The 52,345-nt window shown below is 42.5% G+C and carries 27 protein-coding genes (1 of these 27 running past the window's edge); 22 read left to right on the top strand and 5 right to left on the bottom strand.

Annotated features, from left to right (window positions below; translation table 11 throughout):
- The 4 genes from C900_RS03510 to C900_RS03525 form a co-directional block, all read left to right on the top strand.
- Positions 1 to 3,163, top strand: the 3' portion of a protein-coding gene (locus tag C900_RS03510; protein ID WP_009578217.1) for a translocation/assembly module TamB domain-containing protein. Its footprint begins 1,799 nt before the window's first position; only the last 3,163 of its 4,962 coding nucleotides appear in the window; its start codon lies off the left edge, out of view; the stop codon is at positions 3,161 to 3,163.
- Positions 3,160 to 5,472 carry a translocation and assembly module lipoprotein TamL gene (tamL, locus tag C900_RS03515; RefSeq protein ID WP_009578218.1) on the top strand — a complete coding sequence of 771 codons (2,313 nt, stop codon included), beginning with the start codon at positions 3,160 to 3,162 and terminating at the stop codon, positions 5,470 to 5,472. Before C900_RS03510 ends, tamL begins: the two co-directional genes overlap by 4 nt.
- 132 nt (positions 5,473 to 5,604) lie before the next feature.
- Entirely contained in the window at positions 5,605 to 6,303 is a 699-nt protein-coding gene (locus C900_RS03520) for a YiaD family glycine zipper/OmpA-like lipoprotein (RefSeq protein ID WP_009578219.1), read from the top strand.
- A gap of 180 nt (positions 6,304 to 6,483) precedes the next feature.
- On the top strand, positions 6,484 to 8,343 hold the full coding sequence (locus tag C900_RS03525; protein ID WP_009578220.1) for a BamA/TamA family outer membrane protein: 1,860 nt from the start codon (positions 6,484 to 6,486) through the stop codon (positions 8,341 to 8,343).
- A 573-nt stretch (positions 8,344 to 8,916) separates the two neighbouring features.
- On the opposite strand, the gene C900_RS03530 is transcribed toward C900_RS03525, so the two are convergent.
- Positions 8,917 to 9,531 carry an arylesterase gene (locus C900_RS03530; protein WP_009578222.1) on the bottom strand — a complete coding sequence of 205 codons (615 nt, stop codon included), beginning with the start codon at positions 9,529 to 9,531 and terminating at the stop codon, positions 8,917 to 8,919.
- A 541-nt stretch (positions 9,532 to 10,072) separates the two neighbouring features.
- On the opposite strand from C900_RS03530, the gene C900_RS03540 reads away from it, so the two are divergent.
- The 3 genes from C900_RS03540 (at position 10,073) to C900_RS03550 (ending at position 16,825) form a co-directional block, all read left to right on the top strand.
- Complete coding sequence (locus C900_RS03540; protein WP_009578223.1) at positions 10,073 to 10,765, top strand: ABC transporter ATP-binding protein; 693 nt, start codon at positions 10,073 to 10,075, stop codon at positions 10,763 to 10,765.
- Positions 10,765 to 13,329: an ABC transporter permease gene (locus C900_RS03545; RefSeq protein WP_009578224.1), complete on the top strand. Its 2,565-nt coding sequence runs from the start codon at positions 10,765 to 10,767 to the stop codon at positions 13,327 to 13,329. The genes C900_RS03540 and C900_RS03545 overlap by 1 nt, the downstream gene beginning before the upstream one ends.
- 109 nt (positions 13,330 to 13,438) lie before the next feature.
- Positions 13,439 to 16,825, top strand: coding sequence for a DUF7948 domain-containing protein (locus tag C900_RS03550; protein ID WP_483788250.1), 3,387 nt, complete (start codon positions 13,439 to 13,441; stop codon positions 16,823 to 16,825).
- Positions 16,826 to 17,058: 233 nt separating this feature from the next.
- On the opposite strand, the gene C900_RS03555 is transcribed toward C900_RS03550, so the two are convergent.
- Together C900_RS03555 and C900_RS03560 are read right to left on the bottom strand one after the other, a co-directional pair.
- Entirely contained in the window at positions 17,059 to 20,115 is a 3,057-nt protein-coding gene (locus tag C900_RS03555; protein ID WP_009578227.1) for an ATP-binding cassette domain-containing protein, read from the bottom strand.
- Between the two features lie 112 nt (positions 20,116 to 20,227).
- Positions 20,228 to 21,124 (bottom strand): hypothetical protein, encoded by an 897-nt coding sequence (locus C900_RS03560; protein WP_009578228.1) that lies wholly within the window; start codon positions 21,122 to 21,124, stop codon positions 20,228 to 20,230.
- 266 nt (positions 21,125 to 21,390) lie between these two features.
- On the opposite strand from C900_RS03560, the gene C900_RS03565 reads away from it, so the two are divergent.
- The 13 genes from C900_RS03565 to C900_RS03630 all read left to right on the top strand — a co-directional run bounded on the left by C900_RS03565 (position 21,391) and on the right by C900_RS03630 (position 49,965).
- The gene (locus C900_RS03565) at positions 21,391 to 21,798 is read left to right on the top strand and encodes a response regulator (RefSeq protein ID WP_040495484.1); all 408 of its coding nucleotides are present in this window, start codon (positions 21,391 to 21,393) and stop codon (positions 21,796 to 21,798) included.
- Positions 21,799 to 22,208: 410 nt separating this feature from the next.
- Positions 22,209 to 22,877 carry a hypothetical protein gene (locus C900_RS03570; RefSeq protein ID WP_157493878.1) on the top strand — a complete coding sequence of 223 codons (669 nt, stop codon included), beginning with the start codon at positions 22,209 to 22,211 and terminating at the stop codon, positions 22,875 to 22,877.
- 2 nt (positions 22,878 to 22,879) lie between these two features.
- Positions 22,880 to 23,593 carry a hypothetical protein gene (locus C900_RS03575; RefSeq protein WP_009578232.1) on the top strand — a complete coding sequence of 238 codons (714 nt, stop codon included), beginning with the start codon at positions 22,880 to 22,882 and terminating at the stop codon, positions 23,591 to 23,593.
- Between the two features lie 94 nt (positions 23,594 to 23,687).
- Positions 23,688 to 23,954 carry a hypothetical protein gene (locus tag C900_RS03580; protein WP_040495486.1) on the top strand — a complete coding sequence of 89 codons (267 nt, stop codon included), beginning with the start codon at positions 23,688 to 23,690 and terminating at the stop codon, positions 23,952 to 23,954.
- Between the two features lie 474 nt (positions 23,955 to 24,428).
- Positions 24,429 to 26,174, top strand: a complete 1,746-nt coding sequence (locus tag C900_RS03590) for a TonB-dependent receptor (RefSeq protein WP_009578234.1) — start codon at positions 24,429 to 24,431, stop codon at positions 26,172 to 26,174.
- A 53-nt stretch (positions 26,175 to 26,227) separates the two neighbouring features.
- Positions 26,228 to 26,635 carry a GxxExxY protein gene (locus C900_RS03595; protein ID WP_009578235.1) on the top strand — a complete coding sequence of 136 codons (408 nt, stop codon included), beginning with the start codon at positions 26,228 to 26,230 and terminating at the stop codon, positions 26,633 to 26,635.
- Positions 26,636 to 26,655: 20 nt separating this feature from the next.
- Complete coding sequence (locus C900_RS03600; RefSeq protein WP_009578236.1) at positions 26,656 to 31,779, top strand: fibronectin type III domain-containing protein; 5,124 nt, start codon at positions 26,656 to 26,658, stop codon at positions 31,777 to 31,779.
- A gap of 3 nt (positions 31,780 to 31,782) precedes the next feature.
- Complete coding sequence (locus C900_RS03605) at positions 31,783 to 33,543, top strand: fibronectin type III domain-containing protein (RefSeq protein WP_040495490.1); 1,761 nt, start codon at positions 31,783 to 31,785, stop codon at positions 33,541 to 33,543.
- 2 nt (positions 33,544 to 33,545) lie between these two features.
- Entirely contained in the window at positions 33,546 to 34,181 is a 636-nt protein-coding gene (locus tag C900_RS03610; RefSeq protein ID WP_009578238.1) for a hypothetical protein, read from the top strand.
- A gap of 14 nt (positions 34,182 to 34,195) precedes the next feature.
- A complete protein-coding gene (locus tag C900_RS03615) occupies positions 34,196 to 38,881 on the top strand; it encodes a hypothetical protein (RefSeq protein WP_040495492.1) in 4,686 nt (1,561 codons plus the stop codon).
- 2 nt (positions 38,882 to 38,883) lie between these two features.
- Positions 38,884 to 40,959 (top strand): fibronectin type III domain-containing protein, encoded by a 2,076-nt coding sequence (locus tag C900_RS03620; protein ID WP_009578240.1) that lies wholly within the window; start codon positions 38,884 to 38,886, stop codon positions 40,957 to 40,959.
- A gap of 367 nt (positions 40,960 to 41,326) precedes the next feature.
- Entirely contained in the window at positions 41,327 to 45,364 is a 4,038-nt protein-coding gene (locus tag C900_RS03625; RefSeq protein ID WP_185113949.1) for a T9SS type A sorting domain-containing protein, read from the top strand.
- A gap of 185 nt (positions 45,365 to 45,549) precedes the next feature.
- Positions 45,550 to 49,965 carry a T9SS type A sorting domain-containing protein gene (locus tag C900_RS03630; protein ID WP_009578242.1) on the top strand — a complete coding sequence of 1,472 codons (4,416 nt, stop codon included), beginning with the start codon at positions 45,550 to 45,552 and terminating at the stop codon, positions 49,963 to 49,965.
- 6 nt (positions 49,966 to 49,971) lie between these two features.
- Here the strand turns inward: C900_RS03630 and C900_RS03635 are convergent, their stop codons facing one another.
- Complete coding sequence (locus tag C900_RS03635) at positions 49,972 to 50,550, bottom strand: YceI family protein (RefSeq protein ID WP_051052767.1); 579 nt, start codon at positions 50,548 to 50,550, stop codon at positions 49,972 to 49,974.
- Between the two features lie 202 nt (positions 50,551 to 50,752).
- Here C900_RS03635 and C900_RS03640 point away from each other — a divergent pair, with 202 nt between their 5' ends.
- Positions 50,753 to 51,196 (top strand): Hsp20/alpha crystallin family protein, encoded by a 444-nt coding sequence (locus C900_RS03640; RefSeq protein WP_009578244.1) that lies wholly within the window; start codon positions 50,753 to 50,755, stop codon positions 51,194 to 51,196.
- A 217-nt stretch (positions 51,197 to 51,413) separates the two neighbouring features.
- Here C900_RS03640 and C900_RS29690 read toward each other — a convergent pair whose 3' ends face one another.
- The gene (locus C900_RS29690) at positions 51,414 to 51,662 is read right to left on the bottom strand and encodes a DUF2158 domain-containing protein (RefSeq protein WP_157493879.1); all 249 of its coding nucleotides are present in this window, start codon (positions 51,660 to 51,662) and stop codon (positions 51,414 to 51,416) included.
- Positions 51,663 to 51,989: 327 nt separating this feature from the next.
- Here C900_RS29690 and C900_RS03645 point away from each other — a divergent pair, with 327 nt between their 5' ends.
- Positions 51,990 to 52,235 (top strand): hypothetical protein, encoded by a 246-nt coding sequence (locus C900_RS03645; protein WP_040495496.1) that lies wholly within the window; start codon positions 51,990 to 51,992, stop codon positions 52,233 to 52,235.
- Positions 52,236 to 52,345 lie beyond the last annotated feature (110 nt).

Below are 52,345 nucleotides of genomic sequence, written 5' to 3' on the forward strand. Positions count from 1 at the left end.
CAGCTTCAATCTGGGAGCTTTGCTCAATCAGGAGGCGCAGATGGGCGCTATATCATTAAATGCTGATGTAGATGGAGAGGGCTTTGACCCTGCAGACATGAAAGCAAAAATAAAGGGCAAAGTATCCTCTTTTGTTTATAATAGCTACAACTACAACAACCTGGATATTAATGGAAGGGTAGAGGGGATGCAGTTTCAGGGCGACCTGGCCATGGACGATCCGAACCTGGATTTCGACTTTCAGGGCCTGGTTAACCTCAATGACAGTATTCCGCAATACAGTTTCACCCTAAACCTGCAGGCGCTTGATATGCAGGCGCTCAACTTTTCTCAGGAAGACCTCAAGATAAGGGCCAGAGTAGTTTCCGATATCAGGGGCAGTACTATCCAAAACATTAACGGCACCCTGGAAATTGAAGATATGGTTATCAGCAGAGAGGAGGATATTTATCGGTTGGATACCTTCCTGCTGTCGGCTACTACGGACAAAGAGATTACGGATATCTCTATATTTTCTAATATCATAGATGCACAATTTAACGGTAACTTTGACCTAGCTACACTGCCGGAAGTGTTTGAAAAGCATATCAACAGATACTATTCTCTGACTGATGTACCGGATGTGTCAGAGCTTGCTCCTCAACAGTTTGACTTTAATATTAACATAAAGAGCCCGCTGTTTTTTTCCGAAATACTAATTCCCGGCCTGGAAGAATTCGAACCAGGGCCCATCAAAGGTTCGTACAATAGCGACCGATGGGCGCTTGATGTTACCGTAAATGTGCCGAAGATAGTATATACTGGCACCGCTGTAGATTCATTGAACATCCACGTCTACTCAAATGAAGAATATCTTGGCTATGAAACGAAAATCGCCAGTCTCGGCGCCGGGGCTATCGAGGTTGAAAACATTCACCTGACAGGAATTGTTGAAGCGGGGCACATCGAAACCGACCTGATGATAAAGGATGACACAGGTGAAAATAAGTATATGTTTGGCGGTATATTTATTAGCGGTGACGAATATTACCGTTTTCAATTTACCCCAGGGGAATTTATGCTCAACTATGAAGATTGGAAGGTTAAACCCAGCAATGCGATAGATTTTTATCCTTCGGGAATTTGGGTGCAAAACATGGTCCTCACCAAGGATGGTCAGCGGATAGCTGTTGAGTCTGCAATAAACCAGGAAAATGATAGCACATTAGCCGTGGGAATCACCGATTTTGATCTTAGCTTCATAGGGAAACTCGATGAAAGTGAGCAGTATCTGGTTGGAGGTATATTAGATGGCAACATCAACTTGATAATGGAAACTGCAAAATCTGCGTTTACTTCTGATCTGAATATTACTGATTTTAGCTTTAAGGGAGATACGCTTGGCAACGTCACCCTTCAGGCCGCTCAGGTGGAGGGAAACCGGTATAACCTGGACCTCGAGATTAAAAGTGAACTCAATAACCTGAAAGTGGATGGCTACTATTTGGCGGATAGCGTACCTGATATGCACTTTGATGTTGATCTTGTGCGACTGGAACTGGCCTCAATAGAGTCGTTTACTATGGGACAACTTCAGAATATGGATGGGTTTCTCACAGGCGACTTGCAGCTTAGAGGATCAATGAGCGATCCGGATATAATAGGTAATATCAGATTTAATGAAGCGTCATTCACTACGGCCTTTCTTGGAAGCCGGATGTCCATTGACAATGAAGTGATAACTTTTAACAGGGCCGGGATCACATTTAATGATTTTACTATAGCCGATGTAAATAACCATACTGCGCGCATCAACGGACGGGTGCTTACCAAAGACTATATTTTGTATGAACTTGACCTCAATGTCGTTACCAATGAATTCATGTTGCTGAACACCACAGAAGATCAAAATAAGCTGGTTTATGGGAAGGTTGAGGTGAACAGCAGAGCATCTATCAGGGGCACGTCAGCTAGTCCTGATATACAGCTAGAGGTAAGCCTTAAAGACGACAGTTACCTGACATATGTTATCCCGGAAGAAGAGATCCAGCTTCAGGAACGTGAAGGTGTAGTGGAGTTTTTTGACAAGGATCAGGAAAATGATCCTTTTTTACAGGAAAAAGAAGTGTCTGCTACAACAGATTCCCTCAAAAGTACTTTCAAGGGTATAGACCTTACGGCAAAAATAGATGTTAACCGAAGCAATACCTTTAGTGTAATTATTGATCCGGTCACGGGTGACAAGCTTACTGTTCAGGGTGATGCCAATCTTACCTTGGGTATCAAGCCATCTGGCGATATGACCCTCACTGGCAGGTATGAAGTACATAATGGTCAGTATAATCTGAATTTCTACGGCCTCGTCAAGAGGGAATTTGATATAGCCGAAGGCAGTTACCTGATCTGGACGGGCGATCCGTTAAATGCCCGTGTCGACATAACTGCCACTTATACTGTTTCTGCTGTGTACCAAAACCCGGGAAGTAATGAGGTTTCCAGTCAAAAAGTACCGTTCATTGTTTATCTGGATATAAAAAATGAACTGCTAAGCCCGGAGATATCTTTCCGCCTTGGTTTAGCTGAAAGTGCCGCGGCTTCCGGTGCACAGGCTTTTGTATCAACAGTGAACAAAAGTGAGAATGAACGTAATACCCAGGTGTTCTACTTGTTGCTTTTTAAGAGTACAAAAGACCTGGAGTCTTTCAGTACAACTGGTGGAGGGGGTAATATTGCCGAAGCTACTGCCAGAAGCAGTGCCAGCAGGATACTGAGCAATCAGCTCAACAGACTTGCCGGTAAGATCGAGGGTGTGGAGCTGAGTCTCGACCTGCAATCGTACAACACTACCGGGGCTTCCGGGGGCACAACTCAACTGGAGTTAGGGCTTTCCAAACAACTTTTTAACAACAGGGTCATAGTTAAAGTTGCTGGCAGTTTTGGTCTGGAAGGGCAGGAAGCTGAACAGCAGCAAAATCTGTCAGATTTTGCCGGAGATATAAAAGTGGAATACAAGATCACCGAAGATGGTCGCTACAGGTTAGTGGGATTCCGCCAAAATGAATATGACAACCTCTTGCAGGGTGAGATCATAAAAACAGGTGTGGGTATTATATTCGTTCGGGACTACGATGCTTTTAGAGAACTGTTCAGTATGAAGAAGGATAAAAAGGAAGGGGGCGAATGAGAACAGGAATTATATACTGCCTTTGCTTGTTTTCCCTGGTGTTTTTTGGCTGTAGCGGAGCTAAATACCTGAATGAAGGACAGAAATACTATGATGGAGCCACCATCAGGTTTAGGGCTGCCAAACCTGTAAAAGACAAGAGCAAAATTAAGCCGGAGATGGAAGAGATGCTCACTCCCAAACCCAATGCCAGGCTATTGGGCGCCAGACCAAAAGTGTGGTTTTATCACATAGCGGGCGAACCAAAAAAAGAAAAGGGGCTGAAGCACTGGATGAAGACCAAGCTGGGTGAAACCCCTGTTTACTTTTCAGATGTTGATATTTCAAGAAATATCAACTTACTGGAAAACAAATTGCATAATGAAGGTTTTTTCGATGCACACGTTGATCATGAGGTCCACGAAAAGAAAAACGCCAACACTATTACCTATAATGCCCATGTAAATGAGCCCTATAGATATGATACCATTCATTTTCCGGTTGGGGAAAGTTCTCTGGTCCGGGCCATCAGAGGCACCGGCGAAGAATCTCTGCTGGAAAAGCAGCAACGATATGATCTGGACCGGTTAAAAGAAGAAAGGCTGCGTATTGAAAAAGGCCTTAAAGATCAGGGATATTTTTATTTTGATGATCAATTTCTTTTATTCAGAGCAGATACCACTATTGGAAACAGAATGGTGGACCTGCACATGACCGTTAAGGAAGATACTCCCCCACAGGCAAAGCGATTCTTTAGAATAGGACAGGTAACAGTGTATCCCGAGTACCAGTTTGATAAAAGGAACACGTTGGGAGAACCGGATACCACCATCGTAGGCTATGTGCGGTATATACACAGTAAAGATGATTTCAAGCCAGAGATGATCATTAATCACGTAAGGATCAGAGAGGGTGATATATACACCAAAGAGGCAGAACTTGTTACACTCAACCGGCTCACCCAGCTTGACGTATTCAAATTTGTCAATGTAGATTTCACCCGCTCTTCAGATCATGAGCTGCAAACCGATATATATCTTACTCCTTTCAAAAAGAAATCCCTTAGGCTAGAGCTTCAGGCTGTGTCCACTTCCAATAATTTTGTGGGGCCCAACTTTATAGCCTCTTTTCGCAACAGAAATTTTCTGCGAGGGGCAGAGCTATTTGAATTTAACCTTACGGCCGGCTATGAATTTCAAATGGGCGGGCAGAAACAAGATCAGGATGCTAAACAGTCGTCATTAAATTCATATATTCTTGGTGCGGAAGGAATACTGACAGTACCCAGATTTATTACCCCCTTTGATATTGAGAATGTATCTTCAAGATTTGTTCCTCAGACCAGATTCAGATTGGGATACAGGCTGCTGCAGCGGGTGGATTTTTTCAGGCTCAATTCTTTTGAAATAGACTACGGGTTTTCCTGGCGGGAGACAGTCACCCGAAGGCATGAGTTATATCCCGTAAGCATCAAATTCATTCAATTAGGCAGTATATCCGATACTTTTAATGAAATTCTGGGGAACAATCAACTTCTGGCACGTAGCTATGAAGAGCAGTTTATTCTTGGCGCTGTCTATTCCTTTTTTTACAATTCTCAAGGCAAGGAAGGACGTGCGACCAGGACCCATAACTTCTATTTTAATGGCAACATTGATCTTTCAGGCAATCTTGCTCATCTGCTACAGTTAGGGGTCAGGAAAAAAGAAAATACTGATGATGACCCTTATACCCTGCTTGGGTCTCCATATTCACAATTTGTAAAGACAGACATTGATATAAGGCACTACTGGAGGTTTAGCAGATCATCAAGGCTTGCCTCCAGGTTAATTGCAGGCATAGGCTATGCCTACGGCAATTCGGTCGTGCTGCCATATACCAAACAATTTTCCATAGGAGGCTCCAGCAGTATCCGGGCTTTTAGACCAAGGTCCGTAGGTCCCGGTACTTTTGAAACTCCTGAGAATCTTAGATTTATAGATCAGACAGCCGATATTAAACTGGAGGGGAACGTAGAGTACCGGTTTGATATAGTAGGATCTTTCAAAGGCGCTGTTTTTGTAGATGCTGGAAATGTATGGACACTTAAAGAAGATGAGAACCGGCCCGGAGGCAGGTTTGATAGTGCAGAATTTTACAAACAGATAGCGGTAGGGACCGGGATAGGGCTTCGTTTTGATGTAGAGTTTTTTGTGATACGTTTTGATCTGGCCTTCCCTTTGAAAGTACCGTCAGACCCTAAATGGATGTTTAGTGAAATAGCCATACAAGACAGTGATTGGAGGCAGCAAAACCTCATATTAAATATTGCCATAGGTTATCCATTCTAAACAATCCGGGGATTTTATTCTACATTGGTTTCCATTATTACTCCTGTTATAGGTCAAAAAAAGCTTTTACAGAAGATTTTTTTTGGTACTTATTTTGGTGTAAGATATTAGAAATCAAAACCGAATGTAGTTATGGAATCAATAAAAAACAGACTTGTATCACTGATAACAGCAGTATTTATACTATTGGTCTTCGTGTTCAGTTCCTTTTTAATGTCCGGTTGTAAATCAGCAAGCAATACAGCGAAAGGCGGTGCCGTAGGCGCTGCAGCAGGTGGAGCTATTGGCGCCGCTATCGGTAGCGCTTCCGATAATACTGCGGTAGGCGCTATTATCGGAGCCGCTGTGGGTGGTTCAGCAGGGGCGCTGATTGGAAGAAGAATGGATAAACAGGCTGAGGAACTAAGGAGAGACCTGGAAGGTGCAGAAGTAGAAAGAGTTGGTGAGGGTATTAAGATCACCTTTGATTCAGGGTTATTGTTTGACGTAGACTCATATACACTTAAGCCAGCCACCAAACAAAATCTCACCGAACTGGCAGAGACGCTTAAAAAGTATGAAGACACGAATATCCTGATCGAAGGACATACAGACAATACCGGATCCGACAACTATAACCAAACCCTGTCGGAAAACAGAGCCGGAGCAGTAACTAACTATCTGACTGCCCAAGGCGTATCACGTAATAGGATCACAACCATGGGATATGGAGAATCGCAACCAATAGCTGACAATAGCACAACCAGTGGAAGAGATCAGAACAGAAGAGTAGAAGTGGCCATTTATGCTAATGAGAAAATGAAAAAAATGGCCGAAAGAGGAGAGCTATAATCCTGATTTAGAGAATTTAGCTTATATTAAAAACCCCAATGCTATCCCCGGTAAAGTTATCCGGGAGCAATGGGGTTTTTTCTATAGAGAAGGAGAGCGTTGAAACACCTGTTATTTTTCATTTTTGTCTTATGCATCTCAATACCGGCTGTCTCCCAGAAAAAGGGTAAGACGACAGGTATGGACAGCGTTCGTGTTAAGGGCAGAAGCTTTTTGATCCTGGCGGACTCATCTATATATATTGAAAAAGATACGGTTATTTTTCTCCCGGATTCTGTGGCCAGACAGCTTAGAAGAGATGAGACCAGGCGCAGCGATGAATTTTATAAAAGGTTAAAGGAGAGATTTTATAAAACAAGATTTACCCGCGAGTTGTATGACCTTCTTTTTGTAGATCCCAGTAAAAGCGCTAAGCCAAAAGAAACCACCTCTATAAGCAATGGTAACTACAAGAAATATGAAGGAAGAAGAATTAACCGCATCATTATAAAAAAACTGGAGGTTTTTGGTACCAGTATTCTTGACACCACCCGGCATTCAAAGGCCTGGGCTGCCAAAGTGGCCAATGATCTGCATGTTTACACCAGAAGCAGGATCATTAGGAATAATATCTTCTTTGCCGAAGGAGATAACATTAACCCTGATGCCCTGAGTGATAGTGAGCGTGTGCTTCGTAACCTGCCTTATGTAAGAGATGCCCGTATTTATGTTATCTCCGGAAGCGATTCGGAAGATGTAGAGGTACTGATCATTATAAAGGATATCTGGTCCATTTCAGGTGAGGTGAGCGTTGGGGGTTTCGATGCGGCTGATTTTGCCGTAATAGACAAAAATTTTCTTGGGCTGGGCCATGAGCTAAGAAATGAATTTCTTTATAACACTGATCACAGACCGGCCATAGGTTATAACGGAACTTATAGTATCAACAACATAAAAAACACCTTCATTACCGGAGAGGTTAATTTTGCACGCTCAGAACCACTGGACAGAGTTGGTATCAGGTTCTATAGAAATTTTATTACCCCGGAAATCAAATATGCCGGAGGTGTGGAGTTAAACAAGACCAATATCCTGCTCAAAAGGGAGTACCCCGATACCACCATTTCATTTCATACGGAGTTCAACCATCAGGATATGTGGGTAGGCAGATCCTGGCTGATCGATGCTAATGAAGATAAGGGTCGTACGAACTTACAACTGGCTGCCAGATATGACAGGGTGAGGTATCTCGACAGGCCTGTGGTTACCTCCGATACCAATCAAATGTTCTTTGATCGAAACCTCTACCTTTATTCATTTGGCATATCCAGAAGAGATTATGAAAAAAGCTCGCTGGTTCGTGGGTATGGAAGAACGGAGGATATCCCTAATGGCTATCTGCTGGAGTTTACAACCGGTAAAGAAAGCAATGAGTTTTATAACCGCGCATACATTGGATGGAGATTTTCCATAGGTAATTTTTATGGACGAACGGGCTATTTTCGACCTTCCATGGCCCTGGGCGGGTTTATCCGTAAAGGGCGTGTGGAACAGGGTACTTTTAAGACTACAATTGACTATTTTAGTCACTTATACCGGTTCAGAAGGGTTAATTTCAGGCAGTTCTTCAGACTTGATTATACTATTGGCATCAATCGTTTTCATGATGAATTTGTTAATATAAATAATGGCAGAGGTATACGCGGCCTGAGTGACACCTTCCTCAGGGGTACACGAAAAATTGCTTTAAGTGCGGAAACTGTAGCTTTTACGCCAATTTATGTCATTGGCTTCCGGTTTGCTTTTTTTGGATTCATTGATCTGGCCATGGTCAATTCAGAAAATAGCAAGCTGTTGAAAAATCCACTTTACCAGGGATATGGCATCGGCCTACGGTTGAGAAATGAAAATATGGCCTTTGAAGCCATACAGATCCGCCTGGCGTGGTATCCGGTTACGCCTCCCGACCAGTCTTCACTGGGTTTTGAACTCACCGGCCAGGAGCCATTGAGGATTCCCGATTTCCGCATAGAACGACCCGATGTATTAGAATTTAACTAGTGTTGAGTTAAGTGTACTGTGCCGTATAAGTTGCAGTTATTTTTGTTCCACGCAACGCAAAAAATATGAGCATAGCCATAGCTACGTAAGTATTTTTTAAGGCAGCATGGGACAAAAAGAACAAAGCTTGGTATGGCTAAAGTATGCTTAACTTAACACTAGTCTAGTGTGGTGATTGCTAAATTTGGTTTACTGAATTTTTGCCACTTCGTCCCGCCCTTTGGCGAGAACGTTTTCATAGAGACATTAACTAACGTGAGTTCGACATAAAATACTTAAAAATAGACGGTCATCCTATCCCGAAGGCTTTAAGGCTTTCGGGAGAAGGATCTTCCCAAGTTGTGATTAGTACCCTTGACCTTAGTAAGATTCTTCGTGCCTCCGCGAGGCAGGTTAGGCAAGTTCGGGGACCTTAAAAGGAGGTTTTCAGGTCTGTTTTTAGATACAAATACAATTTAATCGGTTCTACTATATCGAACTCACGTTAACTAAGAGCCGTAACTGCAGTAGAGCAGCCGTAAACTGTAAGCTGCAAAACAAAAACAGAGAACTGAGAACAAAGAACTGAGAACTCTAAAGCAACCCCTTTAACGCGTGATAAACATTGTCAGCCACAACCTCATGCCCTTTTACATTAGGGTGTATGCCATCCGCCAGGTTGAGATCACGATCGCCTGCCACACCTTCCAGCAGGAAGGGGATAAGCAGTGCATCATTTTTTTTGGCGAGTTCCGGGAATATACTCTTAAATTCTTTTGAATAATCCTGCCCCAGGTTGGGGGGCACCATCATACCCGCAATAACAATCTTTACATTCGGATTTTTTGCCAGTACCTTATCAATAATACCTTGTAAATTCTTCTTTGTCTCTGCCGGAGGTAATCCTCGCAGGCCATCATTGGCACCTAGCTCAAGCACAAAAATGTCAACAGGTTGCCTCAGTATCCAATCAATGCGGCTTAAGCCACCAGCAGAAGTCTCGCCACTCAGCCCGGCGTTGATCACCCGGTACTTATGCGCTTTCGATTTCAGCTTATTTTCTATCAAAGCAGGAAAAGCCTGTTCTTTAGACAAACCATACCCGGCAGTAATACTATCTCCGAAAAAAATGATCGTTTTGTCCTGATCATTAAAGCTGAAAAATACTGAGGTTGAAAGTAAGAGAATGAATAATAATCTGAATTTCATTTTTTATAAGTTGTATTCCTCTAAATTTAATATAACGTGGTTCGATATAAAACACTTAAAAATAGGCGGTCATCCTGACGGGAGAAGGATCTTCCTAAGTGGTGAATAGTACCTTGAACTTAGCAGGATCCTTCATTCTTCCTGAATGACCCTTAAAATGAGGTTTTTGGCTCTGTTTTCAGATATCATACCTTCAATCGGTTCTACTATGTCGAACTCACCTTAATATACACAATAATAAGTAATCAAATTTTACACCAAAAAAATAACCACTCAAGGAAAACTGATAACCTATTGATGCGTTTAAACGCTTTATTAGTGAGTGTTTGTAAGAAAACGCCAATGTCTGCGTTACGCTCGCCCCAAAAAGGCTCTCGTACCTTAGTACGCTCCACTTTTTGGGACTTCGCAAGCCCTTGCTCTGCCGAAGCGGCTATGCAAAGGCGAGCTAGACCTTGGCGTTTTCTTAAAGCCACTTAGAGTTTTCTTAGAGACACCAGTTAGTCAGCAATGTTACGATGTTAGAAATATTAAAAAGCACATGTCAGATATCTTAGTTGTTCAGAATTTAAGCAAATCATTTTCATCGGGGAATAAAACACTGACCGTCCTTGATGATATTTCGTTTTCAGTGGAGGAAGGAGCCAGTGTTTCTATTGTAGGGCCATCGGGAAGCGGCAAAACCACATTGCTTGGCTTGTGTGCAGGACTGGATGTAGCCACGAGTGGTACTGTATCACTTGTAGGGATGAAGCTAAATGCCCTTGATGAGGATGATCGTGCATATGTCAGGAACCAGCATGTAGGATTTATTTTTCAAAATTTCCAGCTACTTCCTACGCTTACTGCATTGGAAAATGTAACCGTTCCGCTGGAGTTACGAGGAGAAAAAGGATTTAAACCTAAGGGTGAGGAGCTGTTGGATCGTGTTGGGCTGGGTGATAGGATGCAACATTATCCATCGCAGTTGTCAGGTGGAGAGCAGCAGCGGGTAGCTTTGGCACGAGCTTTTATCAGCTCGCCTAAAATACTTTTTGCAGATGAACCTACCGGTAACCTGGATGAAGATACGGCACACCACGTCACCGACATACTATTCAACATCAACAAAGAAGAAGGTACCACGCTGGTATTGGTTACTCACAACATGGAGCTGGCAGAAAACACAGAGCGTATCCTGCAGATACGAGGCGGTAAATTGGTTGCAGACAGAAAATCATTGACGGCTTCCTGATGGAGTATATCATTAAAATTAAAAAAGAGAAAAGGAACCTCCTGAAGGATAAATGGGTTTGGAAAATGGCCTATCGGGATGCCCGGAAAAATTTTGCACGTCTCTTTCTATTCATATCTTCCGTTATTATTGGCATTGCTGCCGTAGTGTCTATCAACTCTTTCAATGCCAATCTTCAAAGAAGTATTGATGAACAAGCCAAAGATTTGCTTGGTGCGGACCTGATTGTTAATGCCAATAACCCATTCGAGGAGGAATTACTTGCCGCCTTCGATTCCATACAGTCGCAGGAGCAGGCGGAAGAGGCCAATCTGGCATCTATGGCGATGTTCATGACCAGTACCCCAGGAACCAGGCTTATACGTATAGTGGCCTTAAGGGGTGGTTTTCCTTTTTATGGCGGAATTGAGACCTCCCCAGGAGATGCCTATAACATCATGAAGTCGGCTCCTTTTGTTATGGTAGATGAAAATCTGGCCAGCCAGTACGATGTGTCATCGGAGGATTCCGTGCAATTGGGTGGTATGGTCTTTCAGATTGCCGGAGAGGTAAGTAAAATACCGGGAGGAGGAGGTATACAATCCACTTTTACTCCATCTGTATACATTTCGCTCGACTATTTGGATAGTACCAACCTTGTGCAGTATGGCAGCCGGGTTAATTATAAGCGCTATTTTAAATTTGAAACTGAAGAACAGACGGAAGCAGCCATTGAAATACTGAAGCCAATTATCAGGAAATACGGGCATTCATATGAAACAGTGGATGGCCGCAAGGAAAATCTTGGTGAAGGATTCCGGAATCTTTACAGGTTTTTTAATCTCTTAGCTTTTATAGCCCTTATACTTGGATGCATAGGAGTGGCAAGCTCGGTACATATTTATGTAAGAGAAAAAAGGGAGACAGTAGCTGTTCTGCGTTGTATAGGAGCTTCTGGGTGGCAATCGTTTAATATTTTCTTTATTCAAACGGCCTTTCTCGGGCTTCTTGGCAGTGCTCTTGGTGTATCTCTCGGCCTGGCTATCCAATACCTTTTGCCTCAACTACTATCGGAGTTCATTCCTCTTAACCTGAATTTACAGATATCATGGAGCGCTGTTATCGAGGGACTTATATTAGGGGTGGTGATATCCCTGTTATTCTCTGTTCTTCCACTGGTTTCCGTGCGGTTTGTACCACCGCTAACGGTCCTCAGAACCAATTTTGAACCATTGAAGACAGTGTCGAAGGTTCGCATAACAGTGATTATTCTCATCTTGCTGTTTCCTTTTCTTTTTGCAGCTTACCAATCCGACAGCCTGATCATCGGGGCATCCTTTTTTGCAGCGCTGCTTATAGCATTTACAGCCCTTGCTACAGTAGCCATGCTCTTGATGAAAACAGTAAGAAGATTCTTTCCTTCCGGGTGGAGCTTTGTATGGAGACAGAGCCTTGCCAATCTTTTCAGACCTAATAACCAGACTGTAGTGCTGGTTGTAGTGATTGGACTGGGAGCTTTCCTGATGGCTACCCTTAACATCGTACAAAACAGCTTGCTCAATCAGGTGGAGTTTATAGGCGAGGAAAATCAGTCTAATACAATTTTATTTGATATTCAACCGGGGCAGAAAGAAGGGGTCGTTGAACTAACCAAAGAAAATGAGCTTCCGGTTCAGCAACTGGTTCCTATCATCACCTGTCGTATCAGTAGCATTAATGGAAAGTCCGTGTCAGAAATCCAGAATGATACTACGGATGCGATACCCAACTGGGCTATTACGAGAGAGTACCGGGTTACTTACCGGGATAGTCTCCATTCCGCTGAGACATTGGAAAGGGGCACTCTTCAGCACATTTCTAATGACTCTGTTTATGTCACCATTTCAGCAGGTATGCATGAAAACCTTCAGGTTGACATTGGCGACACTGTAGTTTTTGATATCCAAGGGGTGCCGGTAAGAACATATATCAGTGGTGTTAGGGATGTTGAGTGGCCTAAAGACCCTCCAAACTTTATCTTTGTATTTCCGCAAGGAGTGCTGGAGCAGGCTCCACAGATCTTTGTGCTGACTACCAGGATAGAGGGGCAGTCTCAGGCTAATAACTATCAACGTGAGTTGGTTACCCTGTTCCCCAACGTGTCGCTGATCGATCTCCGGTTGGTATTGTCTACCATTGATGAGTTTTTCGACAAAGTATCTTTTGTTATCCAGTTTATGGCACTTTTTAGTATTGTTACCGGTTTGGTGGTATTGGCAGGAGCCGTTATGAATAGCAAATACCTGCGCCTGAAGGAGAATGTGCTACTCAGGACAATCGGTGCCATGAAAAAGCAAATATGGGGCATGACCATACTGGAGTATGGGTATCTGGGCTTTTTTGCAGGACTCACCGGTATCGGCCTGTCGGTGCTTAGCGGATGGGCATTAGCAGTATTCTTTTTTGAGATCATATTTTTACCCGATTTTGTCAGTTTGATCTTGATCTGGTTAGGCATCATCTTGCTTACTATATTTGTAGGCTGGTTAAATACCCGGGATGTTATCAACCGGTCGCCATTGGAGGTACTGCGAAAAGAGGGATAGATTCATTATATTTATATGCTGTAAGATTGGCAACAATTGTCAATAAAAACTATCTGATTTGTAAATGCATCTGGTGAGGAAAGTAATTAGTGTCTCTAAGAAAACGCCAATGTCCGCGTTACGCTCGTCCCAAAAATGCTCACGTACCCCAGTACGCTCCGCTTTTTGGCACTTCACAAGCCTTGACCTTGACGTTTTCTTAAAGCCACTTAGAGTTTTCTTACAAACGCTAATTATTGGACTCTTCGTTGGCCTGTGCAGCGTAGGAACATGCGCTTCCGGGGACCCCGGTATCAAGTATATACAGAACAAGGGCCAGTGGTCTCAACAAGCTTTGTTTGCAGCAGATATACCGGGAGGTAATGTGTATGTAAGAGACAATGGCTTTATGTACATTTTTTATGATACAAAAGCCCTGCATGAAAAACACGAAGGTTACACAGATCAAAAAGATTACCTGCCCTCTGGACATAGATCGGAGCATAATCCTTCAACAGAAAACCTACGGCAGCATCTATTTACGGCAGAATTTATCGGGGCTGATTTTTCCAGGGTTACCCCTCTGGAACAGGAAGCCACAAGCTACAACTATTTTCATGGCAATGATCCCTCGCGCTGGGTAAGCGGAGCCAAGGCATTTAATAAATTACTGCACGCTGATATCTATCCGGAAATAGATATGATCACATATTCGAAAGGATACAGTATGAAATATGACCTTGTGGTCAGGGAAGGCGGTGATCCTGATCAGGTAAATATAAAGTATGAAGGTCTTGAGGACATCTATCTGTCGGAGGGAAGCCTTTTTCTCACGACTTCGGTTAATGAGGTACAGGAGTATCAGCCCTATGCCTATCAATGGGTAGATGGGCAGAAGAAACAAGTGGTCTGTGAATATGTGCTTCAGAATAATATCCTGAGCTATTCTTTTCCTTTAGGTTATAATCCTTGTTTGGAGTTGGTTATAGACCCTATTCTTATCTTTTCTACTTATTCCGGTTCACCCGCAGACAACTGGGGCAATACGGCTACCTATGGAGAAAATGGTAAGCTCTATGCCGGAGGGATTACCAACCATTATCGTGGAGGCGCTTTTTTAGGGGAGTTTCCTGCAACCCCTGGTGCATTTCAAACTTCCTGGGGAGGGTTATGGGATGTTGCCATTCTAAAATATGATTCCAGTGGCTCGGAGTTGGAATATGCTACTTATCTCGGGGGTAGCGGCTCAGAGACCCCGCACAGTATGATCATTAACAGCAAAAACGAGCTTATTATATTCGGAACCACCAGCTCCGCTGATTTCCCTATAACCACAGATGCATATTCAGATACATTTTCAGGAGGCACCTCAGTTACACCGATAGGAGGGGTGCCGTTCGAAGACGGAACGGATATTTTTATTGCAAAATTAAACCAGTCGGGCACCAAACTGTTAAGTTCTACATTTGTTGGAGGAAGTGATAATGACGGCATCAATCCTTCAGAAAGTATTCTTACGAAAAACTATGGAGACCAGCAGAAAGGTGAGGTGTATATTGATGACGTTGATGATATTTATTTTGTAGGCAGTACCAGTTCAAATGATATATTCTCTGGCAGTACCGTTTCGTTTGAAAACCAATATCAGGGAGGGATGACTGATGCTATGGTAGTGAAAATGTCGGGAGATCTCACAAGTATGATCTGGGGTGGTTATCTTGGAGGCGCGAGATCAGATGCCGGCTTTTCATTAAGGGTTACCGAAGATAAGCATGTAATAGCTGTTGGTGGTACCGAAAGCGCAGATTTTCCCACAGTAGCAGGGGGTATTCAATCTGTATATCAGGGCGGTATAGATGGGTGGATATGTAAAATTGCAGCTACCGGTGATTTGATAACGAATAGTACCTTTTTAGGTACTTCAGAATACGACCAGGCATACTTTGTAGATCTCAATAGTGCAGGCGAGGTGTATGTGCTGGGGCAGACAAAGGGTGTATATCCTGTAATCGGTAGTGTGTTCAACAATCCGAAAAGTGGCCACTTTATACATAAACTCACTTCGGATTTGAGCGCCACGATTTTTTCAACTGTTTTTGGTGAACCAAATATTCAAAGGCCCAACATAGCACTTACGGCATTTTTGGTTAATGATTGCAACAACCTTTACGTATCGGGTTGGGGAAGCACGAGTGGATCTTTTTTAGGTAATAACTACGTAGCTTTAGATGCTGCCGACATGCCCACAACAACCGATGCACTCAGACAGACTAGCAATGGATCGGATTTTTATCTAATGGTATTGGATGCAAATGCAACATCACTTCTGTATGCAACCTATTTTGGAGGGGATGGTTCGATAGTTCATGTAGATGGAGGCACCAGCAGGTTTGACAAAAGAGGTATAGTGTACCACTCGGTTTGTGCCAGTTGTTTTGAAAATACCTCTACATTCCCTACTACGGAAGGAGCCTGGTCGCAGGTTAATGGCGCCTCCGGTGGCTGTAACAATGCCGCTTTTAAATTTGATCTGGCCACCCTTAAAGCGCGGTTGCAAACCAATTCTGTAGCTTTTGATCAGCCGGGGCTCTCAACAATATGTATGCCTGACGATATTGTATTTCAAAATTTCAGTATTGGAGGTGAAGTTTTTGAATGGAACTTTGGTGATGGTACGGCTACTACCCGTACAGATACGACTTATATTGTGCACAACTATAAAGCTCCCGGACAATATAAGGTAACGCTCCGGGCAATTGACCCCAATACATGTACAAGTGAAGACCTTACCTCAACAATAGTGGAGGTGGTAAAGCCAAATGTGACAGTTAGCGATGATAGTCAGCTCTGTGAGGGCGATAGCTTTAGATTAGAGGCATCAGGAGGTGTCACTTATCATTGGGTGAGTTCGGATAGTACTGTTATTTCTGATGAGCGTACACCTGAAGTGAGCCCCATTGACACCACACAGTATTTTGTAACCATTACCGGTGCAAAAGGGTGCATTGCCAGGGATACTGTTACCCTGGAGGTAATACCAAAGGTGGAGGTGGAATTTGATGCGAAAAAATTGTATGACTGTTTCTCCCGACCTCCCGTAAAACTGATAAATAAAAGTGAGGAGGGGGAAAATTTCCGGTGGCTCCTGGGAGATGGAAACACATCTGACGATGATGAAATGATCTATGAATATGGACAGGATGGCGCTTATACGCTAACACTCCTTGGAACGAGAGAGTTTTGCGTTTTTGAAAAGAGGATAGACCTTAATCTCGTGACCATAAAAGTACCAAATGTTTTAACACCCGATGGCGGGGGGCATAATGATGTTTTTGAAATAGTTGCAGGCAGTAGAGTTGATCTCAAAATATTTAACCGGTGGGGTAAGCTGGTGTTTGAAGATAATGATTATCAAAACACCTGGTCAGGGGAAGGAGATGCAGCGGGGATCTATTACTATGAGGCCGATATTGAAGGAGAAGTGCTTTGCAAAGGATGGGTGCACCTCATTAAGTAGTGTCTATAAGAAAACTCTAAGTGGCTTTAAGAAAACGTTCCCTCCAAAGGGGGGGGGAAGTCCCAAAAAGCGGAGCGTACTGAGGTACGTGAGCATTTTTAGGACAAGTATAACGCAGACATTGGCGTTTTCTTAGAGACACTAGGTAAGTTAGGGATATCCTCAAAACAGGATCCACAAGATCAACAATGTCAAAAGGAAGATGAGCAAGGCGATAATATCTTTGTGAAACTTCATCTTCTTGCTTTCCGGGCTGCACTTTCAAGTCCGTTAATGATTTTACGAGGTATATTGAAATAGAGGGTAACTATTAGCAGTAATGACATAGCCCAGATCACACCGAGATTGAACCGTAGGGTGTCGAAGGTTGCCCCCAAAAAATGTTTTTTTGGTACATAGAACTGCGCCCGGTAATCTAGCAGGTGCTTTGGTTCGGGGTCCTTATATATCGGAAATATTTTCTGTACCAGTTCCCCATGTGCTTCTATGATCCTGTGCGGCTCATTTTGGTTTTTTACGATCTCTGCTATTGTTTCGTTTTGATACCGGTCCTTGAATGCCTCAAAATCCTTTCTTTCCTGCTCTGTTTTAGTCAGGTTCACGATCAGCTTGTCTTTGGCCTGATCCGCTTTATTATACCTGGCAATGTAAAACGCCCGTAGTTTTTGAAAGAAGGGGTATAATTCTCGATAGGCTGTGGAATCAAATTTTTCTATTGTCAGCAAATCGAATTTATCGAATTTATCATTGCCTACTATTTTTAATTCTTTCTCAATCTCACTTCTCAGCAGTGCAAGATTTTCAGCAATATTCTCCCTCACAACCGGATCATCATTTTTGAAGTTATTCAGATTATACTCCATTTTTGTTTCAAGGGTAGGGATATAGTATATTTTCTTGTAGTCGGCCTCAGCCATCACTTTTTCGTAAGGATAAAACATTTCCTCATACTCATTATCCTTAAACTGCGTTACCATAGCTGCTTCAAAAGCCCATCTTGATGCCATCAGATCGCCTACCAGCGGTACCTCGCCAGTACTGCTCAGGTCGGGGTTTAGCTTATCAAATTTCACCACCACTCCACTTAGCACCAGTTGAGGTATTAGTAGAATAGGGATCATTATATAAATTGTAACGGCTGAATTAAATGCTGATGAAATATTTAAACCCATGACATTGGCCAGACATGAAGTAGAAAACAGGATCAGCCAGTGAGTAAAGAGCATGCCATCAATTTCAAGGATCAGGTTCCCAATAAGAGCGAAAGTGAAAGTCTGAATAGCCGACAGGGTAAAAAGAATAACAATTTTAGAAGATATATAACTGCCTCTGCTCAGGTGCAGAAATGCTTCCCGTTTAAGTATTTTCTGATCTCTTATGATCTCTTCAGCGCTTACGGTCAATCCCATAAACAGCGCGACTATTACACTCATAAAAAGATAGGCAGGGATATTTAAGTTCTTGCTAAAGAAATATGTTGGGTCCTCTGAGTGATAAGTGTTGTAATACCGTACAATGTATGCCAGAATAAAAGCCAATACTGGGGCTTCTAGCAGGTTGATGATAAGATACTGCTTATTACTCAGCTTTGACAACAGGTCACGCACGGCAAAAAGCTGGAGTTGCTTTAACCTACTGGGAATATTCAACGTGGAAACAGGGGCCTCTGCAGCAGGCTTAACTTTTGCCGGTTTGGTTTTTTCATTAAAAAATTGATTCCATTGCTCTGGTAAGATCTTCCTTTCATTGGTGAAGTTGCCATACTCATTGATCACTTTTGTTTCAATGATGTTGAAGATCTGCTCCGGGTTTACATTGCCACATTCATGGCACTCTCCCTGATCACTGTTGATCAGGTTGATAATCTCTTTGAAATAAACTACAGCTTCAACAGGGTTTCCATAATAGATTTGATACCCTCCGGTATCCAGGATGACCAGCTTATCAAACATCTTGAATATATCCGATGATGGCTGGTGGATGACCACAAATATTAGCTTTCCTTTCAGTGAAAGCTCTTTCAGCAGATCCATGATGTTTTCGGAATCTCTGGACGAAAGACCGGACGTTGGCTCGTCAACAAAGAGGATCGAAGGTTCTCGAAGTAGCTCCAGGCCTATGTTTAACCTCTTTCTCTGCCCGCCACTGATGGTTTTGTCAAGCGGTGATCCTACTTTCAGATCTTTTATGTCCCGCAGGCCAAGATTATTAAGTGTTTTGATCACTAATTCTTCAATTTCTGCTTTTGACAGTTGATCAAAACATAGTTTAGCCGCATAAAATAAATTCTGGTGGACAGTCAGTTCTTCAATTAGCAGATCGTCCTGAGGCACAAATCCAATTACACCTTTTACAGCATTTGCCTGTTGATGGATGTCAATTCCATTGATGAGCACCTGGCCTTCGGTGGGGCTGTCATTTCCATTTAGTACATTAAGCAAAGTGGATTTTCCGGCACCACTGGCACCCATTAACCCAACAAGCCGGCCGGATTCTTCAGCAATATTGATATTTCGAAGCCCAAGCTTACCCCCTTTAAATTTATATGAGATGTGTTTTGCTTCAAAGGATATCCGTTTTTCGCTCCCCTTTTTGATGAATTTGCTGATAACATCTCCATAATAGATAGGGGCGGTTTTTTCAGCGCGCAGTGTTGAACCAATAGCCAACACACTTTTCTTTCCTGATTTAAGCGGAACGCCATTAAGATACAAATCAGAGTTCCCCTGGTATTTGATAAAGTATGTGTCGGCTTTTTCCAAATGAAGGATAGAGATGAAGCCATTGAGCCCTTCTCGATACAAGTGTTTAAAAGGAGGGTCTGTGCGCTTATTTCCATCTACGATAAGTATGGATTCGGAAGAAAAATCCTTCAGTTCCTTACCTACTACGAATATCTTGATCAGCTCTATTTCTTCCTCAGATACATTAAATGCAGAACCAATGGAAGCAACCAACTCCTCTTCTCGCTCTGATATATATCCATCTGCAAGAATGATCCCCATTAGCTCAAGAATAATAACCACCTTTTGCTTCTGAGTCAGCTCCTCATTTATTTGAGCGCAAATTGCCTGAATACGCTTTTGTTCCTCTTCAATGTCTATATTTTCATCAATGATAATGGAGTCGCTATAGGTATCAAAAAGCTTGAGATAATGTGCCACTGCATTTTTATTCAAATGGTCAAAGAGAAAAGCCTCGATTTGGTCACGCTCCTGATCGGTTACTTTGTCTTCCTTAGCTACAATAGCAAACAACTGTATTATAGCTTTAAGTAAAGGTTCACTCATGGGATGTACTAATAGACAATGAAAAAGAGAAAATACTAATTTAATTCTTTTGGTGAATAAAAAAAGGGATCGAATTCAATTCGATCCCTTTTGTCTGCTTTATATCATTTTTTTATTCAGTAATAGAATTTCTGATCTCAGCTACTTTAGAAGTTATTTCAGCCAGTGTGTCGTCAGTTAATACAAGATCAGCGCGGTTTTTCTGTATTTGATCAGCGATGTTAAGCGAATCGTAATCTTTTTCCAGTTCGCGAAGGTCTGTGATCAATTTATCCACTGGTGCACTGTTCTCAACAGTTCCAAGCATTTTTATAAGGTCCTTAAGAGATTTTTCCTGCTCAAGCACCACCCTGATAAGCGGAGTCAAAACGAGATTTCTGCTATCATCGGGAAGAATATCTTTAGGGTACGTTTTGATCAATTCGGTAGATATATATAATCCTTCGATAAAGCTTCCGGTGATGATCAGTGCGGCCAGTTTATTTCTGTCATCATCTTTCAGGTATGCTTCCGTATGGTGAATAGTTTCATTTAAGAGGTATGACAAAGAGTCTTTTCTTGAAAGGTTACTTTCAAATCTTTTGATGAGCTGGGTATCAAAAGCGCCAGTAACACCAAGGTTGTCAGCCAGTTTTTTTGCTGAGCTCATGTAGGTAAGTGCTTCCTGAACTTTGTCATAAGAAACAAGGTATCCAATATCGGCAGCGTATATCCCAAGGTTTAAAGCTGCTTTGTCATTTCGTGAAGCGTATCGATCGGCCTTATTATTATCATTGATCAATGACTGGTTAAATTCTGCACCTGTTGCTTCGAGAAGGAAGGGTATCTCAGATGGGGACGGTATTTCATAAACTACTTCCTGGATCTGTTCTTTCAGATCAGATTCCGCCCGGTCAAATTCTTCAGCGGCTTGATCCTTTTTTTCTTCGCTGGTTTGATTACCACAAGAAAATAGCCCACCAAGTAAAATTAAGGATAAACATAAGGATCCTAGTTGTTTATAATTCATAGTTTTCAAAGTTAATATATGATTCTCCAATTTTAATATATTTTTTTTGCGTATGAAACATAAAACGGATTTTTTGACTTAGATCAGGTTAAAATTAAAAGCTCTGTTTCACTTATTTATAAGAAGAGGCAGATATATATGTTTACAAATATTTAATAAATAGGATATTTCCTTCAATATGCGAAAAACAGCATAGCAACGATTGGATTCAACTATACGAATAATTATAATAGCCTAAATTTTTTGGACCAGAATTTCAGGGATAGATGAACAGACCATGTGCCGAGGTTGTCATGTTGGTTGATGATAATGAAATTGACATTTTTATAAATCAAAAGATCTTAGAGTTTAATCGTTTTGCTAAGAAACTTTTAACTTTTAATTCCGGACGTACCGCACTTGATTATTTAGGGTCTTCAGCATTGGAGGATCTTCCTGAAGTAATCTTTCTGGATCTCAATATGCCGGTTATAGATGGGTTTAGATTCCTATACGAGTTCTCCAAATTTCCGGAGAAAATCAAAAAGAAAAGTTCCATTGTAATACTCACCAGTTCTGACAATCTAAGAGACAAAGAAAAGGTAAAGGTAAATGTGGACGTTATCCAATTTCTCTCCAAGCCGCTTAATGATCAGAAAGTGGATAAAATAAGAATGATGCTACAGAAGGTGTGATGCTGGTTCAGTTTGAAGTTTACCTTTTACTTTTTTTATCACTATCAGCTAATGTTGAGTTAAGCATACTTTAGCCATACCAAGCTTTGTTATTTTTGTTCCATGCTGCCTTAAAAAATATGAGCATCCCGAAAGCTTTCGGGATGCTCATATTTTTTGCTTTGCCTGGAACAAAAATAACAGCAACTTATACGGCACAGTACGCTTAACTCAACATTAGTGTACAAATTAGATGTTTGAACGCATATTACAGTAAAACATAAAATAATTAATATTTTTCTTGAATCTTCTGATTGGTATATATTAATTTGTAGATTGAACTATTTTTGAAATTATGTCAATCTGTCTGTTTAGCAGCTTTTTGCTTCATCACTAGCCTTTGTAACTCCTAACCAAATTTATCCCGTAAAGTGAATAAAATAACAATTCTCCTAACTATTTCTTTGTGTTTGTCAGCCGCTGATCAGGTTGCTGGTCAGTCTTCTGTTGATATGCTTGACGCTTATATGCTGGATATCAGAGAAGGTTCCCTTCAGGCTGTACCACGTGAAATCATCACCGATCAGCAGAACGCATCAGCTTTGATCAATGCTTTGGAGCAGTATTATAGTGATAGCGTGGTGTCTGTACGTGCAATGGCTTATGATCTGTCAAAGAGAATTGCATTAGGTAGTGACAACAATAGCGTTAGACAAGAAGTTGTTGGCGTTCTAATTTCCGCACTGAGAGATAAGGATTCTGGCGTAATTGGCAGAGTAGCTACCGGATTAACCTATTTTCAAAAAGATGATTTTACACCTGCGTCCACTAACTCTCTTACCGCCTTACCTGATCCAAAGCAGCCGCACCTGGACAAAGTAATCATGCTGACCGGGTTTGTTGGTGGTCCTAATGATATGGATGTATTAAGGAACCTGGCAAACCAAAGCATTGGAAGGAACGCTAAATGGAGTGCATACCTGGTAATGGCACGTTTGGGTGATGAGGGTGCTCTAATAAGGGTGTTAAACAGCGTTAAGAGTCGGTCACTCAATGATGATGTGGTAGAGGAATTACCGACAGTGCCGGAAATACTGTAATAGTGGATGGCAATGGAAATGTTCATAATACCGGAGGGTCGAATCAAGATGGAGATAATACACCACCTGCGGTGACAGACAGTACACAATATCTTATTGTGTTTGACAAAAATCCAAATCAAACCTATGGCTTCGACAAGAAGGAATACGATGCACATCTGAATAACTACAATACCGCTGTGATCCATGAAGAACAGTATATCATCCCCTGGAAATCTGTTCAGAGTGGTGGCATCGACTATGTAGATGTGCAGAATGCTCAGGCAGACCGGCAGGCAGCTTTCCCTGATGCCATAGGCTTCAAAACTGCCACCAGGACACTTTCGGCTCAGGCAGGAATGGATGACAATAAAAAGAAGCTGAGTGTCATCGGAACCACGCATGAAAATGTGGAAGAGGTGTTGGTATATGTCATTCGCAAAGATGAAGAGGGTAAGGATACCGAGGAAGTGGTGGGCAAACTGAACGTGATCAGCTATGATCAGGTCTACAATAAAGTTTACATTGTTCCGGTCAACGGTAATGGATATCCTTACAACCAGACCTCACTGGCCAATGAGCTAAACAGGATATACGCCCAGGCGGCAGTGCGATGGGATGTGAGAATGCATGCAGGCATTCAGGTAGACTGGGATCTGGATGGAGATGGCAAAATGGACCACGAAGCGCCCATCCGATTTCTTCAACGCCTTCAAAATATTTTCCCTCAAACTTAACTCATCGAAATTAGTTTTATTAAATATCCATTTCAACTTCCCGAGTTCATCAAACTCTGGATTTGAGAGATCTTTTATAAATTGATTCCTTATAGTGCTACACATAATCGGTTCGAAGGCCTACCTCGCCATGGGTATTTTTTATGCTGTTATAGATTTGGGCCAGGGTGAGACTTTGTTGGAAACGACTCTGGGGAAGGATATAGAAGTTAACGGGATTACTATCCCCCTGGTTAGTTATAAACCTGATATTGTTCATTACAATGGCAGAATATGGTATTTGGACAGGCATGAGGGGAAGTACTTTTTATTCGGACGGGGGTGCCAGACACAGGGGAAATTGCTTTTAGCCAGTATTTAAGTGAGCTTAATTCGCCTTGCTATTCTCCGCAGTTTCATGAGGATAGAATGTATATACTTGATCAGGAGGGGACACTGCATATTTTCGAATGGTAATAGCTGGTGCTATTTTAACAAAATTGTGTAGAATGAGAAGGATAAAAATTTCAATGTTCCTCTGTCTTGAGAAACTTTGAAATATCTGGTTTATATTGTTTAATAAAAATAACATAAAATAGTACATGTGTATGTTTATTATTATATATTAAGAAAAATTTGGTATTTTTGAAATGAAAACGCTAATTTAGAACATAATTCTTATGAGGAGATAGTTATATTTACATGGTATTTAAGATATTTTTTAAATACTATGATTAGAAACGACAAAAAGTTTAAAATACCATACATTTATTTTTAGAATGCGTGTCGCAACATATAATTCATCCTATTATCTTAGAAGTTTGATTTATATTATAATTTTAAAAAATTGAACTTTTTGAGTAATAGGAATTCGGGTTATTGGTGTAAGTGGATATTATTTACTATCACAGCTCTTTGTGGTGTAGGCAGTAACGTCCATTCCCAAAACCTTGAAGCTGTTGGAAAGGAGAGTCCCTTAACAATAACGGGTGGTGTTTCCTTAAATCAAATCCTCTATGCTGTTGATGGTATGGAGTCCAGAAGGGATCCATATTCCTATTATGCCTCTGGTAACATTAATTTCAACCTTTATGGGTGGAGTGTTCCATTATCTTTTACCTATTCTAATCAACAGGGTTCTTTTCAGCAGCCTTTCAATCAATATGGTTTGCATCCCACCTATAAGTGGGTGACCGGGCACCTGGGATACGCAAGCATGAATTTTTCACCATACACTCTGGCCGGACATATTTTTTTGGGAGCAGGGATAGAGGCAAGACCGGGGAAATGGAATGTTAGTGCCATGTATGGCAGGCTTCAGAAAGCCGTGGAGCCTGATTCGACCAGTGAGGGAACTGTAGTGCCGGCATTTAAGAGAATGGGGTATGGCGTTAAGGCAGGGTATGCAGATGGTAATGATTTTGTCAATATTATCGCATTTCGGGCCAAAGATGAAGAGAACTCAATATCATATGTTCCGGATGGGGACGACATTCTTCCTGAGGAAAATCTTGTATTAAGCGTAGCTGGTGGTAAAGAGTTGTTTTCCAGGATAGTGTTAATGGCAGAATATGCCATAAGTGGTATAACCAGAGACACCCGAGCACCGGAAGCTAGTTTGGAGAGTAACAAAATCTTTGATAATGCAGGTCCTCTGTTTACACCCCGATTATCCTCTTCTTATTACAGCGCATTCAAAACTGGGGTAAATTACCAGGCCGATGCCTATTCTATAGGTTTTGGCTATGAGCGTATTGATCCGGGTTACAGAACACTTGGTGCATATTTCTTTAACAACGATATGGAGAGCATTACCATGAATACTGCTACCGCATTTTTCGGTGGGAAAGTAAATGTGGCGGCTAATGTTGGGGTACAGCGGGATAATCTTGATAACACAAAGGTGAGCACAATGAAAAGAGTTGTAGGATCAATGAATATTGGTTATGCTGCCAGTGAAAGGTTAAACTTTTCAGCTTCTTATTCTAACTTCCAAACTTTTACTAACATCAGGTCGCAATTTTTAGATATCAACCAATTGACGCCTTACGATAATCTGGATACCCTGAACTTCACTCAGATTTCTCAGAACGCCACTTTAAATACTAATTATGTCCTCCGTGCCGACAAGGAGAGAAGGCAAAATATTAATCTTAACCTTACATTCCAGGATGCTTCCGATCAGCAAGGTGGTGTAGAACAAAATAGTGGAAGCCAATTCTATATGGCCAACGCGGCTTATAGTGTAAGTCTTGTGCCTCGTAATCTTACCATTACCGGAGCTTTTAATTATAATGAGAATAAAGCTGCTACTATAAATTCAATGACATTAGGCCCCACCCTGGCTGTTAGTAAGACTTTAATGGAAAGGAAGATGAGAGTGAGCATTTCAACCTCATGGAATGAATCATATACCAATGGTGATAAGATGAGCAGAGTAGCGAATCTAAGAGTTGCCGGAGGTTATATTATTAAAAAGAAGCACAACTTTAATCTAAGTCTGGTAACTGTGAATAGAGAAACGGATAGCGAAGGAGGAGCCAGTTCATTTACAGAATTTACAGGTACGCTGGGGTATAGCTATAGTTTTAGTAGTAGATAATTTATTGTCAGTACCATGATTATAAGGATTGCAGGATGACCGTGATTAAAGATATGAAATATGGAGAGCTAACCAAACAGATAATTGGATGTGCTATGAAGGTGCATTCAACGCTTGGGAACGGCTTTCAGGAGGTCATATATCAGAGGTGTCTGGCTATTGAACTTGGGGAGGCGGGCATAGGGTACGAACGAGAGAAAGAAATCCCCATTTTTTATCGGGAAATTGAAGTAGGATTAAGACGTGTTGACTTTCTGGTTGAAGATAAGGTGATGGTGGAACTTAAAGCTGTGATACAAATGGAAGATGTTCATTTAGCACAGGCAATGAACTATTTAGAAGCCTACAATCTGGAAATAGGGCTGTTGATAAATTTCGGAGCACGAAGTCTGCAATTTAAAAGAGTGCACAATAACAAATTCAGGACGCTTAGAAATCAAGATAATCAGGTAATCCAATAAATCAAGGTACTGACAGTTTAATGATAAAGAAAATACTCATATCCTTCCTAATTCTGCTAACCTGCCTCTCAGGTTATAGCCAAACCTACCCGGTGCAGGCTACCACTACCATTATACCTCCGTACTCGGTGTATTTGGCAGATTACATCACTCCAGGGTCTGAAAGGTTGGCTTTAAACATTTTCCTTGCGGACATTAACCGTCCCGAATTGAATGTTAGGCTTAGACTGAGGATAGAAGGTTCAGGTATAAGGATAGAGACAAAACCGGAATACCTGCCACCGCCAATGGTCCTGCAGGGAGGTGTTCCTGAGCGGTTGATAGCGGCCGATTTGATCAATTATTTTAACCCTGGCAATCTAAACTTTCAGGGTATTACCAGGCAGCAGTTTGAAAAAACAGGAGCGCTTCCCGAAGGAGTATATCAGTTTTGCTTTGAGGTGCTGGAGTATAACAGGGGCGTGAAGATCTCCAATTCGGCCTGTGCAGTGGCCTGGCTGATCCTTAACGATCCCCCGATCATTAATTTACCAAGAAACGGAGAAAAGCTTAAGGCACAGGACCCTCAATACATCACCTTTCAGTGGACCCCGAGACATACAGGTTCCCCTAATTCAGCTTTTACAACAGAGTATGAGTTTTCGTTGGTGGAAATATGGCCCGAGGGCAGGAATCCCAATGATGCGATACTTACTACGCCACCGATATATGAAACTACCACACAAAGTACTACTTTGATATATGGTCCGGCAGAGACTCCCCTGGAGCCCGGAAGGCATTATGCGTTCAGGATAAGAGCAAAGAGCATTGTTGGAATAGAAGAATTGGATCTCTTCAAAAACCAGGGCTATAGCCAGACGCACATGTTTATCTATGGTGATCCTTGCAATTTGCCCGATAATATTTCCGCTCAACCACTAAGTAGCACTCGCTTTAAATTGGATTGGCAGGCACAGTTCAACCATACCTCGTTTGCTGTCAGGTATCGTGAGGCAGACACAAAAGATGCTGAATGGATAGACGAAGATCTGTTTTTTGAAGAGTTGGAGGTGAATTCATTGAAACCAGGTACCACTTACGAATATCAAGTAGGTGCCAGTTGTGGTTCTATCGTTGGCGAATATTCTCCGGTCGCTAAAGTAACAACGGAAGATAGAGCGGAGACGGAATTTGCATGTGGTACCGAGATGGCTGATTTTAACCTGGATAATCAGCAGTTATTAGAGTCGCTACAACCCGGAGACTATATTTACGCGGGTGATTTTGATGTGAGAGTAGACAGTGTAACCGGTAGCGGAGGTACTTTCAGTGGAGGAGGAAAGGCGGAAATTCCATTTCTGAAGTATGTCAAAGTTAGAACCACTTTTGAAAATATTAGGGTAAACACCGACTATAGAGTAATAGAAGGGAATGTTTACACTTACTGGGATCCAAACAGTGGTATGATCTACGATGGAACAACCCCTGATGAGGACCAGGGAGAAACTGACAGTGACGATGGCAGCGCGGGAGATGAAGGTGAAAGCGAGGGTGGAGAGGACTCACCTGCAGACTCTGTCAATATAGATGCGCCTATTGATAACATTTTCACAGATTCTACAGGGACTGTTATTGTAGTTACTACGGAAGGAGATACAGTGCGTGTTGAGCCTGGTCGTGATGTCGTATTTACCGGTCCCGATGGAGAATCCACAACCGTAGGTCCTGGCGGAGTAACTACTGTAGATACCAATGAAAATTCTGGTAGCGGCTCAGGAGGCAATGGAGGAGGTTCAACCGATGGCACCTCTACCATTGCAGATGCCGATTTTGCCTTTGGGCCTCTAAGTATAAGATTTGCAGAACCACCTGAATCATCGGGCGCTGATTCTGACGGCTATTGTAAGTTTGAAAATGTAAAAGCTTCATTTATTATTCAACTCAATGGTCAGGATGATTTGAGTTTACAGGGTAATATTGATAGCGCACGGATTTCATTTAAAAAACATTGTGAAAATGATGAATACAAAGATGTTTCAATTACGTGGTCACATAAATCCGGTGTGAAACTAGGTTCGATCAAGTTTATTGATGTTAGTGTAACCAGTATCGATCTGGATATAGATGCAGAAGGAAAAATAAAAGGTTCAGTTGGATTAAACGCTGCACTCAATGAAGATAAGCTTGTTGATAGCGTGCTTCTGGTTAAAAAGGGCATCAATGGCGATTTTAAATTTAACTACAATGAAACCAGCACTTTCAAAGGATTTTTCAGCTTTGGCGGTATTAAAGATATTAATATTGACCTGGTAAAACAGGGCCAGGTGTTGGGTTCCCTGTCTAACGGTGTGTTCAATGACGAAGGTATCCTTACAGGCGATGTGAGTGCACGATCCGGAGTTGTAAAATACCAGTCAGATGGCCTAACAGTTTCCGTAGACAAGTTTGATGCAAATATAACTTATTCATTGCTACAGGGGCTGAAGATCAATGCCGGAACCGGGCAATTTACATTTTCCAGGATGCAGGGCTTAGAGGGTACGCTACTTATAGGTCTGGATATCCGGGAAGATATTTTTACAACCAGCATCATCAGTAATAACTTATCCGGATATGGACTTGCGTTTTCCAATATGAACATCCGAGCCCTGATGACCCGGACATTTGAGGTGAAAGAGGTGAGCGGATCATTCAAGATCCGGCATGCTGAGATTAACGGTGCCATCAATATTCAGGAATTTGAATTTTTAGATGGTAAGCTTACGAAGTTTCAGGGCAATGGACAGGTGATTTACGATGGATTAACAGTCAATATTACCAATACAAATTATAATGTAGAATCAGATGTAATTGTTATTGACGCCAATGTAGAAGTGAAGAATGGTGATATGACCATTGCTGCATCCGTTGAAGACTTCACGATTGACCGGCAAGGTAATGTTAATTTCGGAGGCTACAATGCTAGTGTTTCCGGTAGTATTTACTGCGGTCCTTTAACAGTTGCCATTACTGGCGAAACGGAGCAATTGAAGGGAGGTACCTGGAGAGAATATGAAGCTGAAGCATCTTTTCGCCTAAAAATGAAGACGGCCAAAGGGGTAGATAAGGAGAAGGTCATTGCCGGAGCGAAAGTTAAGTTTACTAAGCACAAGAATAAGGATATTTATCGTGCGCTAGAGATCACAATGGACGGTACAAATATTCCCATTGGAGAAATATATGGTATCAAATCAGACATCAAAGGCCTTAATATAAAGATAGCTTCTGACGGGGAGTTCACTTCTGATCCGAACACTGTGGCTGAAAATGTTACGATCAGTGGGGAGAGCTTTATTAAATTGAAAGCATCACTTACTGAAGATAAAAAGCTCCACCAACTAGTCACTCTAAAGAAGGGGCTGGAGGGTGAGTTTAAGTTCAATTTTGAGGCAGGTAAAGAGTTTAAGGGGTCTTTCGACTTCGGAGGGATCAAAAAAGTAAATCTTTTGGTAGAAAAGAAGGGACAAGAGATAGCCAGTCTGCGCAATGGAACATTGAGCAAAGAGGGAATACTTACAGGAAAGATTACAGCCCTTCAGGGAGCGTCCTACAGCACAGGTGGATTTGATGTAAAAGTTGATAAACTGGAGATGGATGTTCAACTCAATTTTGCTGACAGCGTGAATCGATTTAATGTGCATAGTGGTTTGGGTAAGCTGACCGTTACCAACATCACCGGAGTGGAGGGTACTTTTAAAGTTGGGCTTAATTACGGAGTAGACAACAACTTTGCTGCTGAATTATTGACTTCCGAAAGCAGCGTTTCTGCGTTCGGGATGACTTTGAAAGACCTGAATGTGAAAGCCGATTTTAACGATGAACTGGAACTGAAGAAAATTGAAGGTAACCTTAAAGCAAGCCATCCGCAGTTTAATGCTGATCTAAACATTTCTAAATTCAAGCTTGAATCAGGCGAATTGAAGGTATGGGAGGCTAGCGGAGCCGTTGCTTATAAGAACTTCAACTTTGAGTTAACCAAGTCATCGTATGTTAATCAGAAACTTTCTATTACTGCCAAAGTCGAAATTGATGACGTTGGCAAATTAGCAGTAGATAAATTTATCATTGACAAAGACGGGGCTATTTCAGTAGGAAGGATTGCAGGGGAGCTGAAAAAGCCTATGGTGGCGATGAAATTTGATGCTACATTTAAAGACAGTGGTTTCCATGGTAAATTTGACGGTGATATCAAGTTTATAGCAGTTAGCGGAGCGCTTGATTTCGGTACAGAGAAGGATTATACCTATGGCTATCTGCGCTTAGCTGCTGAAGCCGATAAGGGGATACCCCTCGGTCCTACAGGACTTCAACTAACAAAAGTAGGTGGCCAGCTCGGATATAACTACTATCTGAATTTTAATGCCGGAAGATTTACCGGAGGTCCAAGACAACACAACTACTTAATAGGGTTGACCTTGGGCGTTTCGGATGTTGCCAATATGTTCTCAGCCGAGGGAACCTCTGTGGTGCAGTTCGGGAATGATAAGTTGCAATTGAGCCTCCTGGGTAGCATACAAGCTCCTAGAAATAACCCGGTGATCAAATCCGACTTTAACGTCAACTACTACCTGCCGGACAATACCATTGATGGCTCGCTGCAGACAGAGGTTTCTATTCCTGCCAACTCAGGATTTGTTTTTGAAACCACCTCTCCTGCGAGCGTAAACTTTGCTTATGGAAATGAAAACTGGAGTGTAGAAGGAGGAGTAAGGGCTGCCTTATTCCGAGAAATCACATTTGTGGGTAATACCTCTATTACCAGATCCAGCTCCAAAATTACCGGATACCTCAGCGGACAAGCTTCTTATTACTATAGCAAGTCATTTAGTTACGACTGGACTGTAGCTAATGTAGAGGGAAGCCTGGAATTGGGATTTAACTCAAGCATTCGGGCGGACCTTAACGAAAATGGTTTCTCCGGCAGGCTTGCTGTCAATATTTTAGGAAGTGGGAGTCTGCGAGTCTACAATGTTTTGGGGTCCGTTTATGGCTCAGCGTCTGTGACGTGTAATGGGGAAGTTAGCTATCAAAATAATCAGGGCTATTTAAAAGGCGATGCAAAGGTAACCGTGCAAAGTACGTTGGTTGACTTCGAAAGATCAGTTTCAATCGAGAAAAGTTTTTAGAAGATGATGAAGAGTGTAGGTATTATATTTTTTCTATTGTTTTTTACTATCCAAACCTGGGCACAGGATATCCTTTTTCTTGGTGAAGGAAGAAAAGATGAAGTACGGCTGTTTTGGATACCTAAGAAACAATGGGACGAGGGCTTAAAGGGGTTTTACATAAAAAGACAATCAGATGGAAGTTGGGAAAAGCTCAACAATACGCTTATTGTTCCGGGAACTTTTGAAGGAAAACCCTTGGATAACCTCGGGCTTAGTAGGGGGGAGGTAAACCGGCTGGAAGATAAAAGAAGCCGGTTGATATCGTCTGGCAGTCTCAATTCTATTAGTACCGATCAGCTCATTACAGTCATGACTGACGAGCATGCTGTAAAGGGTATTTCCGTTATGTTGAATTTGGATTTTGATGTAGCCTTAATTGCGGGTTTTGGCTATGTTGACACCGACATTCCTCAAGCACGTGAATACACTTATGGTTTGTTTCCAGTTTATAACACCGGAGAAAGCAATGATCCTGTTTCTACTTTTAGTTGGGTTTACAATACATCGCCAGAAATTAACGTGCCCCTTCAGGGAACCAGCAAGGTCAACCAAAGGCGGAAGACTGTAGAACTGACCTGGGAGCTGGATGTAGAGGCTTATAAATCTTATAAAATTTTGAATGGGTTCAATATATATAGAAAAGAAGAGGGAGCACAAGGTTTTACAAAGCTCAATGATAGTCCTATTTGGGTGCCATTAAATGATAAGAAATCTACGCTGTTCTACAAAGATGAAGATATAGATACTGAAAAAAGTTATACATACGCTGCAGCTCCAGCCACTATATTTAATACAAGGGGAAATATGGCTGAACTGGAAGTGACAGCAGCCACTCATGCAGCAGAGGTCCAGCCGCCGGTTCTAAAGGATCCGCAGAAGGATCACTCCCTGAACTTTGAATGGAAGTTTGATGGTGCATCTGAACTATCAATTGCCGGTTTTTATGTACAGCTCAAGCAAAAAGACGGATTACAGTTTGATAATATTTCTGATCTCCTACCACCTTCTACAAGGGCGTTTAGCTATAATAATTTGCCCACAGCAGATAATTCCTACTACCATTTCAGGGTAATAGCAGTTAAAACTGATGGCCTCGAGCTTTGGAGTAACCGGAAGATATTCTTCAACAGGGCAAATACCCGGCCTTCTCAGCCGCTGGATCTACAGGGTGAAGTCAGTTTTTCGGGAGAAGAGGTTGTTGTGAACCTGACATGGACAAAACCAGCCCAGAATGCTGATCATGTTCGTGAATACCTTATCTATACAAGTAGTCCCAATCAGGATCGGGTGGTAAAAGAAGGTAGCATAGAACCTGTGACTACCGAGTCATATACTTATTCAGTCTACAGAGATCGGGCTGCTAACTACAGTTTTGCCGTAAGTGCCGTCAACGAGCAAAACGAGGAAAGTCCACTGAGTGGGAAAGTAACGATTACTGTCCCCTCGAAATCACTGCCATTTATCAACATCTGGCCAATTGCCAAAGATGGTAATGTTATAACGCTTAACTGGAAGTATGACGATGATATTACCGATCTGGCCGGGTTTAGGTTGTATCAAAATGGAGAGCTTATAGCTGATGAAGGGGCGCTGAATGCCAGTGCCCGGCAGTGGATTTCCCCTCAACTGGATGCGGGTAACTATACCTATGAAATAGTGGCTGTTAGCACGAGCGATGTGCAAAGTGAAAGGTCGGATCCCAGAAAATTTGAAATAAGGTAACTATGAAAAAAGTATTACTTATTATATTGATGGCTTTTAACTACGTAGCCATGGCTCAGGAGCTACCCCCGCCGAAGGGGTTGAGCGCCAGTTTTGTGGTTGAAAATAATGAAAGATATATTCTGCTTAACTGGGAAAAAGATGCCGGTGACACACTCACCACAGGATACAATATCCTGACTAATTTTCCGCCTAAGGAAGACCTTCTGATCTTAGGCAAGGCAGGGGTAGTATATAAAACAAGCTACAAATACAAGCTTACAAATAACCGTGCAGCTAAATACCGTTTTGCTGTTATGGGATTGCAAAATTTTCCCCGGCTTAAAAGAAGCAAGCCCAGTGAAGTGGTAGAAGTGCTCGTGCCATCTTCAAGCCTACCTAACATTGAAATTGAAAAAGCATACTATAAGGATGGAGCAATAACTCTTATATGGGATTATGATGCTTTTATAAGAGATGTGAAGGGATACCACGTCTACCTTAATGGGCAACTTATTGAAACTATTGAAAAGCCTGGACAGATGCTCTGGACTAAGAATTTTGAAGAAAAAGGCAAATATATATTTGAGATTGCAGCAATTACCACCTCAGGTGTGCTCAGTCGCAAATCACAAAAGAAATTGGTGAAAATCGAGTAAAGTTTGGATCTGAAATGAAGAAACACTTAACGATATTCCTTCTCCTTATAACGAGTTTGTATAGCTATTCCTTTACAGATCCTGCAACCGGAGATAAGGGAAATAAAAAATCCACCTCTGAAAAGGAAGAGCAAACAATAGTAGGTGCAATATCAACTTCTGCATCAGCATATACACCCCCTCAAACGAGGAGATTTGCTGATTTGGGCAATTTTTTTGATACGGAAAATTTTCCCGACCCACTTTATGCTGAGGATTTTGAGGCTCCGCTGAGTGATACGCTGGAGTACCATTTACAACGGGCTCTTGAACTGGACGAGTTTATAATTGCCAATAATAAGTATGCTGAGATTCTGGATGAAAAGACCCTGATCGATATGCCTGTCGGTCTTAAAAAAGAGGTCGGTGGGCTGCGGTATAGTATATCGCTAGACAGTATAGTAATGACTCCACGCGGAGCTTACCTGATCGCTTATATGGTATTCGAGGAGCCTTCCAGTGGTAAGAAACTGGCGTTTCGCGGGACCAATATTAAATTAACAAAAGCAGGTGGACTAACAGGAAATGCCCGTTTGGAACTTATCGGAGATCAGCCTATCAATTTATTCGGAGATAACTCTGTTCTGACCCTTCGGGGAGACGGATCAACGTACGTAGAGTTTGATTGCAATGGATTTAAGATGATGGGCATCGGTGCGGATGTGCTCTTTTCAAGAGACATGTTCGTGCCTGAGAATGCTGATGGGTCGCAGGGTAGCGGTCGCGTGAAGGCCAGTTTTAATACCACACTTACCAACTGGAACGATCTTATCGCAGAAGTTGAAATGCCTGCTTTCCAGGTAAAAGGATTGGAGGGAGTCGGATTTAAAGTGAGCAATGCTGTATTCGACTTTTCAGACTATCGCAATGCTCCGGCAGTAAAATTTCCGGATGACTACCAGTCAACATTGATGCTCCCTGAATCCCCTGAACTCTGGAGAGGCTTTTATCTAAGGGAACTTACTATTTCCCTTCCAAAACAGTTTAAGTCGAAAGGCAGCACTGAAAGAAAAAAGTTCAGTGCTTATGATGTACTGATAGATAATATGGGCTTTACCGGCAGCCTGGTGGCTACAAATCTGATCCAGAAGCAGGATGGGGATATGAATGGGTGGACATATTCTTTGGATAAGATTTCCATAGAGCTACAGGCCAATAAATTAAAAGCCGGAAGTTTCAGTGGCGATATTGTGATCCCGGTAAGCAAGGAGGATCGCTCCTTTCAATATTCTGCTATTATCAATCCTGACAATGAATTTATTTTCAATATCGAATCTGCTGACAGTATCGAATTTGCCATGTTCAAAACGAGCAGAGTGGAAATATATCCATCTTCTTATCTGGAGGTAAAGGTAAAAGATGGTGAATTTTTGCCGAAGGCCAATTTGCATGGTACCATGAACATCACGGCAGAGCTGGGCAAGGCAAAAAAGGGTGTAGAACTCGCTGATATAAGTTTTGAAAATCTACAGATCCAATCGGTAAAACCATATATAAAGGTCGGTAATTTCTCTTTCGGTTCCGAGGCAGGCCAGCAGGCGATGGCCAATTTTCCGGTAAGCATCAATAACATCGGGATGAAGAATATCTCCGATACAGAGGTGGGCCTGGATTTTGACTTGCTGCTAAATCTTACCGGCTCAGATGGAGGCTCTTTTGCGGCTGATGCCGGTTTGACCATTGTAGGCGAGATGCCTGCCGGATCCAGCACTCAGAAATGGGTATATAAAGATATTGATGTCAGAAAAATAGCCATTGACATCGATGGGGGAGCCTTTAAATTTAAAGGTAGTCTTACTTTCTATAAAAATGATGCTGTTTACGGAGAAGGCTTTAATGGGCAGGTGGACGCGGAGTTTAAACCTGGAATAAAGGTAAAAGCCACAGCAATTTTCGGTAATGTTGACGGTTACCGGTATTGGTATGCGGATGCGATGGCCTCGTTTTCATCAGGTATACCCATATTCACAGGTGTAGGTGTTTATGGCTTTGGTGGAGGAGCCTATTACCGCATGGCTATGGACACCCAGGGAGCGGGAAGTGAATTGGGAAAGACGGTCTCCGGTGTTGTGTATATACCCAAAGAAAATGCAGGGCTTGGTCTTAAAGCCACCATAGAAATTGGTTCACATCCCAAACCGGAAGCTTTCAATGGAGATGTGACTTTTGAAGTAGCCTTTTTTAAAGGTGGGGGTATCAGGTATATATCCTTTAAAGGTAATGGCTATTTAGCGACCCCTCCAGCGACCGGGGCATTAGCAAAGCTGCAGGAGAAAACACAAAAAATGGCCGCTGCTGTAGCCAAGCTTGAAAAGGCAACTGGTGGTGGAGCGCTCCTGGCTTCAAATTCTGAGAATGATCAGACTACAACTCAAATTTACGGACAAATTGGTGATGCTGCGGGAAAGAAAGGGCAGATATCCGCACATGTATTTATTAGCTATGACTTCGAAAACCGTGTGCTTCATGGAAATTTTGAAGCCTATATGAACGTAGCGGCAGGCATTATCAAAGGCGTTGGTGATGGTGGTCGTGCCGGTTGGGCAGTGCTTCATTTTGCTCCCGATGAATGGTATGTATATGTTGGTACTCCTGATGACAGAATTGGACTTAGTATAGGAGTCGGTCCAATTCGGGCTCAGGCTACAAGCTATTTCATGGTAGGAACAAGTATTCCTGGCAGTCCGCCACCTCCAGCGGAAGTTTCTGATATTCTTGGAGGGGTAGACCTTGATTATATGCGTGACCTGAATGCATTAGGAAATGGAGCCGGATTTGCATTTGGAGCGGCGTTTGGCATCGATACAGGCGACCTCACATTCCTGATGTTCTACGCTAGATTTGCCGCAGGAGCCGGGTTTGATATCATGTTAAAAGATTATGGTAATGCTAGCTGCAAAGGTGCAAGTGGCCCCATTGGCATAAATGGATGGTATGCGAATGGTCAGGCCTACGCTTTTTTTGAAGGAAGAATAGGCATACGGGTGAAAGTTTTCGGAAGGCGAAAGAGCGTTGATATTCTAAGCATAGGAGCAGCCGCGGTATTACAGGCGAAGCTGCCCAACCCATTCTGGATGAGGGGAATGGTTGGAGGTAGATTTAGTGTTTTGGGAGGTTTGGTGAAGGGTAATTGTAAGTTTGAAGTTACCCTGGGCAAAGAATGTGAGTTAGTAGGTACGGGAAGTGTAGTCGAAGGAATAAGAGTGATAGCCGAGGTGACACCGAACGATGGAGAGAAAGATGTTAATGTGTTTAATACCCCTCAGGCCGCATTTAATATGCCTGTTGATGAGGTTTTTGAAATGGTTGATCTTGATGACAAAAAGAAGTCATTTAGAATCAAACTGGATGAGTTTAAGCTGGTTTCAGGTGGTTATGAGTTACCAGGAGAAATCCAATGGAATGATCACCATGATGTGGCAGCTTTTAATTCTTTCGATGTATTTCCGTCAGAAAAGCAAATTAAGGTGATCGTGCAAGTCAGCTTTGAAGAACGTGTTTCTGGAGCCTGGGCGCCAGTAGTGGTAGATGGAAAGAAATATACAGAAAGAATGGAGGCAGTATTCACCTCTGGTGTGGCCCCAGATCATATTCCTATGGAAAACGTAGCGTATAGTTATCCGGTCGTAAACCAATTGAACTTTTACAAAGACGAGTACAACAAAGGATATATTAAACTAAAAAAGGGACAGCCTTATCTATTCCAGATAGAAGATGAATGGACACAAAAAGGACGGTTTACTGCAACTTCAGGAACAAAGTCATTTTTTAATTTTACATATTCCAGTGGAAACAAGGAAGTAAACTTTAGTATTCCTGGAAATCTTAAAAACGACCAGATCTATGCTTTTGAACTGGTGAACTTGCCAGCCAAAGCTGCCGGGGCTATAGACAGGAACATAAGCGATGTGGCTAACAATCTTGAAACGGGAGATGAAGATATTGACATGGAGGTGACAACAAAGGAGGCTGAGGGAACTATTGAGGAGTTGCAGGAGAAGGCGGTGTTTAGTGCCTACATGAAAACAAGCATGTACTCTACCTTTGCCGCAAAGGTAAACGCTCAAAGTGTTTATGGTACCTATAAGGGGCTGTTAATACCTTACGGTATTCACTATCTAAAATCCTATATCACTACAAGTGAATATTTTGATAGACCGGAGGTACTTGGAACAGACTTTACGGATGGGGAGCCATTGATCTCTTTGGAAGCAGATCTGGCAGCTAATACTTACTACAAAGATTACATCCACCCCTTGATCTATGACGGATATCCGATTAACGGAGATATTAAAATTACCTACCGGAATGTCAGTGAACTTGGGTTGGTGCCAGTGAAGGCCACCTATATCAAACAAGAGCAGAACGACCGGGAGCTAACAACAACGGATATTAGCCTGGGATCATTAGGGGATTATTCAAACAACCTGAGCTTCAGGTATAACTTGCCGTATTATATGGCGTACGATTTCTTCGAGATACAAAATAAGGTGGTTCAGAGATATATTAATGACCAAACTTTTTCCCCAAGAATTGAAAAGATCATATGGGGACAATTTCCGAGCATACCATCTGGCACATACGACATTTATATGAAGTACAGGTTGCCCGGAAAATCTGATTATAAGTCAACTAAAAAATTTGTATTAACCTACTACTAGCTGTGAAGAGGATTTTAGGATTAATAATATGGATAAGCACTATTGCTATTACTCAGGCACAGCAGAATAGTGAAGTGAAGGTGTTGGCAAGAGCACAGGAAGACGTAATACTCTTGCGATGGGCTCCTACAGATGCTATTTCGTGGGAGTATGGTAATAAATATGGATACACCATTGAACGTTATACCGTGATAAAGGACAGTGTCTTACTTAAACCTGCGGTGAAAATTCTACTTACCCCGGGAGGTATTAAACCAGAACCACCGGAAGTATGGGAGCCACGCATAGATCAGAATGACTATGCTGCTATTGCCGCTCAGGCTATCTATGGTGAAACCTTTGAGCTTACCGAAGATTATGCAAAAGATATAGTCCAGGTGATTAACAAGACAAAAGAATTGGAGCAGCGCTTTTCTTTTGCATTGTTTGCTGCAGATCAGTCTTTTAAAGTTGCTGAAATGTCTGGACTCGCTTTTGTAGACAAAAACGCCAGGGAGAATGAGAAATATATGTATAAAGTCATTTCTAATGTACCAGACTCAGTACAACAAATAACTCCCGGAACATTTTTTATCGGATTAATGGATCACGCACCCCTGCCTCAACCGATCGATCTGGAAGCAACTTTTGGAGACAGGATAGTAATGTTGAAATGGAATCGTGAGTTTTTTGAGCGGGTATACAATAGTTTCGTCATTGAGCGGTCTGATGATGGAGGTGGTACCTTCCGGCAAATCTCAAATCAGCCGTTAATAAATGCCTACACTGGAGATACTCCTGATGCCAGGTATTATTATAAAATGGATTCAATCCCCGAAAACCATATAAAGTATGTTTACCGGGTGAGAGGTATCAGTGCGTTCGGAGAGATCGGTCCTCCTTCGGAGACCATAGAAGGCGAAGGTTTTGAGCTTGTGAATGCTCAGGTGGGGATAACCGGACACGACATTGACGGAGCAAACAACGTGAGGATCAACTGGGGTTTTCGAGCAGAAAAAGAGACTGATATAAGAGGTTTTGAGGTACAGCGTTCTGGTAAACAATCAGGACCGTTTAATAATATTAACGAGGAGGAAATTCTACAACCAGGCACACGCTCTTATATCGATCAGCGCCCTCTGTCCACGGCTTATTATCGCATTGGTTTTGTGACTAAGTATAATGAACGGCGATATTCTCACCCATATCTGGTGCAGTTGGAAGATAGTATTCCACCGGCTATTCCGAAAGGAATATCAGCAGTGATCGATACATCCGGGATTATTAGCTTTACATGGATAGCCAACCAGGAGGAAGATCTACTCGGGTACCGGGTCTATCGTTCTAATTTTAAAAACTCGGAGTTCTCGCAGTTGACATCGTCACCGATTCGTATTAACAGTTTTCAAGATACTATTTCACTAAAGAACCTAACTGATAAGATCTACTACAGGATATCTGCCGTTGATAGCCGGTACAATGTATCAGAGATGTCTGACATTATTGAAGTGATTAAGCCAGATTTGATACCACCGGTACCACCGGTTTTTGAAAAGGTAGAAGCAAGTAGCGAGGGTATTACCATAAAATGGACTGGAAGCAGTAGTACGGATGTCAGTAAGTTGATTTTGTATAGACGACAAGCGAGGACAGATAATTGGGCAATAATCGCAGACTTAGCAGCAACAGACACTTTCTATGTCGATCGGAACCTCACCTCCGGGACGCGTTATGGGTATTTGCTTGTTGCCGTAGATGAGGCAGGTAATGAGTCTGATCCTTCCAAACCAGTAACATTAGCAGCTTTAGATCAGGTGCAGACGGGAAGATTTGTGAAGATAAATTCAAGAGTCAGCAGAGAAGAGAAGCTTGTCCGGGTTAGCTGGCAGTTCGAATCCGTTCAGGAGCCTTCTGCATATTTGATTTACCGTTCGGCCGAGGATGAACCCATAGCGCTTTATAGAAGGATTAACGGTAGTAGTAGGGAATTCATTGACAGAGAGTTGACGAATCATACTCAATATAAATATAGAATAAAGGCGGTTTTTAGTGATGGCAGAGAGAGTGGGTTTAGTGAAGAGGCTATGGTGAGGTATTAGTGAAATGAACGATAACAAGTTGAAGTATATAATTACCATTGTACTAATTTTTTTGGCCCTAGAGTCGTATTCGCAGTTATATCAGATAAATGTGGCTACCTGCTATGGGTGTGCGTCCGGAGCAAATCATTCTGAAACCTACAAGATAAGCATAAAAAACAGCACTAACACCCTTGATCTAGTTCCAAACTCTAATCCCTATAATACAACTCAAGAGATAACATGGAAACCCACTCAAATTGTTATTGAGTATAAATTTATGCAACTGTTTCCTACTCCAAGTATACTTTGTCAATTCAATGAAACTCTATCCGTAGTTAGTGACTGTTATTCGTATATCACAACGGTTAATTGTGGGTTTGGAGACTTGGAGATTAGTATTCAGCCAATAAATTTAACTTATCTATCTGGAACATCTCTGGCCACCAGTTACTGTGAAGACGAATCAATTACCTTAGTGGCGTCTTCGGGATATACCAACTACAAATGGCAATACCGGGAAGAGGGAGGTAGTTGGACAAATTTTACCCCTCCAGGCACAACTACAACAACCTTCGGCATTTCAAATATTTTTGGAGCCAATTATTCAAGCCATTTAAATAAAAATATCTACTTCCGATACTCTGTAGGAAATTGCGACCCAGAATCCGTAAATGCAGTCATAGGGCCCTATGTTTTTCGGCCGTTGGCTCCTAAGATAACTTCAGCTACTGCTACCGATATTCAATGCTTTGGCGACACGGATGCTATAATTACAATTAATAGTGTAAGTCGTGCACCTATAGCTGGTGAGACTTTTGAATATCAGTTATATAAACCAACCAATCACGATGAAGTGCTGTATAGTACTACCAGCACAACTATAAATGGTACTTTAGTGCCTGAAGGGATCACCAAAGGAAGCTATGATATTTTACTTGACCCTGGCATTGCCGGTTGCGGCACTCTGGAGTATTACACAATTGTCATTGATGGACCCGCTGATGCCATTACCACTGCCAATGCCGGAGATGACCAAACCACCTGTAGTAGTAGTGTTACGCTTACAGCAAATGCAGTCGACAGCGATGAAACGGGCTCATGGAGTACAGTTTCAGGTACAGGAACAATCTCTAGCTCTTCGAGTAGTACTACTACTGTCACTGAATTGGGAGTAGGTACCAACATCTTCCGCTGGACCATTGCTCAAGATTTTGGTTGTACAAGTACAGATGACGTAAAAATTACCAGATTGAATATTACGACAGCCAATGCAGGTGGTGATCAAAATGTTTGTAGTCCAACAGCTACGTTGAATGGCAATGCCCCCGGAACAGGAGAAAACGGCACATGGACAGTTATAAGTGGTTCGGGAGTTTTTAGTAATGCTAACTTGAGGAATACGCTTGTGACAGGATTGAGTGAAGGTGCCAACACTTTTCGTTGGATCATAAGAGATAATGGCAACACTTGTTCAAAGACAGACGATGTGACCATTACCTATATCAATGTAACTGCCGCGGCAGCCGGACTTGATCAAAAAGTGTGTAACACCGGTACAACCCTTGCCGCTAACGCTGTAAAAGCAGGTGAAACAGGCGAATGGAGTGTTGTAAATGGTGCGGGAACCTTTAGCGATAAAAACAGCCGCACCAGTTCGGTCTCAGGCTTGTCCATCGGAGTCAATACCTTCCGCTGGACTATTTCAGATAACACTGGTAGCTGTACATCTATCATGGATGATGTGGTCATTACAGTCAGCGATCTTTCAGTTTCGGAAGTGGCCTTAAAGAGAAAGGATCCCACCTGCTCATACAATAGTGATGGTGAGATTGTAGTAACTGGTACAGGCGGTGTAGGATTAGCCGGGAGTGATTATGAGTTTAATTTATCGAACGGTGATCAGCTTTTTGGTAATGATGGCGAAGAAATAATATTTCTGGGACTTTCTGCTGGTTTTTATACGGTCACCATAACCGATAGTGAATGTACAAGGGCATATAGTTCTCCTATTGAATTAAAGGCTCCGACTGCAATCGCTGTAGCATTTACAGAAATAGCTTCTATCACTTGTAAAAGCACTACAGACGGAGCCATAGATATGACACCATCCGGGGGCACTTCGCCATATACCTATTTATGGTCCAATGGAGCTACTACCGAAGATCTGGCAAATATAGGAGCCGGCACCTACTCCGTAGAGATCACCGATGCCAACGGCTGTACATTCAATGATAGCTACACCCTAACTGAACCATTTGAACTGCAAGCGACATCTTTCATTTCTGATTTTAATGGAAAAGGTGTAAGCTGCAACGGAGCTATAGATGGCTCTATAGATATCGATGTTACAGGAGGTACTGCGCCTTACACATATAACTGGTCTAACGGAGAGATTACAGAAGACCTTTCAGGTATCGGTACAGGTATTTATTCCGTGGAGATCACAGATGCTAACAATTGTATCACAACCATCAATAGTATTGAAATTACAGAACCTGAAGTGCTCTCATTAACGATAGATGATCAACTTAATGTGGATTGCAACGGCAATTCCACCGGTAGTATCACCTTGCTTTCAACAGGAGGTACCGAGGCACATGAATACAGCATCGATGGTGCCTCCACCTGGCAAACCACCAACACCTTCACCAATTTACCGGCAGGAGACTACACCGTAGACCTACGAGACGCCAACGGCTGCTCCACTTCAACCACAGCTACAATTGCAGAACCAACAGTACTGACAAGCAGCGTCTTTAATGTTATAAAATCCACCTGTGGCGAGGATAACGGCTCAGCGGAAGCCTCAGCATTGGGGGGAACAGTAGACTATAGCTATACCTGGCGGAACAGCCTCAATGAAGTGGTAAGCACATCATCAACGCTTACGAATGTCGGAGGTGGGATTTATATTGTAACGATCACCGATGCCAATGGCTGTAGTACTACCGGCCAGGCGAACATCAGCAGTGCGGACGGAGCACAGGTCACCTTTATGGATATTGTCAGCACCTCATGTTTTAATAGTAGCGATGGACAGGCTAGTATGAACATCACAGGTTCAGCTCCCTTTGATGTGGAATGGCAGAATGGAGAGACAGGCGAGGAGGCTACAGCCCTAAGCCCCGGAGATAATGTGGTGACCGTTACCGATGTGAACGGCTGTGTAGTAGTGGAAGTAGTGAACATTCCCTCTCCAACAGCTATCGACTATACCGTTACATCATCCATTCCCAGTTGTCATGATAGCTCCGATGGTAGCATAGAAGTGCAAGCCAGCGGAGGCTCTGGAGGATATAGCTATAGCTGGAATACCGGTAATACTGGCACCTCATTAGATAACATTACCAGCGGTACCTACAGCCTTACGATTACAGATGTGAATGGCTGTACATTGGATACGGAAATAGTTTTGGATGGAGTGGACCCGGTGTCACTACACATCGACAATACCACGCTGCCTACGTGTGTTGGAGGTGTGGATGGCAGCATCACAGTAAGTGCTGCAGGAGGTAATGGCGGCTACAGCTATAGCTGGGATACAGGGGAAACGGGAGCAGTGATAGACCAGATTTCAGCCGGTAGCTACGAAGTAACAGTTACCGATAGCAAAGGCTGCGTGGTAACACAAACAATAGATCTACCCGATCCTGCGCCTTTTACAATTGATATAGGCGATGAAGTAGAGATATGTACAGGCTCGTCATACGTCATTGCCTCTAATGTAGACAATGCAGTTTATTCCTGGACTTCAGATAACGGTTTTACAAGCGAAGATCAGAAAGTGACCTTATCAGAGCAAGGCATCTACAGCCTGCATGTAACCAATACAGATGGTTGTGAAGCAGAAGACAGCTTCACCCTTATTGTATCGGATGACCTGCTGAATGCGGACTTCCTGATGGCAACGGAAGCTTATGTGGGCGATACAGTGGTGATCATTGACATCAGTTGGCCTATCCCTGACGCCTTGACATGGCAGTTTCCGGCAGAAGCTACAATACTAATGGAGAACCAGGATTATGCAGAGGTTGTATTTGATATCCCTGGGACTTATGGCATAGATATGGAAGTGGCATTGGCTGATTGTCAGGACTTCTACTCCCAGTCGATCACTATCCTGGAAGGCAAACCGGATACAGGAGGTCGCCTCAGTGAAGGGGAGGAGCTGATCAGAAAGTTCATAGCCTATCCGAATCCTAGTGATGGAGAATTTTATGTACACGTTGAATTGGCATTTAAGGCATCTATTGAGGTGTCGCTTGTTGGCCTGAATGTTAACAAGGTTTTATATCAGTTAGAAGCCAGCGATGCTGAAGAGTACAATCTTAGCATCGATAAACCTGAATTATCCCAAGGAGTTTATTTTATCCGACTAAAAGTTGGCGGGAAATCGAGAGTAATCAGAAAAGTAATCAAATAGGCATCATGAAAAGGATAATTGTCTTTACTCTATTCGTTCTCTTAGTCAGTGTTAAATTATATTCTCAAACATATACTGTTACTGTATCAAATTTACTTTTAGATTGTAATGGGTGTATCCCTCCCTCGGGTAGCGGTTCATTTACTATTGGAGGGGTTACTAAAACTGTAATAAATGGAGGGTCAGTGAATTTTACTTTTACTGAACAGCCAAATGCATCATTCACTTTCAGCGGTTTTATGAACTGGGCTCCTACTGATGTTTGCAGGTTTGAGTGTGGAAGGGATTTTAGTGGCAACGGAATTATCAATTTCGGAGCCTCATCTGGTTGCACCAGCCAATTCTATTCCACTGGGCCGGTTACTCCGGGTATACGCCAATCAAATATGTCTTTTAATATTACCTGGAGTGTTGATGTGTCGCTTTCAGGAACGACAGGCTCCTATTGCGAGAGTGAGCAAGTGACTATTTCCAACGCAGTCGACTATGGTTTGACGTACAGTTGGAAATACCGTATAGGAGGAGGTAGTTGGAATTCATTTGCCACGCCCCCTGGGGCAGGTTCATCTATAACATTTGATGCAACGGATGTTTTTGGTTCAAATTCCAGTAATCTAACCAAAAACATCTACTTTCAATCTGCGGTGGGCAATTGCACGGATCAAATTGGTCCCTATGTATTCTACCCAGATCTCCCAGTTGTTACCTCCACTACAGTATCTGGAGTTGAATGTAAAGGTGACAGAGATTGGCAGATAGAAGTTACTGGCACTAGTAGGCCTCCGATGACAGGTGAAAGCTTTTCTTATGAGGTCCGTAGCTCTCCTGTGGTGGATCCATTAATTGATAATTTACATTTCAGTTCAACAACATCAACTTTGACTAGTATGTCTGTATCCGATGGTCTACCGGCTGATCAAACATATTATATCTTAGTGATCAGTAGTTTAGATTCTACACTCCAAGCCACAGGCTGTGGCACCCCTATTTTTGACTCTGTATATGTAGACGAGCCAAACACTGCTTTAATGATAACCCCTGCCCCGAATGATGAGAGTTGTCGAAGCAGCAATGACGGCAGTGTGACCATAAACGCAAGCGGGGGCTGGGGGTCGTATGAGTATAGTTTGGGATCCTCTGGCTATGGATCAGAAAATACTTTTACGGGCCTTTCATCTGGCACATACACGGCAGGTGTTCGGGATAGAGAAGGGTGTGAGAAAACTGTAGATGTTACAATTTCTCAACCGCCTGCAGAACTCTCTATAAGTGCCAACGGTACTGATGAAACCTGTCGCAGCGCCAATGATGGCACCATCACTATCACAGGTGCGAATGGCTGGGGTAGTTATGAATACAGGTTAAACTCAGGACTGTGGCAGTCAGGCGGAAGCTTTACAGGGCTTACGGCAGGTACTTACACAGCTCAGGTGCGTGATAGCGGAGGCTGTTCAAAATCAACAAGCGTGGTCATTGGCCAACCAGCAACAGAGCTTGCTATTGGCTATACTCATACTCATGAAATTTGCCGGGCTTCTAACAATGGAAGCATCAGCCTTACAGCATCAGGTGGCTGGGGTAGCTATGATTACCGTTTGAATTCCGGAACCTGGCAAACCGGGGGTGCCTTTACAGGCTTAGCGGCAGGTACTTACACTGCCCAGATAAGAGATAGCGGTGGTTGTATAAAGTCTGCGTCAGTTACCATCTCACAACCTTCTGTGGAGTTGGCGATGAGTACCACCATCCAAAATACCTGCAAAGGGACCAGTGAAGGAAGTATAACAGTAACTGCTTCAGGTGGGTGGCTAAACTATGAGTATTCAAAAGACAATGGAGCTACCTACCAAACCAGCAATATTTTTAGTAATCTTGGTGTCGGAAGTTATCAGGTGAGGGTGAGAGATAGCGGAGGATGTATCACCTCTGCACAGACTGTTACCATCTCGGAACCAGCTACGACCTTGTCTTTTACCACTTCAAAGCAGAATGTAGATTGCAGGAACAGTAGTACTGGTTCCATTACGGTTTCTGCTACCGGTAGCTGGGGTACCTATGAATACTCCAAGGATAATGGAGTTACCTACCAGGCATCAGCCATATTCTCGAACCTTATAGCCGATACCTATGCCATTAAGGTGAGAGATATAGAAGGTTGCGAGACATCATCTCAAACAGTCACGATCAATGAACCAACTACAGGTCTTAGCTTTAGTACTTCAAAAAGCCCAGTGACGTGCCAGGGAGATGACAATGGCAGTATTACCGTGATAGCCTCAGGGGGTTGGAGTAGTTATGAGTACTCAAAGGACAACGGAGCAACGTACCAGTCATCCAATATATTTAATAACCTTGTCCCCGGTCTGTATCAGGTTCGTGTAAGAGATGGAGAAGGGTGTGTTACAGCCAAAGAGGATATAATTATTAGCGAACCAACAGAACTGTTGAGCGTAAGTATCAGCCAAACAGATGTGATATGCAAAGGGGCAGCAGATGGAACTATTACATTAACTGGTGGTGGAGGTTGGGGAAGCTACAGTTACTCCATAGATGGAGGAACAACTTATCAAACGTCCGGCAACTTTGCAGCGCTGGTACCAGGAGACTACTCCGTGGTTGTACAAGACTTAGAAAGCTGTACTACAGCACCTCAGACTATCAGTGTTGCTGAGCCTTCGGAAAACCTTGCCGTTACAAATACGGTCACACACGTGACTTGTAAAGGTGCTGACAATGGAGTGATTGAACTAAATGCAACAGGAGGCTGGGGTAGTTATGAATATTCGATAGACGCCACCACCTGGCAAACCACCAACACCTTCATCAACCTACCAGCCGGAGACTACACCATAGACCTACGAGACGCTAACGGCTGCTCCACTTCAACCACAGCTACAATTACCGAACCTACAGTACTTACAGGTAGTGTTTTCAACGTAGTAAAATCTACCTGTGGGGAGGATAATGGCTCAGCGGAAGCCTCAGCCTCAGGGGGAACAGTAGACTATAGCTACACCTGGCGGAACAGCCTCAATGAAGTGGTAAGCACATCATCAACGCTTACGAATGTCGGAGGTGGGATTTATATTGTAACGATCACCGATGCCAATGGCTGTAGTACTACCGGCCAGGCGAACATCAGCAGTGCGGACGGAGCACAGGTCACGTTTACAGATATTGTCAGCACCTCATGTTTTAATAGTAGCGATGGACAGGCTAGTATGAACATCACAGGTTCAGCTCCCTTTGATGTGGAATGGCAGAATGGAGAGACAGGCGAGGAGGCTACAGCCCTAAGCCCCGGAGATAATGTGGTGACCGTTACCGATGTGAACGGCTGTGTAGTAGTGGAAGTAGTGAACATTCCTTCTCCAACAGCTATCGACTATACCGTTGCATCATCCATGATTCCCAGTTGTCATGATAGCTCCGATGGTAGCATAGCGGTACAAGCCAGCGGAGGCTCGGGAGGATACACTTATAGTTGGAGCACCGGTGATACCGGTACCTCATTAGATAATATCCCCAGCGGCACCTACAACCTTACAATTACTGATGCTAACGGCTGTGCATTGGATACCGAGGTGGTATTGGGGGGCTTAGATCCGGTGTCACTAACTATTGACAACACCACGCTGCCTACCTGCGTGGGTGATGCAGACGGAAGCATAACAGTAAGCGCTGCAGGAGGTAATGGAGGCTACAGCTATAGCTGGAACACCGGGACAACTGGAGCAGAGATAGATCAGCTTTCAGCGGGTAGCTACGAAGTAACAGTAACAGATAGCAAAGGCTGTACACTGACACAAAACATAGATTTACCCGATCCGGCTCCGTTCACTATAGATATAGGTAATGAGGTGGAGATCTGTACAGGGTCATCATATGTCATAGCCTCTGATGTAGATAATGCGATCTACTCCTGGACTTCAGATAATGGCTTTACGAGCACCGACCAGGAAGTAACACTATCAGAGCAGGGAACATACAACCTGCATGTAACCAATGCAGACGGCTGTGAAGCAGAAGACAGCTTCACTCTTATTGTATCGGATGATCTGCTGAATGCAGACTTCCTGATGACAACGGAAGCTTATGTGGGCGATACAGTGGTGATCATTGACATCAGTTGGCCTATCCCTGAAGCCTTGACATGGCAGTTTCCGGCAGAAGCTATAATACTAATGGAGAACCAGGATTATGCAGAGGTTGTATTTGACACACCTGGGACTTATGGCGTAGATATGGAAGTGGCATTGGCCGATTGTCAGGATTTTTATTCTCAGTCAATCACTATCCTCGAAGGCAAGCCGAATACAGGAGGTCGCCTCAGTGAAGGGGAGGAACTGATCAGGAAGTTCACAGCCTATCCCAATCCCAACGATGGGGAATTCAAAGCATTGGTAGAGTTGTCAATAGTACAAGATATAAGACTAACATTAGTGGATCTGGATGGCAACATAATAGTGTTTGACAGGAAGTATGGCCAAAGTGATACTTATGAGGTGGCTTTAGATCTGCCACGGCTAAGATCAGGCATTTATCTGCTTGGACTTCAAACAGGCGGAAAGTCTAAAACGCTGAGGTTAATGGTGAAGTAAGTAACTTTACTGCTTCACCAACTCCATTTTTATCACAATATCTACCTTTTCACCTACGATCAAGCCGCCATTATCCAGTGCATCGCTCCACTTAAGTCCGTAGTCAAAACGGTTAATGGAACCTCGGGCAGTGAACCCGGCCTTCTTTTTATCGCTGATCGAAACAATACCACCAAAATCCGTTTCTAAAGTTACTGGTTTTGTAATGTCCCTGATCGTAAGGTCTCCTGTTACTCTATACTTATTTTCTCCCACCTTTTTGAAGCTGGTACTCTTAAATTTTATTTCAGGAAACTTCTCAACATGGAAGAAATCTTCATCTTTCAGATGCTTGTCCCTCTCCAGGTTGTTGGTGGTAATACTTGCAGTTTCTATCGTGGCATTTACCTTGGCATCCTCAAAATCATTTTTTTTTGATATCAAAGTACCTGTATATGCAGTAAAAAGACCGCCAACTGAGGATACCGTGAGGTGTGAAACTTCAAACTGAACGGAGGAGTGCGTAGGATCAATGATCCATGTAGTCTGTGCTAAACAGAAGACGTTTAAACAGCTTAAAACCAATATTATAACTAAATTTTTCATAATAAATAGGATTTGGAGGTGTGTCAAATTGTCTTCTAATAAGATACGAAAAAAATCTAAAAGAACCTATGGGCAGCAAAATGCCATATTGACAGCGCTGGTTGCCAAAAATGACTCCTTAGCTGTTCAATAATTGGTTGGCATTTCCCTTGTAGGAGTGATATAAAAAATTGATCGTTTAACTTTTAAAAAGGAGGTTATTATGTCACTTATTAGGAGAAATGGCGATTTGTTTAATTTACCAAGTCTGTTTGACGATTTTTTTACCAGAGATTTTAACAGAGGTGGTTCAAGTTTTTCTTCCACAGGCACCTCGATTCCTGCGGTAAACATCAGAGAAACTAATGATGATTTTGAAGTTGAAATGGCTGCGCCAGGCATGACCAAAAAAGACTTCAGAATAGAACTGGATGGTACTCTTCTTACTATTTCTTCAGAGCGGGGAAGTGAAAGAGAAGAGAATGAAGGAAATTATAATAGAAGAGAATTTAGCTATCAATCATTCCAAAGATCATTTACATTACCAAAAGAAGTGGTGGATATCGACAAGATCAAAGCTAAATACGAAAACGGCATGTTGTACTTGAGAATTCCTAAACGTGAAGAAGCAAAACAAAAACCACCAAGAGTGATTGATATTTCTTAAATGTTAGTGCTGAAACGAATAAGATGTGCCTCAAAATGCCGCAATAAGCGTTTTGAGGCTTTTTTTTACAGAATCCTCGAATACCATACTAGCAATATAACAATCTGGACAGGCCGATGCTAGCCAGGCAGCAGGCTAAAGCAGTAGGCAAAGAAGTCATTACAACTCGCCCGGGAGTATTGAATGCAAGGATGTTTCACCTATCCGGGAGACTTGATCAGTATGTACAAGCCGTTTTTCTAACCCGTCTGACAGGTATTGGTTCATAAGCCTTTTGCAACGATCTCTGATGATAAATGGCTGTTCTGCGCCCCTCTATAGGATCGTACCAGACGCACCTTACTTTATGATTACTGAGCATAGGTCCTAAAAATGGCTTGTATTCAAGTACATAATTTAAAACTTCCATAACTGGTCCACCGGATCTTAATACTACACGATCACCCGGTTTAAATAATCGATTCATATTACCTCCTTTTTTTATACTCACATTCATCAAATCCAGAATACAAAGTAAGTGCCATGAAGAAGGTGCATGCCAGTGGGCCTTTCCAGAATGTCAAATTGACAGCAACAGGTAGTTAAAGATCATAAAGATATTTTTCTTATGATATCACTTCAGATACACTCCTGTTATGCCCTATTAATCAATACACTATAAAATGAGAGTATAATGCAGGATAGAAAAATAGAGTAAATTTCTGTCGAAAATTTGTGAGTACATTAAGGATGATCTCAAGAAATAGATTATCTTGCCTTTAAGTTTTACCCTAAAGTTACCATCTATTAACCTATGTTTTCTGAGACCGAATCAGACCTGTTAATGAACAAAGTGCAGCTCATCCTGGAGTCGCCTACAGAACGTGAAAAATATAAAAATCTAGAATCATCGGATGATAAGTTGTCTTTTTTGAGCAATCATTTCATTATGGATGATATGACCGTCAGGCTCATCAAGAGACGGTACCTGCTATCCGAAAAGTATAGAGAGGAACTGGTACAATCCATAGAGGATGTTATCAGGAAAATCGAGAGATAGTGAGAATATAGATCTTCTTTTATGGAACACATAGACGCCCCTGTCTATGTGTTGTTATGAACTAACTAGTACTACTTTGTCACATTCAACTAATTAGTAATCAGCGATTT

This window comes from Fulvivirga imtechensis AK7, from assembly GCF_000331535.1.
GTDB classification, from domain to species: Bacteria; Bacteroidota; Bacteroidia; order Cytophagales; family Cyclobacteriaceae; genus Fulvivirga; species Fulvivirga imtechensis.

Excerpts from the sequence above, each read along its gene's own strand:
- tamL (WP_009578218.1), top strand. The coding sequence starts at position 3,160 with ATGAGAACAGGAATTATATACTGCCTTTGCTTGTTTTCCCTGGTGTTT.
- C900_RS03520 (WP_009578219.1), top strand. The coding sequence starts at position 5,605 with ATGGAATCAATAAAAAACAGACTTGTATCACTGATAACAGCAGTATTT.
- C900_RS03525 (WP_009578220.1), top strand. The coding sequence starts at position 6,484 with ATGGACAGCGTTCGTGTTAAGGGCAGAAGCTTTTTGATCCTGGCGGAC.
- C900_RS03530 (WP_009578222.1), bottom strand. The coding sequence starts at position 9,531 with ATGAAATTCAGATTATTATTCATTCTCTTACTTTCAACCTCAGTATTT.
- C900_RS03540 (WP_009578223.1), top strand. The coding sequence starts at position 10,073 with ATGTCAGATATCTTAGTTGTTCAGAATTTAAGCAAATCATTTTCATCG.
- C900_RS03545 (WP_009578224.1), top strand. The coding sequence starts at position 10,765 with ATGGAGTATATCATTAAAATTAAAAAAGAGAAAAGGAACCTCCTGAAG.
- C900_RS03550 (WP_483788250.1), top strand. The coding sequence starts at position 13,439 with ATGTCCGCGTTACGCTCGTCCCAAAAATGCTCACGTACCCCAGTACGC.
- C900_RS03555 (WP_009578227.1), bottom strand. The coding sequence starts at position 20,115 with ATGAGTGAACCTTTACTTAAAGCTATAATACAGTTGTTTGCTATTGTA.
- C900_RS03560 (WP_009578228.1), bottom strand. The coding sequence starts at position 21,124 with ATGAATTATAAACAACTAGGATCCTTATGTTTATCCTTAATTTTACTT.
- C900_RS03565 (WP_040495484.1), top strand. The coding sequence starts at position 21,391 with ATGAACAGACCATGTGCCGAGGTTGTCATGTTGGTTGATGATAATGAA.
- C900_RS03595 (WP_009578235.1), top strand. The coding sequence starts at position 26,228 with ATGAAATATGGAGAGCTAACCAAACAGATAATTGGATGTGCTATGAAG.
- C900_RS03600 (WP_009578236.1), top strand. The coding sequence starts at position 26,656 with ATGATAAAGAAAATACTCATATCCTTCCTAATTCTGCTAACCTGCCTC.
- C900_RS03605 (WP_040495490.1), top strand. The coding sequence starts at position 31,783 with ATGATGAAGAGTGTAGGTATTATATTTTTTCTATTGTTTTTTACTATC.
- C900_RS03610 (WP_009578238.1), top strand. The coding sequence starts at position 33,546 with ATGAAAAAAGTATTACTTATTATATTGATGGCTTTTAACTACGTAGCC.
- C900_RS03615 (WP_040495492.1), top strand. The coding sequence starts at position 34,196 with ATGAAGAAACACTTAACGATATTCCTTCTCCTTATAACGAGTTTGTAT.
- C900_RS03635 (WP_051052767.1), bottom strand. The coding sequence starts at position 50,550 with ATGAAAAATTTAGTTATAATATTGGTTTTAAGCTGTTTAAACGTCTTC.
- C900_RS03640 (WP_009578244.1), top strand. The coding sequence starts at position 50,753 with ATGTCACTTATTAGGAGAAATGGCGATTTGTTTAATTTACCAAGTCTG.
- C900_RS29690 (WP_157493879.1), bottom strand. The coding sequence starts at position 51,662 with ATGAATCGATTATTTAAACCGGGTGATCGTGTAGTATTAAGATCCGGT.
- C900_RS03645 (WP_040495496.1), top strand. The coding sequence starts at position 51,990 with ATGTTTTCTGAGACCGAATCAGACCTGTTAATGAACAAAGTGCAGCTC.